The 40,875-nt window shown below is 52.8% G+C and carries 23 protein-coding genes; 16 read left to right on the top strand and 7 right to left on the bottom strand.

Annotated elements, in window-relative coordinates; genetic code table 11:
• Positions 1-696: 696 nt before the first annotated feature.
• The gene (locus ACOVRA_RS03385; RefSeq protein WP_421719060.1) at positions 697-1,122 is read left to right on the top strand and encodes a hypothetical protein; all 426 of its coding nucleotides are present in this window, start codon (positions 697-699) and stop codon (positions 1,120-1,122) included.
• A gap of 22 nt (positions 1,123-1,144) precedes the next feature.
• Here ACOVRA_RS03385 and dapB read toward each other — a convergent pair whose 3' ends face one another.
• A complete protein-coding gene (dapB, locus tag ACOVRA_RS03380; protein ID WP_421719059.1) occupies positions 1,145-1,951 on the bottom strand; it encodes a 4-hydroxy-tetrahydrodipicolinate reductase in 807 nt (268 codons plus the stop codon).
• A gap of 206 nt (positions 1,952-2,157) precedes the next feature.
• Here dapB and ACOVRA_RS03375 point away from each other — a divergent pair, with 206 nt between their 5' ends.
• Positions 2,158-2,775: a hypothetical protein gene (locus tag ACOVRA_RS03375; protein WP_421719058.1), complete on the top strand. Its 618-nt coding sequence runs from the start codon at positions 2,158-2,160 to the stop codon at positions 2,773-2,775.
• Positions 2,776-2,810: 35 nt separating this feature from the next.
• On the top strand, positions 2,811-3,194 hold the full coding sequence (locus ACOVRA_RS03370; RefSeq protein WP_421719057.1) for a hypothetical protein: 384 nt from the start codon (positions 2,811-2,813) through the stop codon (positions 3,192-3,194).
• A gap of 91 nt (positions 3,195-3,285) precedes the next feature.
• Here ACOVRA_RS03370 and ACOVRA_RS03365 read toward each other — a convergent pair whose 3' ends face one another.
• Positions 3,286-5,058, bottom strand: coding sequence for an alpha/beta hydrolase (locus tag ACOVRA_RS03365; RefSeq protein WP_421719056.1), 1,773 nt, complete (start codon positions 5,056-5,058; stop codon positions 3,286-3,288).
• Between the two features lie 155 nt (positions 5,059-5,213).
• Positions 5,214-6,164, bottom strand: coding sequence for an AraC family transcriptional regulator (locus tag ACOVRA_RS03360; RefSeq protein ID WP_421719055.1), 951 nt, complete (start codon positions 6,162-6,164; stop codon positions 5,214-5,216).
• Between the two features lie 131 nt (positions 6,165-6,295).
• On the opposite strand from ACOVRA_RS03360, the gene ACOVRA_RS03355 reads away from it, so the two are divergent.
• Entirely contained in the window at positions 6,296-7,132 is an 837-nt protein-coding gene (locus ACOVRA_RS03355) for an SDR family oxidoreductase (protein ID WP_421719054.1), read from the top strand.
• Positions 7,133-7,180: 48 nt separating this feature from the next.
• On the opposite strand, the gene ACOVRA_RS03350 is transcribed toward ACOVRA_RS03355, so the two are convergent.
• From ACOVRA_RS03350 to ACOVRA_RS03335, 4 genes are read right to left on the bottom strand one after another with little or no spacing between them, the layout of a single operon-like run.
• Positions 7,181-8,431: an exo-beta-N-acetylmuramidase NamZ family protein gene (locus tag ACOVRA_RS03350; protein WP_421719053.1), complete on the bottom strand. Its 1,251-nt coding sequence runs from the start codon at positions 8,429-8,431 to the stop codon at positions 7,181-7,183.
• Positions 8,432-8,467: 36 nt separating this feature from the next.
• Positions 8,468-10,111 carry a HAMP domain-containing sensor histidine kinase gene (locus ACOVRA_RS03345; protein WP_421719052.1) on the bottom strand — a complete coding sequence of 548 codons (1,644 nt, stop codon included), beginning with the start codon at positions 10,109-10,111 and terminating at the stop codon, positions 8,468-8,470.
• 26 nt (positions 10,112-10,137) lie between these two features.
• A complete protein-coding gene (locus ACOVRA_RS03340; RefSeq protein WP_290802443.1) occupies positions 10,138-10,872 on the bottom strand; it encodes a response regulator transcription factor in 735 nt (244 codons plus the stop codon).
• A gap of 33 nt (positions 10,873-10,905) precedes the next feature.
• Entirely contained in the window at positions 10,906-12,480 is a 1,575-nt protein-coding gene (locus tag ACOVRA_RS03335) for a DUF4153 domain-containing protein (protein WP_421719051.1), read from the bottom strand.
• A gap of 449 nt (positions 12,481-12,929) precedes the next feature.
• Here ACOVRA_RS03335 and ACOVRA_RS03330 point away from each other — a divergent pair, with 449 nt between their 5' ends.
• From ACOVRA_RS03330 to ACOVRA_RS03275, 12 genes are all read left to right on the top strand, one after another.
• Positions 12,930-14,183, top strand: a complete 1,254-nt coding sequence (locus ACOVRA_RS03330) for a tyrosine-type recombinase/integrase (protein ID WP_421719050.1) — start codon at positions 12,930-12,932, stop codon at positions 14,181-14,183.
• Positions 14,184-14,905: 722 nt separating this feature from the next.
• Positions 14,906-15,799: a hypothetical protein gene (locus tag ACOVRA_RS03325; RefSeq protein WP_421719049.1), complete on the top strand. Its 894-nt coding sequence runs from the start codon at positions 14,906-14,908 to the stop codon at positions 15,797-15,799.
• Between the two features lie 1,242 nt (positions 15,800-17,041).
• Positions 17,042-23,758 (top strand): hypothetical protein, encoded by a 6,717-nt coding sequence (locus ACOVRA_RS03320; protein WP_421719048.1) that lies wholly within the window; start codon positions 17,042-17,044, stop codon positions 23,756-23,758.
• Positions 23,759-24,425: 667 nt separating this feature from the next.
• The gene (locus ACOVRA_RS03315; RefSeq protein WP_421719047.1) at positions 24,426-25,253 is read left to right on the top strand and encodes a hypothetical protein; all 828 of its coding nucleotides are present in this window, start codon (positions 24,426-24,428) and stop codon (positions 25,251-25,253) included.
• A gap of 27 nt (positions 25,254-25,280) precedes the next feature.
• The gene (locus ACOVRA_RS03310) at positions 25,281-33,008 is read left to right on the top strand and encodes a hypothetical protein (RefSeq protein WP_421719046.1); all 7,728 of its coding nucleotides are present in this window, start codon (positions 25,281-25,283) and stop codon (positions 33,006-33,008) included.
• A gap of 172 nt (positions 33,009-33,180) precedes the next feature.
• On the top strand, positions 33,181-33,687 hold the full coding sequence (locus ACOVRA_RS03305; RefSeq protein WP_421719045.1) for a toxin-activating lysine-acyltransferase: 507 nt from the start codon (positions 33,181-33,183) through the stop codon (positions 33,685-33,687).
• Between the two features lie 28 nt (positions 33,688-33,715).
• Complete coding sequence (locus ACOVRA_RS03300; RefSeq protein ID WP_421719044.1) at positions 33,716-34,036, top strand: hypothetical protein; 321 nt, start codon at positions 33,716-33,718, stop codon at positions 34,034-34,036.
• A gap of 31 nt (positions 34,037-34,067) precedes the next feature.
• A complete protein-coding gene (locus ACOVRA_RS03295; protein ID WP_421719043.1) occupies positions 34,068-35,555 on the top strand; it encodes a TolC family protein in 1,488 nt (495 codons plus the stop codon).
• A 77-nt stretch (positions 35,556-35,632) separates the two neighbouring features.
• Positions 35,633-37,756, top strand: coding sequence for a type I secretion system permease/ATPase (locus ACOVRA_RS03290; protein WP_421719042.1), 2,124 nt, complete (start codon positions 35,633-35,635; stop codon positions 37,754-37,756).
• Positions 37,757-37,761: 5 nt separating this feature from the next.
• A complete protein-coding gene (locus ACOVRA_RS03285; protein ID WP_421719041.1) occupies positions 37,762-39,183 on the top strand; it encodes an HlyD family type I secretion periplasmic adaptor subunit in 1,422 nt (473 codons plus the stop codon).
• Between the two features lie 136 nt (positions 39,184-39,319).
• Positions 39,320-39,946 (top strand): DUF6338 family protein, encoded by a 627-nt coding sequence (locus tag ACOVRA_RS03280; RefSeq protein WP_421719040.1) that lies wholly within the window; start codon positions 39,320-39,322, stop codon positions 39,944-39,946.
• Positions 39,922-40,143: a hypothetical protein gene (locus ACOVRA_RS03275; RefSeq protein WP_421719039.1), complete on the top strand. Its 222-nt coding sequence runs from the start codon at positions 39,922-39,924 to the stop codon at positions 40,141-40,143. Before ACOVRA_RS03280 ends, ACOVRA_RS03275 begins: the two co-directional genes overlap by 25 nt.
• Positions 40,144-40,875: the final 732 nt, after the last annotated feature.

Here is a 40,875-nt window from a genome sequence, read left to right as displayed (position 1 = left end):
GAAGATCATGAGCCCTCCTCGGTGGTGACATTTCCCCCGCCTAGTACGTAAAGGCCTAAACACACTTGAGGCTACCCGCGAGGTTGGACCAAGCCTATTGAAAGACCTGACCTCCGGCTTCACACGGCAGTCGGGCTCAAGCACACCGGGCATAAGGACGAGCTAATCCTTATGAAAACACGAGGCAGCCACGTCTGCCCCGATTAACCCCGCTTACCCATCCCCAACCGGTGTCACCGCTGCAGCAACAACGCCCTCTCGTCGGAGATGGGCTTAGGTTACGGGCGGTTTGGTGAGAGGGGGATAAGTTTTTATCTATTCGCACTCCCCTCGCCCCTCAGGGGGAGAGGGGTCGGGGGTGAGGGGGTATCTGCGCAAGGGCGCGTTGCTACGTGCAATGAAGGCCTCCGCAACGCGCACTCAAAGATTTTCGGTGAAAGGCTGAATGACTAGATTTTGTGAGTTTAAGGCCCTCACCCCCGTCCCCTCTCCCAGTGGGAGAGGGGAGAGACCCCGCCTGTCGACCTATAGGTCGACCCCAAAGGGAGAGGGGCCCTTAAAGCGCACGCCGGAAAGCTCCTCATCATGAAGCCTAATTAATCCAACCGGGCATTGACCTTACCGTGTAATCGCGGCCAATTTTATGTCTGAGGCGGTGCCCTTCGCTTGGGTGTAGACCGATATTGAGGTGGCGATATGGTAGAAAGCTCGAAACGGGACTTAGGCTTGGGATTTATGGCGACGCTCGCGTTGGCGACCTCATCCCCAGTGCAAGCAAAAGCGGCGTTGCCTAGCGCAGCATCCTTCGAATTGACCTTCCTGAAAGCCACGGATGGCGACACCGCGTCGCTCTGCCGCTTCATCACGCAAAACTGGTTCGAGATGGATAAGATCGCTGTCGAAAGGGGCCTGATGACAGAGTATCGGTTGTTGCGCTCAACGGGGGCTGATCCGGATTGGGATGTTCTGGTTATCGTTGGCTATCCCAATGTAGATGGCTATTCCGGCATCACCAAAGAGTTTGAGGCCATAAGGGCTGCCCACACCACCGTGCCCGTGAATGGCAAGACCTTGCGGCAATTGGGGACGATTGTATCCACCAGAAGACTTGTGCCGGGGTGACGGAAATCTCGCTTGCCGCCCCCTACAACCCCAACACATCCGACATCGCATAGAGGCCGGGGTTTTGGCCTGCGGCCCAGCGGGCGGCGGCCAGTGCGCCTTTGGCAAAGATGGCGCGGTTGAGGGCGGAATGGCTGAAGCGGATGACCTCATCTTCGCTGGCAAACATCACCTCATGCTCGCCAATAATGCCGCCACCACGGGCGACGGCATAGCCGATCTCGCCCGCTTTGCGGGCAGCAGTCACGCCGTGACGGTCATAGACAGCAACTTCGGTGTGGGATACCCCGCGGCCATCGGCGGCGGCTTGGCCCAGCATCAAGGCGGTGCCCGAAGGTGCATCGACTTTCCGGCGATGATGGGCTTCGAAGATTTCGATATCCCAATCCGGCCCTAAACGTTCAGCGGCCTGCTTCACAAGGCCCATCAATAAATTGATACCGAGCGAGAAATTGCCACTGCGTACGATGCAGAAGTGCTGGGCGGCTTCGGCGATCTGGGCTTCTTGGGCAGGCTCAAACCCCGTCGTGCCCAGCACGATGGCCTTCACGCTATTGGCTTTGAGGGCGCTCAGTGCCGCGAGCGAGGCCGCAGGTGTGGTGAAGTCAATCCAGACTTGGGCGGTCTTGGCTGCTGCAAGCGGGCTATCGACGCAAAATACGCCCAAAGCTTCGCCGCCCGCCAATAGGCCTAGATCGCTGCCCAGTGACGGGCTGCCCGCCCGCTCACTGCCGCCAACAAGTTGAAGGCCCGCGTCGTCGCCTGCTGCGGCGATCAAAGCCCGACCCATGCGACCGGCCGCCCCGGCTATGGCTAGTTGAATACTCATGCTCCACCGATAGTCTGAGCGTGGTCAGGGATGCAAGGGCCATGACCCTTATAAAGGGGGGAAGGTCTAGGCTGTGCCGCAATTTTTCAATTTAGAACGGCTTTGCCACTGCCTGTGCCTTTGCAAGGGTTGCAGATAGGCCTCAGGCTCAATCTGCATCGAGACTATTTGAGGCGTCGCTTGACGACGGTGCACGGCTGCTTACTATGTTTGCATCATTTGATTTGGGGGGCGGTCGCATGTTGTTTAAGTCCATTAGAACTCGCCCCACATTTGTGATGGCAATAAAATTGTTCGCGATTGCTGCCGCATCCTTAATCGCCTCTAGCCCTAATGCCGCGCTCGCTCACACCCGCTTTCAAACAGATGACGCCGTTGCTGCAACCAGCTCTTCAGCCGGAGAAGGAAAGCAAACGCTTCGCAGCCCAGAAGCTTTCCTTTCTGGTTTCAAGCAGATGGGGCTAACTGCCAGTTTAAATACTGAAGATCCCAAAATGCCTGCGATCGAAGTAGATTTAAACGGTGAGACAATCATGGTCAGCTTTAGTGACTGTGATGCCAAAGGTTGCAACTTTGTGCAGCTTCTGGATTGGGCCATTGGTTTGTCAGACAAGCAAGTCAACGCCATCAAGGCTAGGTCGATTACAACTGAGCAATTTAGTCACCCTTTGTGGCTTGAAGCTGATAAAGTCATGGCTTTCTATAATTATCTTGTCATCGGCACAGACGGGGTCACAGTCCAAGCCCTGATCGAGAACATGGCCTATTTTATCGATACCAATGTTGAAATTTTGACGGCCACCTCAGATACGCCCAGCAAGTAGGGCAAACGACGTTCGGCCAGTCAAACCTGCAAAACGTGACCACGAACTTCGTGGCCGGAAACCAGGTTCAAGAAGGGATTTTCCCGGTCGCCAGCGGTGTCGCGCGCTATTATGGTGCGGTGCCTCTTAAGCCTGCTGACGCAACCAATTATGGTGTCGGCTTCATTCTGCGGCCATTTACCGGAACCTCGCTGACGGTTGATCTCGACGTGAGCTATACGATCGCTGAGAAATACACGGTCACGATTGGTGCGCAGAACCTGTTCAGCACCTATCCAGACAAGATTGCTCAATCCTCTACCATCAATGTGTTCCCAATCAGCGGCGGTCTTGCCGATGGTCAGGTCTATCCCCGCAGCGGTGGTCTATTCGGCATGAATGGCGGCTTTGGCTATGTTAGCTTGAAGGCCAACTTTTAAATCCATCTGACCCTTGGTCAAAAGAAAGGCGGGAAAGCTTTGGCTTTTCCGCCTTTTTTGTTTGGCGATCTGAAGGGCTGCTAGCCCCGCCTCACTCAAAGGTGATGGTGATCACGACGCGGCGGTTCAAAGGTTCCTGTGCGCCAGAGGTTTGCGGCACGGCAGGTTGTTCGGCTCCGGCGGCCTCAATCTGGATCATCGAAGGCAATAGGCCTCGCAAGATCATGGCATCACGCACCGCTTCGGCACGGGCGTTGGCCAGTTTCAGGTTTGAGGTGACACTGCCGCTTTGGTCGGTATGGCCTGCCAGTTTGATGGATTTTACAGGGCAACCCTGATCAAGCCGACCCAAAAGAACTTCGACCTTTGCCACTTCTTGCGGAGTTAGTTCGGCCGAATTCAGGCCGAAATATACCGTCTCTGTCACGCTGCGGCACACTTGCATGGGCGGAGGTGGCGGCGGAGGCGGCGGTGGCGGCGGCGGCGGAGGTGGTGACGACGGCATAGGTTGTGGCGGCGGTGCCGAAGTTTGAGGTGCTGAGCCTCTAGGCGTCTCCGATGACACGGGCACCGTTTTGCGCGTCAGGCTGCATTCGCTATCAGAGGATTGCAAGCCAGCTTCCAAATCATAATAGGGCAGGCCATCCCCTTTGCGACGGGTGAGCTTTAGCGCGCGATCGCGCAGCGGCAGGTCCAAAAGCGTGCAGCGGATATCATTGAGAATGAAAGGTCTGTCGGAATAATAGCCATGACCCAGACCAAATAATTCGGTTGCGACGTTAGACGCGTCAATCGTCGTGAAGCGCTGATCCTTTCGGATGTAAGGTGCGCCATTATTGGCATCCCCCAATCGATGTTCGACATTCCAATTGAGTGGCCAGCCCTGAACCAAACGCGAGGCAACCAAGGCGCGGTCACCGCTTGAGGCATAGATCACCACATTGGGCTCAATGGCCTCAAACTTGCCAACGGCTAAGTCAAACACCGTGGTTTCAACATCGGCAGCGGCCAGAATGACGCGGAACTCAATCTTATGATCTGGATGGGTCTTCAGATAATCAGCGGCAAAGTCTTGCAAGGCGCGGGTGAGCACGCGGTTGCCCATCGAGTGGGCCAGAATATTCACCCGCCGCAGTTTGGGATTTGCGGTGATCATGTCGAGGAACTCAGCCAGTCGCGGCGCGGCACCCAGAGAGTCTTTGCGGTCTGAATAATAATGCCAAGGTGCCACTTGGCCGTCCGACGGCCAACTGAACAAGATAGGCGCACCCGGTCGGAAGGGCGTGGCCTCGTTGGGGTTGGCGAGATCGACATAAAGCTGGGCGGCATTGATCAGGGCGTCATCAAACTTCACATTAAAGCCATGCACGAACAACAGGATGCTATCATCCTCATCGGCCACCGCACGGGCAAGCTCTGTTGTAAAAGCTTGTGTCTCCGTAGCCGTGATCCGCGTGACAAATACGTATTTTTCCAGCTCGCTTTGCTCTTTTGGAGGCGTGCCAGTAAGTTTTGGCATCGTGCCACGCTCACGCGTGCCACCCTTCTCCTTTAGGATGGGCAGCCACACATCGGCCCGACCAACAACCAACTGATCGCCCGCCTCATTGGAAAATGCGGCGACATCCCGCGCTTGTCCGGCTACGTCTGGTGCTTTGGTTTGAGTCAGGATCGCGCGGTTGGTGCCGTAAAAGACGCGGACACAATCGACATTGGCTTCCAGCGCCTGACAATCCTTTGGAAATTCAGGGTGGCGCGTGACGCTGGCACATCCTGCTAGGACTAGGAGAAGGGCAAGGCCCGCGATTTTGGCTGCAAACTTCATCATTATAGGCCCGGCAATCAGTGGCACTGGTGTAACCATCAAGCTACACCAGTGTTGTTGGCTTGCAATGGGTGAATGCTGTTGCGAAAACGGCATCCTTGGGTTGGCTGGGCCCGTGATGGGACGCCAGGCTGTCAATTAGAGGGATGGCTAAGGCCGTCTTCGTGGAACGTGTCAAAGCACGCCCCCCCCCTTCACCCCGCGCGCATTTTCCAAGGCGAGGCCTGATCCAGCTTGGCCTGACGGCGGAAGTCACTGGGGGATTGGCCGACGATTTTTTTGAAGACTTTGGAGAAGCTGAAGGCGTCACTGAACCCCACGGCGCGCGCGACATGCTCCAGCGTGTGGTCAGCTTCGGATAGGAGGGTCATGGCCTTTTGCACGCGCAAGGTTCGCAAATAGCTTAAAGGCGTGTCGCCCATCGTGCGGCGAAACCGCTCGGCCAACAGGGTGCGCGACAGGCCAGCGTGCTTTGCAAGTTCTTCCAGAGTCCAACCCTGCGCGGGATCTTCATGCATGACACTCACCGCTTTGCGGATCTGTAGATCGGCGATCCCTTGGCTCCAGCCTGCGCGGGCATGGCCCTGTTGGTCCACCATCTCGCGCACCAGATAGGTGAAGATCACATCGAGCAAGCCATAAATAATGGTCTGCCCACCCATGGATGGCTTGCTCAATTCCTCGTCCAACAGGCCAATCGTCAAGGTGAGGGGGTGGAATTTGGACAGGCTTTGGCCGTCCAGCACAAACCAAGCAGGGATTTCGCGAAACAGAGCGTGGACTGGGTCGTGCCAGAATTGATAGGCCCCACTGATCAGCGTGCTGGTGCCGGGCGAGGGGCTATAGGCCAAGGGTATCGCCGCCAAGTCGCCCGTAACGGAACGGACTTGGGCTGGGTCATAGTTGGGCGAGGTGCTGAGCACATGGGTGCACCCGCGCGCCATCAGGGCAACCGAGCCTGCCTCCAGCGCAATGGGTTCTTGCAAGCTGGCCGAGTGAATATAGGCCCGCCCACGCGTGACGACATGCAGGCCCATGCTCTTCTCGCACGGAAACTGCAGCGGTGTTTGCGCGTCTAAACTGCGGAGGTCCAACAGGCGGCGCTTCAGGCCCGCTTCATGCAAAATGTCGGTTAGAAGGTCCATCGTCTTTGCCTTTTCACGCGTGTACCCTTCATATATCCGGACGCATTGACATGAAATTCAGTATATTCGCCATTCTTCATCCCATTCTGGGCGACTAAATGCAAGTCACCAACTCAGGAAGGAAAATGTATATGTCTAAGATACTTGTGATCGGTGCCAATGGCACGGTCGGCTCGCAACTGGTTCGGCTTTTGTCAGATCAGGGCCATGACGTCGTGCGCACCACGAGCCGCGCGCCGGAAACGGCCCAAGATGTCCATCTCAATCTGGCTACGGGTGAGGGGCTTGCCACGGCGTTTGACGGCGTCGAAGCTGCTTTCATGCTCTCACCCCCTGGCTATACCAACCAAAACGAACTGCTCAATCCGGTGATCGACCAAGCTTTGGCCAGTGGGGTTAAAAAGATTGTCCTAATGACGGCGATGGGGGCTAATGCCGACGAGACTGCCCCCTTACGACAGGTAGAGCGCCACCTCGAACAATCGGGCCTCGCCTATAACATCATCCGCCCCAATTGGTTCATGCAGAACTTCCACACCTTTTGGATTCAGGGCATTTTGGAGCAGGGCAAAATCCTATTGCCGGTCGGCAAAGCCAAGGGCAGCTTTATCGATGCGCGCGATATTGCGGCGGTGGCGGCGGTGCTGCTCACCAGTCGCGACCATGACAATCAGGAGTTTGATCTGACCGGGGGTGAGGCGCTCGATCATGACGAAGCCGCAGCCCTCCTATCAAACGCCACCGGCCGGACCATCGTCTATGAAGAGGTTTCCGAGGAGGCGATGCTGGCCCAGCTTCTCGCCGCTGGCCTGCCGCAAGACTACGCCAACTTCCTGCTCACCATCCTTGGCTTCTTCAAGGCAGGCTATTCAGAAGCCATTACCCCTGCGGTTGAGGCGATTACAGGCGCAAAGCCCCGAACCTTTGCCGCTTATGCGCATGACTTTAAGGACGCTTGGAAGGTTTAGGGGCGTCTAGGCCGGGTCGCCCCCCGCGGGGCGATCCGTGTGCCTGCCCTAATACAACAGCCTGCGAGCCCGCTTTAGCTTAAAGGCTGACAGCTCTGCCTGCCATCGCGTCTTTATGCCGTCGAGGCTTTCGCCCGCAACAATCGCCTCGCGCAGCCACGACACACCGGCCAGCTTATCGAAGAAGGGCGGATTGCCGGGCAAGAAGGAAAAATCCTTGCTGTGGTGACGCGCGACCTCGAGCAAGACCGCGATTCCGGTGTCGACTGGGGCCAAGGCTGTGCGATCTGTGATGTGGATTTGCACGCCCGCGCACATTTGGCCCTGAAACTTGGAGAAGGACGGCGTAAACCAAGCGGGCCGGAAGTGCGCGCCGGGTAAATTGCGCCGGTTCAGGCGATCGGCAAGCCCATGTGCATCGACAAAGGGCGCGCCAATCAGTTCAAATGGCTTGGTCGTCCCCCGCCCTTCAGACAGGTTCGTGCCTTCGATCAGGCAGGTGCCGGGATAGGTGAAGGCGGTGTCGATTGTCGGCATATTGGGTGAAGGCGACACCCATGGCAGACCAGTCAGCGCGGCATCATCCCCGCGTCGCCAATTGGCGCATGTCACCACGCTAAGGTCACAACCAATGGCGAAATCCATATTCATCATCGTTGCCAATTCGCCCATGGTCATCCCATGGCGAATGGGGATGGGATAAGCGCCAACAAAGCTTGCTAAGCTAGGGTCCAAAACCGGTCCTTCGACCCTTGTGCCGCCAATCGGATTGGGCCGGTCGGCCACGATGACGCCAATCCCGGCTTCTCGCGCAGCTTGCATGACCAACGAAAGCGTCCATGGATAGGTGTAAAAGCGTGCGCCAATGTCTTGGATATCAAAGACCAACACATCCAGCCCGGCGAGCATGGCAGGCGTTGGTTTGCGGGTGGCCCCATAGAGGCTGAAGGCTGGCAGGCCTGTGCGTGCATCAACGCCGTCGGCCACGGCTGCGCCCGCTTGCGCATCGCCCCAAACGCCATGTTCGGGTCCAAATAGGGCCGCTAGCTTAAAGTCTGTCGCCCCGGCCATGAGACCGATGGCGCTTTCGAGTTCACGATTGACCCCGGTCGGATTGGTGATCAAGCCAACGCGCTTGCCCGCCAAGAGTGCGCGTTTGGGACCTAATAGGACTTCAAGGCCCGGGATCACGCGTCCTGTCCGCATGTGAGACTTTGCAGGTGTGCCACTCGTGACAGCGCTCGCCGCAGCGACGCCCACAAATCCGCGCCGGGAAAAATTCCTGATGAGTTGAGCCAACAACACCTCCCGCTGCACAAGCTTGATCCGTCCAGACTAGGCTGGTCTAACCGATTGCAACCGCAAGACAAAGGTCACCGGTCCGTCGTCTGGGAGTAGGTCCAAGCTGCCACTGTATCCCCGCGCGAGTGATCGCGCGATGGAAAGGCCCATGCCGGTCCCACCACGTGTTCGCTTGCTCGTGAAGAAGGGTTCGAAAATCCGGTCTTTATCGGCCTCTGGGATCAAGGGGCCATTATTAGCAAAGCGAACTTCGACCATATCTTGGGATTGCTCGAGCGAAACCTCCACCAGTCCTGCACCAGCTTGGCGCGCGTTTTCCAGAAGGGTCATCAAAATGGCCTCCAAGGTTGGTCCATCGATGGCGGCGAAAACGGCCGAAGCAGCCAAGCTTTTTGGTCCAACAATTTGGAAATGTTCGCTGGACAAACTGTCCGCCACGACCGTGAAGGCGTCAACAATTCTGGTGGCGGCGTCGACATCAATGGCCTGCATGTCGGCGCGTGCTAAATCTAATAGGCGCGAAACCAAGTGGGATAATCTGCCTGTATCGGCCGCCATATTGGCGAGAAAAGTTGCCCGCTCTTCTTTCGTCATTGTGGCTTCGTGATCTTGCAACAGCTCGATTGCCCCGCGTAATCCCGCCAAGGGCGTCTTAAACTCATGGCTGACGGAGGCGGCAAAGTCGCGCAGATAGCGGGACCTTTGATCAATGCTTTGGGCCATGGCGTCAAAGTCTTCATAGAGGGTTCGGATTTCGACGACTTGCAGTGCCGATCCCATGGGCGTTTCTCGCTTACCTTTCGCCAAGGCACGGCTGGCGGTCGAAAGAGACTCCAACGGCCGTACAATGGCGCGCCCAAGTACGGCAGACAAACCGATGAGCAGAATGAAAATCCCAATAACGCCAATTGCGATCTTGCCCCGATCCTCATAAATGCCACGCAATAGGGCTCGCGGTGAGCGCGACACCAAGACGACCCCAACGACCTCGCCATTCACCCGTATGGGCCTTGCATGATGGAGACGGATATTTGCCGCTTGGCTGAACACCTCCAGAATCGTGCGACGGTGATAGGTGGTGTTTAATCGCAGGACGGTCTGGGGCCGCCCCGCCAAAGCTTCCTTCACTTCGGGCAAGGATTGATAGCTGCCTTGGCGACCGGGGAAGTTCAGTAAAGCCCCATTGCGGTCCAACAACAGGATCGAAGATAGGGTCACCCGCTTGGTTTCTTCGATTGCAGGTGCCAAGCGCTTGGCGGCTGCCAGCGCATCTGTGTCGGGGGGCGCTGTTAGCGGCGTGGCTTTAGGTCGTTCGGCAAGAATTGGTGAGGCGCGCAGATCAATTGCGGTAGACACATCTTGAACGCCGCCCACCACATCGGTTGGGTAGGAAGTGTGCGCGTTGAGGTCCTGATCGCGCGATCTTGGCATCTCGGGTCGGGCTGCCCCGTCTGTTCCAGAGGCCGCGTTGGCTGAGGACGGACGGACAGGCCATACAATTGCGGCAGCTGCGGCAATGGCTGCACTTTGCGCAATCAGTTCAGCTTCGGTTCGGCGGACAAGGGCATTCTCATAGACGCGCAGAAAAATGGCGCTTAAGCCCGGCAAAGCTGCGACGAACAACATCACGCCAAACAAAATAGTTCGTAGCCTTAGGATCGGCCAAAATCGAACCATGAGAGACTTTATCGGCCCAAACACACTCATGTGCTATCGCAACTGCCGATCGCATAGCCAATGGCCGTCCGCGTCTCGATGATATTGGGGCAGCCCACATCGGCAAACTTGCGCCGCACATTGCGAACATGGCTGTCGATGGTTCGATCTGAGACGGCAAAGCCCGGCCCGTGCAGTCGATCAATTAATTGGTCACGCGTGAACACGCGGGCTGGGGCCTGCATCAGGGTTCGTAGCAAGGTGAATTCGGTTGCAGTCACAGGGACTTGGCGATCTTGCCAAAAGGCCGTCCAACTGTCGGACTCGAGGCGTGCAGACCCATGGCGCACACTTGGTCCGCCCGATCCGGTGGACAGATTAGGCGTGGACTTGTCTGAATTATGTGGAGATGGCTGGCTGGCGGCCCGTCTCAAGATTCCGCCAACACGCGCAACGACTTCGCGCGGAGAGAAGGGCTTAACCACATAATCATCGCCACCAAGCTCAATTCCCAAGATGCGATCAATCTCGTCATCGCGGCTTGAGAGAAACAGAATGGGAAGATTGCCTTGCGCCCGCACCCGCCGGCAAACTTCCAGTCCATCCATCGTCGGCATCGTAATGTCCAAGATCATCAGATCTGGATTTTCGTTGGTGACGACATCTAATGCAATCGCCCCATTCTCTGCCTCGCGTGTTTGATACCCCGCCTTTGCCAATGCAAACACCAAAAGCTGGCGGATATGCGGGTCATCATCCACGACAAGAATAAGTTGGTCCATGTGTTCCATGTTCATCGCTTCCAGCTCTTGATGTCAATTCCCGGGATGAGCGGCTTGGGGATTATAGGTGGATGCTGGGTTTGGCATTGAATAGGCGATTAGCTTGCCATCGCAGCCCCGATCACCCGGCCCCAAATCAAGCGCCGGCAGACTTGCGACAGCCCGTTTCGCCGCGGCCACATTGTGCTTTAGACTCCAGGTCCAAGCCATATTGCGCAATTCGGCCTCTTCTGAGCGCTGAATATTTCCTCGGACGAACCTCACGCGCTTCTGGAACTCCTGCGGCAAAGGCCTTTGTTCGAGCGACACGAGTGGCAGGATAGCGCCCGAACCCAATGTGCCCATGTAACACAAGTCCAACTCAACGCCCCTACCTCCGGCCTCTTTGGCGTGGGTAACATTCCATTGCGCGGCAATCGCGCGCGTATCGACAAAGCAGAAGCCGGTTAGAACTAGGCCCGCCGCCCATAAGTTTGCATTGATAAGCCAGCTACCAGACTTTGCGCGCAAAAGCCGCCAGCAAATTAAAGCCAAACCGACGCCGACCAAAACCATCCAAGCCAAGGCTGCAATGCGCAATTCCGTCAGGCTATAAGCCTCAACATAGTCCCAGGTCCGAATGATGGATGAGACAACCAGCAAAACATTCTGGGCAATCCAAGCACTGACCAATCGGCGCGCCCGTTTATCTTGTGCGGCTTCACTGCTGGGTCCCATCAACACCAGCACGAACAAGCCGGCCAATAGGGCAGTTACGATCAAGGGATACGCACCGCGATGGGCATATTGGGCTAAAGTCACGTCATCTGGCAGGGGCACAAGGCCGCTCATGAATGCGAGGTCCATGCCATTTTGCATCAAGAACAAGCCATTGAAGACAACGAGCGACAAAAGGATGCTCGCTAAGGCGGGTGCCTTGATTGACTGAGGCGTCACTTCAGGCGTCGCAACTCGTGGCCCTCGGCGCCGCCAAGGCCGAAATAGGGTCCAAATCAGCGTCCCGATCATGAACCAGATCAGCCCCCGACCTGCGAGCTCGGCGTCTAAGGCAGGTAAAGAAATTTGGGCAAAGAGGTGCTCCAGCACGGGATTGGCTTGAACAAAGAGCCCTAAGAAGACGATGCCGCCGATAACGGGCAAGGCGAGAAGTTGCGTGACTGCGAGCACATTGAGTTTAGATTTTTCGGACCGCTTCCGGGCTTTGGCGACCCGACCAACATCCATTAGTGGGGTGAAGGGCGAGGCCAAACCATGCACGGCCAAGCGCCAGAGCCATTGCCAACCATCTTTCAAGTGACTGGCAAACGGCATCAAAGCCGCGATGCTGATGGCCGTCCAAAACAGAACAAAGGATAGGAGGCTGCCGTAAAGCACAATGGCGGTACAATAGATCGCCGTTGCGATGATTGCCCCAATTCCATATCGCGAAGACATGATCGTGGGCCGAACCAGTATCAAGCCCGCAAGCAAGGCTAACCCATAGAGACCTAAATTCCCTAAGCCAAAGCTCTGTTGCCAGAACATCCAGTCCCAGATGAAAACCAGAATTGCAGCCGTTGCCAGCTTTCCAAGAAAGCCATGCCGCTTCCATACGCCTAATCGATCCATCGCGCGCTCCTCGCCGTTTGAGCGCACACTTTGCCTCTCCAACATGCAGGGCGAATGCCAACCCTATGCTGATGCTCTGCATTGGCTGTGCAGAAATTGTGCAGGACGATCTCCAAAGTAAGGCCGCAAAGCAGACCGGAGCAGCCATTTGCTCACACGCAGCCTACGCCCAACTTGGGAGTTGTTTTCGAACTTGATTTCATCGGAAAAAATGGTGGAGCCAAGGGGAGTCGAACCCCTGACCTCTTGAATGCCATCAGGAGGTCAAGCATTTTCCGGCTTTTTCCAACTTTTGTATAATTATATGATTTATTTATCTTTTATAGAAATTTGACACGTCGTCATTTTCCTGAAAATACCCTCGAATTCCCTCCCGTTGGTATCGGGGTGGTATCGGCGTGACCTCTTAAACGATTGCATAAGAGGTCCAGGGGGTTTTAAAGTAAGCCATGCAAGATCGGGTAAAACTGACAAAACGATACATCGATGCGCAGACACCGGACCCAGAGAAAGAGCGCTGGATCTGGGACAGCGAAGTGCGTGGATTGTTCTTGCGCATCTATCAAAGTGGCGAGAAGCGCTTTGCAATGAAGTTCAGAGTTGGCCGTCAGCAGAAGGTCTTCACGATTGGGACCGTGGGCTCGCCCTGGACCATCGAGACAGCCCGCGAGCATGCCAAGGAGCAATTGCGCGACGCCTCCCTTGGTGTGGATCCGCAGAAGCGCAAGGCAGCGGCACGGGCAGAGCTCACGGTGTCCGAGCTCATTGATCGCTACTTGAAGGAAGGGCCAGCCGATAAGCCAAACAAACGTGCTGCGACCTGGGAGCAGGATCGATCTAGCCTGCACTCCCATGTCCGGCCTCTGCTGGGTAGTCGCATCGCTGCTCACCTGAAACCGTCTGATCTTGCAAAAGCTCAAAGCGAAATCGCGGCGGGCAAGACGGCGGTTTCCGCGTTGAGTGGCAAGAAGCGCGGGCGGCTCAATATAACGGGCGGCAAGACGACCGCATCGCGCTGCACCATCATTTTTCAAGCGATGATGGCTTGGGCCGTTAGTCGGAAGATTTTGGTTGCTCATCCCACATTGGGTGTGGTGCGCTACAAGATCGAAAAGCGCGAGCGCTTCATCAGCGTTGATGAAGTCCAAAAGATATTTGAAGCCACAGAGCGTCTCGAGAAGCGCGGTGAGGTCCGATCTGAATTCGGCCTCATCATTCGATTATTGATCCTGACCGGCGCGCGTCGAGGCGAGATCCAAGGCCTCCAGTGGCGTGAAGTCGATTTGGCTCGGCGCTCTATTGTTTTGCCCGATGCTAGATCAAAGACTGGTGCGCGCCGAATTCCACTATCCGATGCCGCTATCGAGGTTCTCGAAGGGATCAAACGGAACGGCGACTATGTCTTCCCGGCTAATCGCGCCAATGCTGCTTCCGGCCATACTGTCGGCCTACCTCGAGCATGGCGCGCTATCCGTGAAGAGGCAGGGCTTGATGATCTCCGGATCCACGACCTGCGACATTCGTTTGCTTCGTTTGCCGCGGAAGCTGGAGCAAGCCTGCAGCTGATCGGGAAGGCGCTAGGGCATACCCAAATGCGAACAACTGAACGCTATGCTCACCTTCGGGATGACCCCTTGCAGGCGTTGGTCAATGAGATTGGTGAACGGGTGAAAGCGGCGAAGAAGGTGCCTGCAGTCCAATAAGAGCATTGCGCTGAGTGCTTTGTTTGCAATGAGCCAAGGGCTGTCAGCGGGAAGGCATTCGCCCATTCTCGAAAGCAGACTGCTGAAGGGTCAGGCAATGGGTGCACTTCAAGTTGTTCTTCGATGCCAAAGTTTATGGCAGGATTTTACAAGGCTGGGTCAGCGGCAACCATGCCTTGGCTTTCCTCAGCTCGTCTATTTTGGCAGCGCCCAAAATCGCTGGCGCGCTCGTTATGTAAGAATGAGTTGGGCTTGTAGCCACTAGTGCGGCGGCTTCGGTGCAATTGCTTACGGGTCCGGGTTCAGCTTTTCGGCTTGACTTGTTGACGGCGTGGAGACTTCTGAACCCAGTTAAGATGACCCTGGTGTGAAATTTTTACGAATGGCGGAAATAGGGTTGACAGACGCGGCAGCCACCGTAGGATGTGTAAAGTCGCAAGAAGTGTTTTTTCAGTAGTCTATAGTTCACCGCCTTGCGGTACATGTTTTAACCGATGAGAGCGGGGCCTCCTTCGTCCATTATGCATTTCGATGGAGTGTCAGATTTTGGTTCAAAAGCACAGAAAACAGTTTAATGTATTGGACGCCGCGCTCAGGCGGGCTTTTGACCTGACGGATGTTAAGGCCAAGCAAATAGAAGTTTTCGTGCTGGATTGGCGGACGATTGATTTTGTGCGCTCGCCAGTTTCAAAGGCTACCTCTGAGGCGGGGAGGGAGCGGTGATGGCTACAGTTCAGAAATTACTTAAGTTTTCTTTGGCGCTGGTGGTGGTGTGCGCATCAGTTGTTGCGCTGGATACAGTAGTGTTTCAAATGCAGCTAAAAGAAACAGGCTCTGCGATCTGTAGTGAAAATTTTAGCAAACCAACTTGGTTGTCAACGCGTGTGAGTCAGAAAGCATACCCAGGAATGGCTCTGACTCCTGACCTCCCAACAGCAATGTTTTTCTTACCGACAGAGACTGAAAATGGGTTCCAGACCACTCGTAATTTTGAGCTTCAACACTCTGCTGAGGGCCTTGTTAGCAGTGACTATGATCGTTTTGCCGCAGACAAGTGTCAGTACTTTCGCATCGTTAAATTGAATTCCTCAGGTGATCCAGAAAATAACGATCAGCGATACGTTAACTATGAACGTGTACTTACCAATTATAGCGGCCTTTTTTTGTTTGCTGGAGCAAACAGAAATCAACAAGAGCTCACCGCGTCGGAATTTTCTATTTGGCGAAAACGTGGTTTCGCAAATACCCGATTTTTTGACATCACCGTGAACAAAACGGGGCGAAGCGTAGGTGGAATAACATGCGGCACTTATGGGTTCGCTGTGGATCACGGAACAAAAGATGAATTCGCTGGATTTCGAATTTCTAAAAACGGTGACGCCTCTAATTCGCGCTCATGGGCAGCAGACTACTTAGTAGAGAGGTATCTGCTGCGCGCAGAGATTTGTTCGTTCATGTTGTACACTAGATATAGTGCAATTTGGTCGCCCAGACCAACGTATTTGTCGAATTCAAGCATACTGCCAACAGATAATACAACACTAAATCGAATGATCTGGCACTACGATTTGATCCAGATCAGGCTTAACCAAATCTTCAATCGCGAGATTTCTTGAGGAACAACCGAGATGCCACCACCACAGGAAACTATTGGCACCATTGAAGTTCCTAGCACCAGGACAACACTTGGTCGTCGCGGACGTGCTAAACTCAATATCAAGATAGTACTGGAGGCACCTAGTAATGGAGGGCCAATTTCCAGCGCTCAAAGGGCAAATGGAGTGGCACTTCAACGCTTCATTCAAGGTCAGTTGCAAACTCGTGAATTTAACAGTCTTGTTGACACAATTCAGCAGGGTTTTTGGTCAAGAGGCGCTTTGGGGGCGAACCAAATAAGAGTTGTCGTCCACGATAGCAGTTTTGGACAAGATCCGACGGGCTGGCATGTGGCAACTAAGTCACCAATTGGAACTCCAGAAGTTCGCGTGGGGTTCAGACTGCTTAATTCAGGACAAGGTTATGCATACGCAGCGGCACCACCCTCCGGTAGCGTATGGGTCGCGAGCAATGTTGTTAACACTAATAACGTCTATGCTGCCTACCGGTCGGAAGTCCAGACTGATAAGTTGAAGGGCGTCTGGATAAATTTAACAACCGGAGCGACAGGGACGGCATCGAAAATCACTCTAGATACTCCATTTACAGCTATTATGAATGAATTAGGTGATATCGCGGTTATCAAGACCTTGGGCGGATATAAAAAAGCTAAGTCTGATAACTATTCTCAAGCAATTCAAAGTGACTGGCTCACAAAAATTGGCGTGCCACGGAGAGTTAGCTCTTTAGCGGAAATTCATCCCGACATTCGGAGTGTGCCAGAAAATAAAAACGTATTAGAAACCACGAGCACTCTTTCTGCCCCTTTGGGGGGATTAGGTTCAGTCAGATGGGAAGAGCAGCTTGGGTTGACGCTAGCACAAGTAACGTCATCGCCAACATTTACTGAATTAAAACAGAAAATTGATGCTGCGTCAATTTTAGACCGAAATGGTAATCCTAATTACGCTGGCAGTGGGACAGCTGATGATGAGTGGAAAGCAGCTAACAAACGGAAGAGAGCGATTTTATCAGGAGCAAATGAAGAACAAACTGGTAGGGGACCCAAAAACACCGATCTAACAACGAAACTTAAACAAGAAACACCGCTTTCTGAAGCAGAGTTAATTGTCAAACTAGGCCTTCAAGAATACGCCTTCCCCCTTTCCAGCATCGGCCAACAGTTCGGTTCTTCGCTTGGTCAATTTCTTGCGGGTGACAAGCAGGTTGTAGGTGTACTGGCTGGATCATTGATTGGGACTGTGGCATATAATATTGGGCAGTCAATTGAGATTTCGCGCGCGGTAGCGGCTTATAATGCTAACCCGCCACCAGATGGTTCCGCGATTACCCAGAATGTAACAGCTACGGTATTCAGTAACTTCGGCATTGAGTTCGCTCAGTTTACGGCTGGAGCTGCGATTGGCTCGATCTCCAGTTATATGTCGATGGAACTTGGCAAGGCCTTGGGTTTGAGAGGTTTTGGGGCTGAGTTGTTCAGCACGGTCTCTTCTACCTTACTTAGTCATGCTTTGACTAATGTAGCTTCTAACCTGCCAATTTTAAAAAACCTGGTGGCCAAGCCAGAAGTCTGGTTCGGCGATAACGCTGTTCCTGGGGCCGCGTCTTTGGCTTTTGCTAGCTCGATTGGGTCATATTTTGGGCAGAAGCTAGCGATGAAGGTGGTAACGCCAAACACACAAGCTGGAGCAACTTTGAGTAGCTTGTATGCATCTTACCGGGCAACCCAAGGTGCGCAAATTGGCTTTCAAATTGGATATAGTTTGGGTGGGCCAATCGGGGGCTTCATTGGCGCTGTGCTAGGCGCAACGCTCGCTTCGTTCACAGCGTGGGTGCACTCGACTAACATTTTCAATTTGTTTGGTAAGAAGAAACAGCGTGTCCCATCTGCCTTTGCAGATGCGGTGTTGAGCGTACAATCCAACCGCTTTGAGATCGGAACGTCTAGTGTCTCAAGTGGTGGCAATCTCGAGCTTGCTCGCAACATGGCGACGGTTACCCAGGAGACTCTCAATGGCCTGATTGAGACGATTGCGGCTGGTCAGAAGCTGCGCTCGATTTGGTCGGGTAGTCAGGGGGCATTAACGGCCCGGTTTGGGCATACCAATGACCAGCTTTGGGTGCGTCTTGGCGGTCAATATGGACCACAGACCAATGTTAACAGTGCAGATGAGGCGGTCGACAAGGCAGTTCTTTGGAGCTTGCCCAACTTACAGATCGCAGGGGGCAATATGTTCTTGAAGCGCGCCGTGGCGCGCAGCAAGGCGAACTCGGTTACGACGCTAACGGGCGATATGCAGATTGCCGAGGATTATGGCTTTTATCTGCAGAACCGCGCATTGATCGACGCGGCAATAGCGGAGCCGTACACGAGCATGAAGCTCGCCACGACAGATTATTTGGCGTGGATGCGGTCTGCACCTTGGGACATGGACCTTTATAAGAGCCAAGCCGCCAATGGCGATCCAGAAGCTAAAGATTTGGCCAAGATGCGCGCTTGGGCGGAGCGTCGCTTAGTTGAATATGGCTCTGCTGGAACTTGGGTGCATTCTGCTTATGCAGTCGCGGCCAATGTCGACAGCAATTTCTACGATGCCAATAAGAGCTTTATGACGCGGGCATTGGCGAAAGATAGTGTCCCGCTAAATGGCGGGGATTTAGCGTTTTATAATGCGAACAAGGTTCAGGTTGACCGCATTATTTCGCGCCTTGCATTGACCCAATTTGCGGCAAGCTGGATTATCACGTTACAGCGTGCAGCTGAGCTTAAGATCAATCAGGCGTCGGCGAGCGACTTCTTTGGCGGAGCACAGGGCTTTGCGGATAGTCTGAAGTTGATGAGCTCGGCTGGTGATAGCCCGAGCTTCTATGATGACCTTCGCCTGACGATGCAGCCCGATGGTACAACACTGCGTGCGGAATATTTGAGCGGTGGCAGCAACCGGGTGCGCGGGGCGGATCTGAGCCGAGGAGATGACTTCGTCCATACGTGGTGGGCCGGTGGCGGTGCCTCGTCGCGAGGTACCCAGACCGTCGATGGAGAGCGGGCATTTGTCATCAACGGCAGTGGTGTTTACCAAAGTTGGGGCAACACGGATTCGGGCGTGTTTGCGATCAATGGTGGAGATCGAGCTGATGGTTGGTACAGTGTAAGGGGTGGTGAACGTCTCGGGTTTGGGCTTGAGTTTAAGAGCGGCAGCTCCAACAGCAGCATTGTGGCTCACGTACACTTTTGGGCGGCTGACGGTACCGAACTTGGGTATCAAACAGGCGCTCAGAATAGCGGATACTCGGCAGATTGGCAGAAGGTTTCGGGCGTTGTGACCGCTCCAGCCAACGCAGCATATGCAGCAGTTGTCGTTTGGACATTTAGAGGTGGTAATTTCCAGGGGCAACAACACACGACGGCCTTGCGCAGATTCCAAGTTGAGACGTTGGCTGCGGGTGCTACTGGCGTTTCCGATTGGGCGGGATCGTCTTATGACACGTTTGATTTGGGCAATTTCTGGAATGATGTCGGTTATAACAATGCGGGTAGCACATTCCAGATTTCGAGCAATCGCTGGGGCGTTAACCCGCAGACAGCTGGTGCATCCAATCAATTTTACGACTACAGCAATTGGTCGGCTGATCTGGAGATTAAGGATTGGCACCAGCAGGTCGATTGGGTCGAAGATCCGCCCTATTACGATTACTGGGGCAATTGGGTAAACGCCGGATCGGGATCTTACCAGACTGTCACTTATACTGGTGGCGACGATGTCTTCAAATCCGGGTCTGGCAATGACCGTCTAGAGGGTTGGGGTGGAAATGACTGGTTGGACGGTGGGTCCGGCCGCGATGGCATCTTAGGCGGCGAAGGCGATGATGTGTTGCTCGGGCGAGCTGGCATTGATGGCCTTGTTGGCGGGGAAGGCAACGACTATTTGTCCCTTGGTGACGGCGACGATTACACTGACTGGGTGTTGCCTATTAATGGTGGTGCTTGGGGTGAAGGCGGCGACGACGTCTTTAGTGGCGGCCAAGGCCAAGATTCCATGTTTGGGGGCGAGGGCAATGATCTGTTTATTGCCGACGAAGATAGTTCGTGGGACTGGTATGATGGCGGCAACGGCTCCGATACCGTCAGCTATGTGAAATTCTCATCCGCGATCAATTACGACTTGAGTGTCCGCGCTGGATGGGGCTGGGGTCCTGAGGCGCGCGCATTCATGGGTGATGGCCTTAATCTGATCGAGAACATCACCGGTACGAACTTCAATGATGTGATCCGCGGCGATGAGGTTGCCAACATTCTCAAGGGTGGTTTTGGCGACGATCAGCTTTATGGCAAGGCAGGCAATGATACATTCGAAGGCGGTCAAGGCGCAGACAAATTCTTTGGCGAAGACGGAAGCGACACAGCCAGCTATGAGAACTCTCAGGCTGCTGTTTGGGTTAGTCTTCATCCCACGGCTGAAAACAATTGGGCTGGCGAAGGCTTTGGCGGTGACGCCGAAGGTGATACCTATTCTTGGGTTGAGAACCTAACTGGATCGGCATTTGCAGATACGCTGAAAGGCGAAGGTGGCTATAACAACCTCATAGGCGGTCGTGGCGATGATTGGTTCACGGCCACGTCGGGTGGGGATCGCCATGAAGGGGGGGAAGGCTTTGATACGGTTGACTTCTCCGAGTTGACTTCGGCAAGCTGGGTTGATCTCAACGCTGGCTATGGCCAGTGGGCTGCAGGTGGAACCACTTATGTGGGCATTGAACACCTGTTTGGTAGCAATTTCGGTGACCAGTTTTTCGGTTCTGCCCGCGATGAGACATTCTCAGGCGGCAAGGGCAATGACTATCTCTCCGGTGGCGGCGGTAGCGACACCTATGTGTTCAACATTGGCGATGGCTATGACACTCTAGCGGATGATGCGAGTGCCTCAAATGCGCTCATATTTGGTGAGGGTGTGACTTGGTCGAAGCTGAGCTTCAATGCACCTGGCCAAGGGTTGCAAATGATGATCCGGGGAACTGGTGAAGGTATTTGGCTCGATAGCAACTTCTCATCGCAAAGCGGCAATAACAAGATCAAGACGATCGATGTGGGCGGCGCTGGAAGCTTGGAGATTGGCCGGATCAATCATGGTCGCTCTGGCAATGCTTGGGGCGAGTATATCTTCGGCAACACCAATACATTTGATTGGAACTGGGGCTATGAGGGTGATGACATCATCTATGGCAGCGGGAACAATGGTTGGTACAATGCCTATGCGGCCTATGAGCAAGCCGACAACATCATTGTCGGTGGCGAGGGTAACGACACGATCTATACGTCGGTTGGCGATGACACATTTGTATTTGAACGTGGACATGGCACAGACACGATCAATGACGGTGGCGGTCGTGACCGGATTGTAATTGGCTCAACGGCCACGATGGAAGATGTGATCTATAAAGTGGATGGCTATGATCTTTGGGTCGGCTTGAAAGATCAGACTAATTCTGCGCTAGAGGCCAATCAAGTTGCCGATAAGATTAAAATCGTCAATGGCGGTATCAAATACCGCGATATGGAATGGGGCTCGCCAAACGGTAACATGTGGAATTCTTCCACATTGGTTGAACACGTCGCCGCAGGTGGAGCGGAGATCGACTTTACCAAGCTCGATGTGAATTGGACGATCGTTGATAATGACGTCTCCAATTATAATTGGTGGTACCCTGTTGTTCTCGATCTTGGTGATGATGGCGCTGATCTTGTCTCGGTTGAGGGCAGCCAGATTGTGTTCAAGCCTGACAACAATGCGCCAATGTACCAAATGGGTTGGGTCGATGGCGACGATGGCATTCTAGCTCTCGACCGCGACGGTGATGGTGCCATTACCAAGATGAGCGAGATTTCGTTTGTCAAAGACTTTGGGGGTGCCAAGACAGACATGGAAGGCCTTAGAGGTTTTGATACCAACAAGGATGGGGTCCTCGACGCTAATGATGAGCGCTTTGCAGAGTTTAAGGTCTGGCGCGATGTCAATCAGAATGGCCGTGGTCGTGGTAAAGAGCTGCAAACATTAGCTCAAGTTGGCATTACTTCGATCAACCTTTCTCTCACGAGTACGGGCTTTAGTACCAAAGACACCCGTGACAATGTCATTTTAAACACCGCCAACTTCACGTGGGCAGATGGTACGACAGGAACGGCCAATGACGTCGCTCTGGGTGCGCGTTTGGCCCATGTTGCTGGTCCAGTTCTTGGCAAGGGCAGCAAGGCTTCAGTCAAGCCATCTGATGATGGCGAACTGGGCCGGGCGAAGTCTTCTGGCAAGAATAAGTTGGACAAAGTCACAATCGCCAATGGAGCGGAGGCTCCAAAGCAAAATCTCGAGTTCGTACGTGCGGACGCCAATGATGGCTCAGCTAATCTGAAGAAGGTCGTCAAGAAGAAGCGGACGTTTAAAGATCGAGATGCTGCCGCTGGCACTGCTACGCCATCGGCTGGCACAGCGGCACCTTTGGTAATTGATTTGGACGGCGATGGCATTGAGCTCGTTGAAGCAGCAGACTCAAAAGTATGGTTTGATCTGAATGAGGATGGGTTCGAAGATCGGTTGGGTTGGGCTGGATCCCGCGAAGGGATTTTGGCGCTCGACCGCGATGGTGACGGCCTCGTACAGCCTTTGAGCGAGATTTCGTTTGTGCAGGACTTGCCTGGTGCAATGACAGACTTGGAAGGCCTCAAAGCCTTCGATACCAATGGCGATGATTGGTTGACGTCTGCAGACGCAACCTTCTCGAGCTTCTTGATTTGGACAGATACCGATCAAAATGGCCAGTCCTCCTACGAAGAGCTCGTAACCCTAGATCAGGCAGGCATTGAGAAGATTGGTCTGGTCTATATTGATCATCCAATGCGCAAGCAGTCTCAGGCTTCTGGAACTGAGTTGGCGACGACCGACTTGCCGTCTTATCAGATGGCTATGGAGGCCGAGGGTATCGCGGAAGCTACGTCAGCTTCTTCAGCCCAAGTTGGTGAGGGCGTTCAGACTGAACTCGCACCTCACACGCTTGCACCAGTCAAAGAAGCTGCAACATCTGCGACAGAAAATGTGGGTGGCATCGAGAATACGAAGAACCGCATTTTTGGTCATGCAGAAGTCGTCTTCAAAGATGGTCGAATTGTACGCGCCGCAGATGCCGCATTTGGTACCATCAATGGTCTGGCAATTGATCCGCTCGCGAGTGCTTCAAAGATTGCGGAGACCGCTTCAACCAACCCCTATGAAGCGCTCGACTTTGGTCAGCCATGGAGTTTGAATGCTGGAGATCGTCGCAAGATGATTGAGAGCTTGCGTGATCAATCTGGTCCTCCCAAAGGGTTCGACGACCTGATGAGTGACGACGGCACATTTAATGAGGCCGGATCAAATGGATCTGCAACTTCCTTCAGTGACGCTAATGGTTCTAGCTCGTTGGAAGATGGTGGAATTGGTCATGACGCACTTCCTGGGTCGCTGGCGTCGATTGCTCCAGCTTCAGATGTGTTCGCAGCTATCACCTCGGCCCGCTCGCTCTCAGGTTTGGAAGATAGACTTGCCGATAACGCGTTTGGCTCAAGTGACCAGGAAAACACTGCTACCAATCGTGCCATCAAGCGTTGGTGGACCGATCCCGCTGCAGGCATACAGGCGTTCCGTTCCACACTTGCTGGAAAGGACGAGTTTGCCTCCGACTTGGCTGCGATGGCAGAAAGTGCTGCTTCCTCACAAGCAAGTGGCGCGCTGATGTCATCGGCCGATGCAGCATCGGCCCGTCAAAACCAAGCCTTTGCTCAAGCCATTACCCAGTTCAAATCACCGGCAAGAATGGGAGGTACAAACAATCGTACTTCCCAAGACGGCCAATCCGCCACATTGGCTCCGGGACATGTCTCAGGCATCGGCCTCTCAAAGGCACGCACAATCGCAACGAATTGGGCGTAGTCAACCGCACATCTCCCCAGCAGTTTAAGCGCCGCTGGGGGACACCTTTGGGCTGCTCTGCTGAGCACCCTATTTCAATGGAGCGCTTTCCAGCTTTGTTTTTTGCCACAATGGATAAGACATCCTTAGCTTATGTTCACTAGTGTCAGTAAATGGTCTGCGCCACTTTGTCTGCTTGCATCAAAAATCTTGTATTTGACCGATCGCCACGAAGCAGCAGCAGAGCTGCCTGATCCATTTTGATCGCTTGGACGGTTGTTCCAATCAAGGCGGATTCGCATCTGGAACTCTCAACAAGGCCATAATCGGTTTGTTCGCTGGGGCGTGGGAAGTATGGTGCGTTACCCTTCGAATAGTCCCATAGGTCCTGACCTTGGAAGTTGCACACAGAACCTTGATCGACGCGACTAGCATTTGGCGAGCTGATTGACGAGCAAGGCCGGTCCAAGGCTGCTAGCACAACAGCTGACTCATCGCTGAGTCAGATGTCGAGACTGGCTCACGCCCTAAGAGCTTCCTGTCAGCTGCAGAGTTAACTCGCAGAGAATAGGCAAAGTGAGTTTACATCTATTGAATTGGTGTTAACCTCGAATACAGCGTATAGTTGATATTCAGAGCAGGCAGTCGCGATTAAATGCGTGTTGGTCTGCGTTAGGGTTTCGCAGGGATGTTTAGATCGAAATTCTCCAGTTTGTGTATCGGCTTTTCCGCTGCATTTTTGGTTTCGAGCTGCCGTGCGGACGGGATCCCCTTGCCACCTTTCACCACGATTTGTGGGGGCTCAGCTGTGCACTTTAGCTATGCGGGGCGGAATGATGTTCCAACTGCCGCATGGTTCAGCGCGCCTCCTAGCGCCCCAAAGGTCGGAAATAATTTGCTCATCAGAATAACGCCGCAAACACAGGCATTTCTTTTGCCGATCGTAGAACCGACTGACGCGGACATCTTTGTTGTTCCTTTTTCCTTTTTCTCAACAAAAACTCAAAAAGAATTTGGGGTCCAAGCCGAGAAAATTTCTCCTCAACCATTTGATTTAGATCGCCAGATTCCGATTGGTCATTTTTATGCGAGACAGCTTCTTTGGTCAGATAAAACGAGTGGCTCGCCTACGCCAAACGCCGCGTGGGAACGCACGCTAGAGTCTCTTCGACTGGAAACCAACCGTTTTAGAGCCGACCGCCCACTCAGTAAGGCTTCCAAGATTATAACCTTCCAAAAGCCAATTGACGGTAAAATGCCAATCATGGGCAGCGCGTTAATATACAGTAAAGAGCAAAGAAAAGTTCTTTGTTTCGTCGCTCAAGATTGGCCTGAAGCCTTCGTTGAGGCGCAAATTGGTGCGTGTTTAGCGGTTCTTTATGGCTATGTCGGACCTGAATTAGATTATGATACTGAGGTCACGGTAGCAAATATTATAAAATATCAAAGCCTTGAAGAGTGTTCTCGTGCAATGCAGATCGAAGCTGAAAAAGCGAAAATAGTTGGGGCTCACTAAATCGTATCAAACGGTAGGGATGTTAAAATGCCAAGCTTTGTCATAAATGGTGTCACGTTTCAGATAAACGATGGAAACGCAGTCCCCGAAGTTACAAGAGCGCTAGAGGCGATTCAACATACTCCCCACATGCGCGCATTGACCGACCATCTCAAAAGTACCAATCGGCCCGTGATACAAATACAAGCAACTTATGGAATCGTATCCGGTGGAATTGCTGCGGGAAGTTTTATAAACATCAGTCGCTTCGGCGGGTCCTTACGACTTGCAAAGCAAGGTAACCGTTACTCAGTAGTTCCAATGGACATGCTCAGAACTTTGGTTCACGAATTTGGGCACCTATTTCAAAAAGGAAAGAGGGACAATCCATTAACTGAAACTTTCGAGGAGAAATTGTATGAGTGGAACGCTTCCACCTTTGAAAGTACACTCTTGGAGGCGATTGGGGTTCCTCGTGTTATAGCATATTATAACAGGGGCCTTGTCTTTAATGCACGTGACGGCAAAATTTACGGAACCCCAGAGCAGATTTCGTTACTTCGAGGATCTGGTATTACTAATTTGGGAATACTCCCAGAAGGTCTTTACGAGAATTCCGCTCCAATAAGCACGGCACCAAATACACAATTAACAGAAGCGGGTGCACAGTTTTTTTTCGGGAAGTCGCGCTCCGCGGTAACTACCAGCGATATTTTGAGACTAGAAGAAGAAACAATTGCTCGATATTCGCCAAACCAAGTTCAAAAACTGAAAAAATTTTGGACTCAGGACGTTGGCACCCGCGAGTATGCTCGGTGGAGGGCGGCGGGTTACGATCTATCACGTCAAGACAACAAGTTCTATCTGGAAAGGATTGGGCGGTATCTCGCTGGAGATGGCGACGCGTATAGAGGGAATGTTTTTATTGTCCGTGATGCTCAGGGCAATCCAATTGGCCTTAGAGCACCAGATGATGCGGCAAATCCTATTTCGAACCAAGATGTTGGTTCAATAAATCTGGCGGATGTTGGCCGCATAATCGGGTCAAGTCTAGCTAGATACGCGGATACCGGATCCTCAATCGGAAACATCATTACATCCGGGTTTGTGACAGCGTTTGCAACTAACCTTGGAAAAACGCTCGAAGCAACGCGTCGTGCCCTCGGCATTGGCGTGCGAATTAACGAACTTGGCCCGGTCTTGACTGGGGTCAATCAAGAGGTTTGGTCTAATTTCGGTGTAAACTTTGCGACAGCCACAACAGGAGTTGCAATTGGGTCTATTTCGAGCTTTTTAACTACTGAGCTGGCGAACGGATTAGGGCTAAAAGGTTTTGGTGGAGAAATATTTTCCGCAGGATTCGGTTCTGTACTAGGACAAGCCATTACAAATATAGCTTCCCGCGCTCCCCTTTTGGCGGGGCTAAACTTAACGAATACCGGTGAAGCTGCAGCAAAGATAGTAAGCGGCCCACAAGCCGGTAGTGCTCTGGTTTCAGGGTTGGTGAGTTATTTTGCAACAAAGCTTGCATCCAGCATTGTCAGGCCAGAGACTCAGGCCGCTGGACTCCTCAGTTCGATAGGTGCTGGGATAGGATCACTTGGGATTTCTGGCGGTTTTTGGTCTAAGGCACTGCTCAAGGGTGGATGGCTAGTAAAAGGTGTGGGCTCGGTCTCTGCAAAGCTCTTCGGCAGCACTGTCGGCACCGCTGTTCGTTCATTTTTGACCGCTATACCTGGTGCCGGCATAGTCGTGGGATTTATCCTTGGGGCTTTGATTGGCAATATTTTTGGGCGCAAAAAGGACCGAGGCGTCCCGAGTGCTTTCTCAACTCTCGTTCTGAATACTGAGAGATCGAGCTTTGAATTGGGACAAAGTGGCGCATCAAATGGTGGGTTGGTCGACAATGCTCGCGCCATGGCATCCACAGTTTCTGATACCCTCAACGGTGTCATAGGTGCTGTTTATCAACAACAGGCTACATCTAGTGCCGCGAGACTGAATGAAGCGATTGGCCCAGTCCAACTTGGGTACACCGGAGAACAGGTTTGGCTTCGCCTTGGTTCGGTCAGTGCCACCCCCACCAATGTTGCATCCTTTGATGAGGCCGTGGATAGGGCGGTTCTATGGACTTTACCGCAGATGAAGATGTCAGGTGGTTCGCTTTTCTTGAAGCGTGCCATCTTCAATAGCCAAGCAACCTCCACAGCAGAGCTTGCTGGAAATCTGCAGATCGCTAGTGATTTCGAGACATATTTCAAATCTAACGGTCTGATAGATCTGGCACTTTCAGATGCCTATCGAAAACTTGCCGACTCGACTGTTGATTACTTAAAGTGGGTTAAGGCAGACTTTTTCAATGAGTATAAAGCTGCTTCGCAGAATAATGATCCTAATGGTCTAAATTTGGGACGAATTCGTGAATGGGGCAAAGAAAAACTAGCAGCTCTAGGCGCTCAATATGATTGGGTTCGATCGGCCTATGCAGTGAATTCGGGATTGGATAAATCCTACTATGATGCAAATAGTGCTTTTCTGAGTCGCGTGTTAGCAGCGGGTCAGCGTCCGCTCAGCCCAACAGATGCATCAGTCTATTCGCAAAATAGAGAGCAGATTGATCGAATTGTTTCAAGACTAGCTATGTCTGCTGACAATGCCTCTTGGATTATTACATTACAGCGCGCCGCAGAACTTAAGATCAATGAAGCAAACAGCTCGGACTTTACCGGAGGTGCGCGTGGGTTTGCAGATAGTTTGCGATTATTGGCTTCATCTACAGTCACGGAGACGCGTTTCTATGAAATGATGCGCTTTGTGATGGATGGAACCGGGACCCTTCGGACGCACTATCTAAGTGATAACAGAAACCGCATTCGCGGTGCTGATGGGTCTATGGGTTCTGCGCCAGTACAAGAGTGGTACAAACCTGCTGGTATTGGCATGACGCGAACACTCGCATCAAACGATGGCATAACCGAGTTTCAGCTTGAACGAAATGGTACTGCGGCGAACACAGACTTCGCCTATGGGGAGTATTATTCTGGTTCTGTCACACTTGCTGGCGGAGAGAACTCCAACGGGCTCCACGTTGTGCGACCTGGCGAGAAAATTGGTTATGCATTTGATGCCAGGTCACTTATTGCTGGTTCGAACGTAACGTCCATGCTGAGGTTCTGGAAAGAAGACTGGACCGCCGCAACCGATTCCTATCAAGCTTGGCAAGGCAATGGGGGTTCAACAGATTGGACAAGACTTTCAGGCACTGCGATTGTTCCGGTGGACGCAGCGTTTGCTACGGTCGAGATTTGGATGAGCAAGGCCACTCTGGGGAATCAAAAGGCTTCTATTAGAAAGCTTCAGCTCGTAGATATGGCACCTGCTGAAATAGATGTTCCCGCTTGGACGGGATCCAGCTTTGCCGTTTTCGAGCAAGCCAATTTCATGACAAAAGTGGGCTATACGAGTGGGACGGTAACAGTTGGCCAACCCAACCAGTTCATTGATTCAAGTGCATCTTCGGCAGCTGTCAATCGCACGGGTACATCGGGCAACGACGTTTATCTTGGAAGCAATTTTAACGATACGATCTCAGGCGTAATTGGCAATGACTGGCTCACGGGGGGCGAAGGTGCCGACGTATTAGACGGAGGTGATGGGGATGATGTGCTCATCGGTGGGGCCGGCTACGACTGGCTACGCGGGGGGGCAGGAAATGACGTTCTCGTTGGTGGCTCAGATGGCGACGAATTGTTCGGTGGCACCGGTAACGACATTCTCGATGGCGGAACTGGTTGGACTTACATCGAAGGCGGAGATGGAGATGATGTCGTTTATGCTGGTAGGGGAGCGATAGCCGCAAGCGGCGGCAATGGTATCGATACAGTTAGCTACAAAGACCTCGAGTTTGCCAATCTCGTATCGGCGGCTCAATGGCCGACTTGGTTTCCTTCGACATCAACAGGCGTAATTGTGAATCTCGAAGGTTGGCAACTTGGGGCGGCTGCCGATGACAATTATCGCCTGATTCGCAATGCATCGGGCGTTTTGGTTTCCACAGCCACACAGACCTTTGAGAATATCGAAGGATCGAACTTTGACGACCTTCTGATCGGTGATGGAAATAACAATACCCTGTCCGGGCTTTTGGGTAACGATCAACTTGCCGGGGGGAATGGCAACGATATCTTGAAGGGCGGTACCGGAGCAGATTTGCTGAGTGGCGATGATGGCGAAGACACTGCCAGTTACGAGGATTCTGCAACCGCAGTTTGGGTTGATTTATCTGCGTCACACCCTTCAAATTACTGGCAGGGCGAGGGGCTTGGTGGCGACGCCGAGGGAGACGGCTTCCTGGGTATTGAGAGTCTTGTCGGGTCGGCCTTGTCTGATACTCTTAAAGGGAATTCGAGTTTCAACAGGATTTCAGGTGGACGTGGAGATGATTGGATCGTTGCCACAGCAGGGCGCGATTCATATTCAGGGTCCGAAGGCTTCGACACTGTGGATTTTTCGGAGTTCACCGCTCCCGTCACAGTCAACATTACCAACGGTCAATTTGGAGGAGTGAATGGGCCGATCTTGTTGACGGATTTTGAGCACTTCTCCGGCACGAGTTTTAATGATCAATTAGGTGGCTCAGCTCGCGATGAGACTTTCTCAGGCGGTAAGGGTAACGATGTTCTCACGGGTTATGGGGGCAGTGATACCTACGTTTTTAATCGAGGCGATGGCCTTGATACGCTCGTGGATGATGTAACGAATTCCAATGCCTTGGTCTTCGGCGAAGGCATTACCTGGTCGATGCTAACATTCAATGCGCCGAACCAAGGTCTGCAGATGAGGGTTAGGGGAACAGCGACTCCAGAAGGCATAGATCTAGCTAGTAATTTTTCGACGCCAGGTAACAATCGAATTAAAACCATCGACGTTGGCGGTTCAGGGAGCGTGGATATCGGTCGGATTAACCACGGGCGGTCCAGAACATCTGGGAATGATATCGTTTATGGCAACACCAATACAAATGACTGGAATTGGGGTTACGAAGGAAATGATGTTATCTATGGTAGCGGTGGCGAAGGCTTTAATGGCTATTATGCCGTTACGGAGCAGGCAAACAACATCATAGTCGGCGGTGAAGGTAATGACCTGATTTACACGTCGAACGGCGACGACACCTTCGTGTTTGAGCGTGGTCATGGGTTTGATGTCATAAATGATACGGGTGGCCGTGACCGTATCGTGATCGGCTCCACCGCGACGTTGGAAGATGTTATCTTTAAGGTGGTTGGCAACGACCTCTGGGTCGGGCTCAAAGATTTAAGCAATTCGAACTTAGAAGCCCACCAAGTCAGCGATCGCATCCGGATTGCCGGTGGCGCTGTTATGACGTGGAATAGCCAATCGCGGCGTTATGAAGCGGCAACACTAGTGGAACATGTTGCAGCAGGTGGCGCTGAAATTGACTTTACCAAGCTCAAATTGCCATGGGTTTATCCACCCGGCGTTTCTGGCTCTGTTGCTCCCGTTGTACTCGACCTTGGTGGTGATGGCGCTGACTTAGTTTCTGTTTACGACAGCAAGGTTTCGTGGCGCGATGAAACAACCGGTAAGCTGTTCCGCGTTGGCTGGGTTGATGGGGATGATGGTATCTTGGCACTCGATCGCGATGGCGACGGAGCAATCACGAAGCTGAGCGAAATATCATTTATTGGAGACCTTACGGGAGCCAAAACCGACCTTGAAGGATTGCGAGCATTCGATAGCAATCAGGATGGTATATTTAATGCTTCCGATGCGCGATTTGGCGAGTTCAAGGTCTGGCGAGACGTGAACCAGAACGGCCGAGGCCGTGGCAAGGAACTGCAAAGCCTTGCGGAAGCTGGGATCACTTCGATTAACCTCACACTAACATCGACTGGCTTTGACGGAGGTAACACGACAGATAGTAGCGTGGTGAACACAGCCTCGTTCACTTGGGCAAATGGTCGAACCGGAACGGCCCATGATGTCTTTTTGAAGATGCAATGGGCTCACATAAAGGGCAGTTCTCTTGCATCTAACTTCCTTGATCTCACTGGTGTTGGAACCGATGGAGAGTTTGGCCGGGTCAAGGGCAAGAATGGCAAAGCAACTGAGCAAGCCTTGGGGGATGAGAAGCCTATTCCAACGCAAGACTTGGACTTCATCCGAGCTGATGGTGGTGATGGCAATCAGGCGCTTAAGAAGGTTGTGAAGAAGAAGCGCACATTCCAAGATTTGGCTGAAGCTGCCGGAACTGCCACAGCTTCGGCTGGCTGTGCAGCGCCATTGGTAATTGACCTTGGTGGAGATGGAATTGAGCTGATTGAAGCGGATAAGTCGAGCGTTTGGTTTGATCTCAATGAAGATGGCATGGTTGATCGTCTGGGATGGGCAGGCACCGGCGAGGGTATTCTTGCCCTTGACCGCGATCTCGACGGTTTGGTGCAGCCGCTCAGTGAGATTTCTTTCACAGGCGATCTTCCAGGAGCCGTTACAGACCTTGAAGGGTTAAAGGCCTTTGACAGCAATCAGGATGACTGGCTGAGTGCTGAAGATGTCCAATTCGCCAATTTCATGATCTGGGTCGATAAAGACCAGAATGGTGCCTCAAGCTATGAAGAATTGATGAGCCTTGACCAGGCAGGCATTGCAAAGATCGGCCTGATCTATGTTGACCAACCGATGCGGACTTTGCCGCAGATCAGCGGATCCGCAGCTTCATCACCGTCGGCATTAGCGGCAGAAGCTACGGCGACGTCGACTCCGCCCGAGCTAGCGACATCAGATCTCCCGGCCGTGCGCGATCTGGTGATGGGTGAAGCCTCTACCATGCCTGAGGGTGAAGCTCAGCGCGTGGCAGAAGGTGCCATATCGTCCGAAGACATTGCCAACACCAAGAACCGGGTGTTCGGTCATGCGGAAGTATATTTCAAGGACGGTCGCGTCGTGCGCGCGGCGGATGCGGCTTTCGGGTCCATCAATGGTTTAAGCATTGATCAATTGGCAAGTGCGGATGAGATCGCCAAAATCGCTTCTACCAATCCTTATGAAGCGCTGGACTTCGGTCAAGCGTGGAGCATGACCGCGGCAACGCGTCGTCAACTCTTGGAAGAGCTCAGAAGCGCGAATGGTCCCCAAGAAGGCTCCGGTGGCTTCCCCTTTGATGACAATGGCGAGTTGGGTTCTGGTGACTACGGACCAACTTCTTCACTGGCACGTGGTCTCACACCAGAGGTTTTCAGTGATGGGGTGCTGGGTGGTGGTGATAGCCTGTTGGACAGCCAAGCGGAGATCTCGCCGGCGGCTGATGTGTTCACAGCCGTTAGCTCCAAGCGCTCGCTCTATGGTCTTGAAGATGGTCTCACCCCAGATGATTCAGGCTCATTATCAAGCCAAGCAACGCCAAGCGCAGTTAGTCGCGCCATCAAGCGTTGGTGGACCGAACCCGCTGTAGGCGTGCAAGCTTACCGTTCCACACTCGCTGGAAAGGATGAGTTTGTCTCCGACTTGGCTGCAATGGCAGAAAGTGCTGCCTCCTCACAAGCAAGTGGCGCGCTGATGTCATCCGCCGATGCAGCATCAGCCCGTCAAAACCAAGCCTTCGCTCAAGCAATCACCCAGTTCAAGTCACCGGCGAGAATGGGAGGTACAAGCAATCGTACTTCTCAGGACGGTCAATCCGCCACATTGGCTCCGGGACATGTCTCTGGCATCGGCCTTTCAAGGGCACGCACGATCGCAACGAATTGGGCGTAATCAACCGCACATCTCCCCAGCGGCTGAAACGCTGCTGGGGGGAAATCTCCTGAACGCGAAGTGGTGGACTACTGCAACTCAAAAGCGCTTTCTGTCATTCGGCCTTGCGACTTTCAATGCAGTGGTTATCAATAATCTAAAGTTATTGTGAAACTGAGATTGGAGCTAGAAATTGGCGCAAAGCTATAACGTTCCTCCCGACGGGCCCGGCGTTGAGGGTGTAGGGTCACCCCAGAAGACGGTGTCCCAGGTTCTCGGCGAAATCACATGGCTCCTAACTCAATCTCAGATTCACAAGAACATGTTTTTGTCGGACCTTGAGTGGTTCGTGATGCCCGCTATCCTGACCGAGCAGTTTCGGATTTGGAACGGCCCAAATGGTACGCCCGCAGCCTTCGTAACTTACGCATTTGTGTCCTCTGAAACCGATGAGCGACTTGAGGCCGGGGCTCACAAACTGGCACCGCATGAATGGCAAGGTGGCGAGATTTTATGGCTCATGGAAGTTGTTGCGCCATTTGGAGCTATCGATGAAATTATGATGGATTTGGTCAAAACGGCCTTCCCGGACCGTGTGTTTAAATTTCATATGACCACACCGGACGGGAAGAGAATTACCAGCTCATCACAGATTATGCTCGACCAAATTTCAAAAGACGCCACCTCGCGTCCAAACTGATTTTAAACTCAAAATCCTAAATTGGGGGATGATTATGCTTGTTAAAAGAACATTGATTTCCGTCGCGCTTGTGGGTGCTCTATTGGCTAGCACAGGCTGTCGCTCATCAATTGCGGCCAATGATTATAAGAGACGAGATGTTGGAGCGCTAACACGCGTCGAAGCCGCCCAGGTTCTTTCGCAACGTTCAGTTCGGATAGACAAAAAGCGCCGAGGTATTACCTATGTCGTGAAGTTAGAGAAAACCGGCGAGACCTTGGCGCTGACGCAACCAGATGATGTCTCCATTGCCAACGGCGGTCTAGCTTGGGTTGAGTTCGGCAATCGCCTGCGTGTTGTTCCGCGTTAGATAGGATGTGCGATTGGGCACATAGGGGTTGATGTTGAGTGTTGTGCGTGACCCTGTCCGCACCAGAAAGTCCTTAATCTGGGCTGTTGTAGCTATTTGCGTAATCGGTCCGTGGTGCCCAGCACAAGCTCAATCTATCAATGAAATTGTTGCAATGGCATTGGAGGAAAGCCCTTCAATTAAGTCTGAAAGGCTCAGACTTGACGGCATCTCTGAGCAGCAAGTTCAAGCGAGGAATTTGCGTAGGCCGACGTTGCGTGGCGATGTCAGCGCTGGCTTTGCATATAATGGACAGCGTGTTGTGGGCCAAAACATTTGGGAAGACACCAAACCTGTGACAGCTTCCTTGAATCTATCGCAGCCATTGATGTCGGGCGGTCGCTATCAAGCAACGCTTCGCGAAGCAGATCTCCGTGTCGCCCAAGCCATTGCACGGATGCGGTCGTTAGAGCTTCTGACCGTTCGCAATGCACTTGATGCGTATGCGGATGTTGTGCGTGATTGGACTATCCTAGGTATTCGGGATGAAGGGCTCTCGAACTTAATGGGCCAACTCAAAGCGACCCAAGCTCGAAAAGATGCTGGTCTGATAGGCCTTACTGATGTCGCCCAAGCTGAAACCCGCCTCGCGGCGGCACAAGGACAACAAGCCAGCGCAAGAGCGCGCCTAGCGGCGAGCTGGGCGACTTTAGAGCGCCTTATTGGAAGTCGGCCGACTGGGCTTGTAGAAGTTGAACTTCTCCCCGAGACATTGCCAGACTCGCTTGCCGACGCCATTTCACTTGGAATTCGAAATAGCCATGACATCAAGATCGCTCGATTTAATGAGGAAATTGCCCGCGCAAGCGCTCGAACCATTCAAACTGAAGTTGCTCCAAGAGCCTCGCTTGAAGCTAGCTTGAGCGGTGCCGCTAACTCTGGTTTCCAAGGTTCACGTTCGGCTGATGCTCAATTGTCTGCGCGCCTGGTGATCCCGCTCTGGAGCGCGGGTCAAAATCAGTCGCGGGTACGAGCGGCTCTAGCCGAAGCAAATGCCTCGAGAATTGATTCACTTGATCTCGAACAGCAGCTTGCTGAACGGATAACAATTGCGTGGGCAAACTTAGATGCCGCTGATGCCAACGTGACTGCTGCCGCTGAGCAAGTACGCGCCGCAAAGGTCGCGCGAGTAGGTGCTGAGCTTGAGCAGCGCATGGGTGCAAGAACGACTTTGGATGTCCTTAATCAAGAACAAGAGGTACTTGATGCCAAGGTCAATTTAGCAAACGCTAAACGTGAGTATATGGTCGCAACAACTTTGTTGCTGACCTTATTGGGAATTGATCCGACAGGACGAATTAACTCCGATACCGAGTTTTCCTTGGAACGCGACCCCAAAATGGTCCTTGATCCTCCGAAAGGAAGACCTGCCTTTTTGGAGCGCCCGCTAATTGCCTTGCATGATCGGCTTGAGCCCGCTGACATCTTCCTGCGGAACTTAATGGGTGATTTTCAGCGTATGATTGGACCAGAAGAATGAGTGGCCATCAACAATCCCTAGGTTCACCAAGCGATCCCACAACTGAGATAGTCCAGAATGGATTGGCATCAGCTGTGATGGATCCGCTGTCAGAAGCATTGGAATGTTTGGCAATGATGCTCGCCTTCCATGAGAAGGCAGCCGATCCTGCCGCTCTGAAACACGCGCTAGGGACAGATCAAGCTTTTGTATCGCCGGATGATTTAGTTAGGCTGGCACGCCGCCAGGGGCTCAAAGCAAAAGCACGTGCACTTTCCGTCGAAAGGATTGTGGATGCGCCGCTGCCATTAATTGCGATGACCAAGGATAAAGGGTGGTTCATTATTGGGGCTGCCAGAGCTGACGAGGTCTTGGTCCAGCGACCCGGTCGCGAACCTCAGACTCTTCAAATTGACGCCTTGAGAGAGGTTTTCGAAGGCACCGTTTTGTTGTCGACCGTACGCATCGGGGGAATAGGACAAGGCAAGTTTGATGTAACGTGGTTTATTCCAGCTTTGGTCCGTTATCGCGGTCTCATCGGCGAGGTATTGATCGCCTCCTTCTTTCTCCAGTTGTTTGGTCTGGCGACCCCATTGTTTTTCCAAGTCGTGATTGACAAGGTTTTGGTGCATCAGGGTTTAAACACCCTGGACGTTATCTGCATTGGTTTGATCGGGATCATAATCTTTGAGACCTTGTTAGGTGGCCTTCGAGCACATTTGTTTACCCATACAACCAGTCGGGTGGATGTCGAGCTCGGGGCCAAGCTCTACCGTCACTTGGTTGCTCTGCCGCTGGCCTACTTCCAGCAACGACGGGTTGGCGATTCCGTTGCCCGCGTTCGGGAGCTGGATACGATCCGTGAGTTTTTGACTTCAAGCGCGGTGACATTGGTGATTGATTTGATCTTCACCCTCGTTTTCCTCCTGTTGATGTGGTTCTACTCCAAGCTTTTGTTCCTGATCGTTGTTGTCTCGCTGCTCCTATATGTAATCATTTCGGTTTCTCTCACGCCAGCTCTGCGAAAGCGTATTGAAGAGAGATTCAATCGCGGTGCGGAGAGCCAAGCGTTTCTTGTCGAGAGCGTGACCGGGGTTGAGACGATTAAAGCGAGTGCTGTTGAGCCGCAAATGCAGCGTCGTTGGGAAACCCTCTTGGCAGCGTATGTGAAGGCAGGCTTTGAAGCGGCAAAAATCGGGATATGGGGTGGTCAAGCCATCCAATTAGTCAATAAAGTCGCTATGGCCGTAATTCTTTATGTTGGCGCAAAGCAGGTAATTTCGGGGACTCTGACTGTCGGCGAGCTCGTTGCCTTCAATATGTTTGCGGGACGTGTCGCCGAACCGGTCCTACGGTTGGCCCAGCTTTGGCAGCAATTTCAAGAAGCAAGGGTTGGCGTTGATCGGCTGGGTGACATCCTCAATACACCAGTTGAGCCCTCGGCCAGCGCTTCGCGCACAGCTCTACCGACAGTCAAAGGGGAAATCACATTTGATGATGTGACGTTCAGGTATCGACCAGGGGGGCGTGAGGTTCTCAAGCGAATTAACCTCGAGGTTAAAGAAGGCGAAATCATCGGAATTGTCGGGCCTTCTGGCTCTGGAAAATCCACCCTCACAAAGTTAGTCCAACGCCTTTATGTACCGGAGAGTGGTCGGGTACTGGTTGATGGTGTTGACCTTGCAATGGTTGATCCTTCTTGGCTCCGTCGGCAAGTCGGTGTCGTGCTTCAAGAGAATGTTTTGTTTAACCGCTCCGTGCGGGACAATATTGCGTTCCAAGATCCAGGCCTTTCTTTTGAAAGAATTGTTGAGACTGCCAAGCTTGCTGGGGCGCACGAATTCGTATTGGCGCTGCCCGAGGGCTATGACACCGAGATAGAAGAGCGCGGATCCAATTTGTCAGGTGGTCAACGGCAGAGACTGGCGATTGCGCGAGCGCTAGCACCTGATCCACGCGTGCTGATTTTTGATGAAGCGACATCGGCACTTGACGCGGAAAGTGAAGCTATCATTCAGGCAAATTTGTCAGAAATGGCACGCGGGAGAACCGTTCTAATCATTGCCCACAGGCTTTCAGCGATCCGATTGGCGAATCGAATTGTCGCGATTGAAAACGGGGTCATTGCCGAAGAAGGCAGCCATTCTGAATTGATTGCAAGGGATGGGCTTTATGCCAAGTTGTGGCGCATGCAGATGCATGAAGGTGGAATGCGGCGATGAGCATCATGAACCACGTAAAAGTGTTGCTGGCGGCTTGGAAAGCTGAGTCCGAAGCGCGCCGTCAGTCTAAAGTTAAGCATACCGATACGGATTTTTTGCCTGCAGCACTCGAGATATCAGAGTCTCCTCCATCTCCAACAGGCAGGGCGATCCTTTGGGTAATCTTGGCAGCAGCGGTTGGTGCGCTCCTTTGGTCGGTTCTAGGGCGTATGGAGATCGTTGCCATCGCAGAGGGCCGGGTAATCCCACTCGGGAGATTGCAAAGCATTGAAGCCGCGGAGCCCGGGACCGTGCGTGAGATCCATGTTCGAGAAGGTGCCAAGGTGAAAGCAGGGGATTCCCTGGTCTCTCTCGATCCCACTTTTGTAACAGCAGACGTTGGCGCTGCACTTGCCGAGTTTGACCAAGCTACATTGGCCGCGGCGCGCGCGCGAGCGCTCCTAGACTACATTAATGGCAAGGAACCCAAATTCTTGCCGCCAGAGGGAGCTTCTCCAGAGGTACTCCTCGCCGAACAAGAAGCCGTGGCAAGTCGAATAGGCGGTCTACAGGAGCGTCTTGCGGGTTTGGGTGCCCGTGAAGCCGCAGCCAGGAGCGCAATCGCGACAGCCCAGGCACAGGTAGCGAAGATTGATGCGACCATCCCACTCGCGCGAGAGCAATGGAAGGCGCGTGACGAATTAGACCGAAGTGGTTACGGCGCGCGACTGATCACATTGCAGGCGCAAGAACGTGTTGTTTCGCTGGAGTACGACCGAAAGGTGCAATTCGAAGAGATTAACCGTGCTAGGGCTGAGTTGTCGCTTTTGTCCCGCGAACGAAATCAAGCTGTTGAAGAGTTTCGCGCTCAAGCCGCGACTGAACTGGCAGAAGCTGAAAGCGCTAAAAGTTCCCGCCGCGAAACCGCAACTAAAGCCCGTGAGCGCGCACGCTTACAAACCCTTACCGCGCCTCTGGACGGCGTGGTCGTCGAAGTTGCGGTTACAACCGTGGGCGAAAGGGTAGAAGCAGGTGCTCCATTGATGACACTGGTTCCTTCAGGACAAGAGCTTGTTATCGAGGCCTTGGTGCTCAACAAGGATGTCGGCTTCATAAAGGTCGGCGATACAGCTGCAGTCAAACTCGAAGCCTACCCCTTCACCCGATATGGTTATCTAAAGGGGCGCGTAGATCGAATAGCGGCCGATGCGGTAACCGATGAGAGGCGAGGTCTCGTATTTCCTGTGCGCGTGCGAGTTGATCAGCAGGCCTTACCTGTGCGGGGCGCGATTGAGGGCAGCAAAGGAACAAGCACAAGGCAGAAGTCGTTGGCCTTATCGCCTGGTATGGCTGCCAGTGTTGAGATTACCACTGGCGAGCGTCGGATCATCGATTTTGTTCTGTCACCGATTTCAAAAGCGGTGTCAGAAGCTGGGCGGGAGCGATGATGGCAAATCGTTGGCTTTAGGTAGGCATGGTAACGTCCAGGCATAGGTCGGGTCAGCTGCAGATTAAGTTGTCAGCCATTTAACTTTGCTTGCGTGAAGAATCACGGCTCTGCTAACCTGTTATAGGAGTATATCAATGTTCGAAGTTCCGGACGCAAGCAATTTTTCAAATTTAGCAATGCTACTTGCCCCCGGCCTTGTCATATTGAGTATTAGATCACGCTTCAAAGAAGGTATCGTACCAGACTTGAAGGATCGCTTATTGCATTATGCCATGGCCTCAACAGCATATTACGCCTTTGTCTCACCGTTATTTCATTTTGAGCACGGTTTTTTGGTCCCGCCACTAATTTGGTCATATTTGTATTATTTTATTGTTCCGTGCTTGATTGCAATAACTATTGTTTTTGTTGATCAAAAAGAGTGGTTGTACAAAATTGCTGGTAATCTTGGCCTTCGAATTGGTCATCATATACCAGCCGCTTGGGATTATGCATTCTCAAATGTGTGTCAAGAGACCTTTCTTTGGGTCAAGTTAAATAGTGGTACGATTTATGTAGGAAAATTTGGCTGGTCCTCCTTCGCCTCGTCTAACCCTTTGGAGCGTGATATTTACCTGCAAGAAGTTTGGAAGGAAAATGGCAATGGCGAACCATGGACCTTACTCGAGCCTATGCGTGGCGTCTTGTTGTGTGGTAAGGATATACAGCGAATAGAAATTTTCGGGGGACTAACTAGATGGCCGAAGAAGTCAAAAAAGTAAGTAATCAAAAAGGCATGAGTGAGAATAGCAAGCCACGTGAAATTAACGAAGGTTGGGTGGTTCAGAAAAAGGGCTGGCAACCGACCCCTGGACATGGCGTTCTGGGTGGATATCAGCCCACAAAAGGTGAAGGCGCTGCGCCTCCAACAGGCGGAGGTGGTGGCAAAGAGGCCGATAGTGGATCAAAAAAAGGCTGATACCATTTCGGTTGGTTCAGTCGCACTCGAAGCATTGATTATCTCGCTCAAGACTTTCAGCGTATTGGGCTACTTTGGTTTACGAATGTGCTCCTCGTGCTGACTTACCCTTAATTCTATTTTTCTAGTGTGCTCGCGGTTCATAGTCGATTGAAGGTCTTGCCGGGTTATCAGCGGTTCCATTATGATCCGCGACGATGACTGCAGCGTGGTCATTCCGCAGTGCATGGATTTATGGGTTCTAGCTCATCGTGATTCAAGGTTCTTTCCGCCCTGCAAGTCCACAAATAACGCGTTCATGTCTCAGTTGGGAAGTCAATATCCCAAGTCGATTGCTACTCCTACCGCATTTTCAAAAGCGAGGTCCGCGGTGGGTGCTGCAGCGCCCACTTGTTCCCGTGGTTGTAAGATACTTCCGAACGGTTAGAAGACTGGCGTACTTAATACAACAAGGAAAGCTGCCACGTTGAATTCGGGAAAGTCACGTGGATTATGCTGACAAACTCAGCAAGCGACACCCGCTTACCAGAATCGAGCAAGTCAAAAGACTCTGTTCTGATCTACCCCTCCGATTTCGGTCCTAGACATGGTGAATTACTCCTGCCATTTGAAACAATACCTGCGGTTGGGGCAAGGCGCTTGAGTAATAGGAACTGCGCGCGCGTTGGAGGCATTGACTGGCGCGCTTGTTACGCTTGAAAGGACTTGGCTTATGTCTTGACCATCACGCGT

Source organism: Aquidulcibacter sp. (assembly GCF_049239865.1).
GTDB lineage: Bacteria > Pseudomonadota > Alphaproteobacteria > Caulobacterales > Aquidulcibacteraceae > Aquidulcibacter.
The sequence above is the reverse complement of the archived record's forward strand: the minus strand, read 5'-3'. Positions and strand labels throughout refer to the sequence as shown.

Excerpts from the sequence above, each read along its gene's own strand:
- ACOVRA_RS03325 (WP_421719049.1), top strand. The coding sequence starts at position 14,906 with ATGGCTACAGTTCAGAAATTACTTAAGTTTTCTTTGGCGCTGGTGGTG.
- ACOVRA_RS03295 (WP_421719043.1), top strand. The coding sequence starts at position 34,068 with ATGTTGAGTGTTGTGCGTGACCCTGTCCGCACCAGAAAGTCCTTAATC.
- ACOVRA_RS03330 (WP_421719050.1), top strand. The coding sequence starts at position 12,930 with ATGCAAGATCGGGTAAAACTGACAAAACGATACATCGATGCGCAGACA.
- ACOVRA_RS03285 (WP_421719041.1), top strand. The coding sequence starts at position 37,762 with ATGAACCACGTAAAAGTGTTGCTGGCGGCTTGGAAAGCTGAGTCCGAA.
- ACOVRA_RS03365 (WP_421719056.1), bottom strand. The coding sequence starts at position 5,058 with ATGGTTACACCAGTGCCACTGATTGCCGGGCCTATAATGATGAAGTTT.
- ACOVRA_RS03360 (WP_421719055.1), bottom strand. The coding sequence starts at position 6,164 with ATGGACCTTCTAACCGACATTTTGCATGAAGCGGGCCTGAAGCGCCGC.
- ACOVRA_RS03310 (WP_421719046.1), top strand. The coding sequence starts at position 25,281 with ATGCCAAGCTTTGTCATAAATGGTGTCACGTTTCAGATAAACGATGGA.
- ACOVRA_RS03275 (WP_421719039.1), top strand. The coding sequence starts at position 39,922 with ATGGCCGAAGAAGTCAAAAAAGTAAGTAATCAAAAAGGCATGAGTGAG.
- ACOVRA_RS03375 (WP_421719058.1), top strand. The coding sequence starts at position 2,158 with ATGTTTGCATCATTTGATTTGGGGGGCGGTCGCATGTTGTTTAAGTCC.
- ACOVRA_RS03300 (WP_421719044.1), top strand. The coding sequence starts at position 33,716 with ATGATTATGCTTGTTAAAAGAACATTGATTTCCGTCGCGCTTGTGGGT.
- ACOVRA_RS03345 (WP_421719052.1), bottom strand. The coding sequence starts at position 10,111 with ATGGTTCGATTTTGGCCGATCCTAAGGCTACGAACTATTTTGTTTGGC.
- ACOVRA_RS03280 (WP_421719040.1), top strand. The coding sequence starts at position 39,320 with ATGTTCGAAGTTCCGGACGCAAGCAATTTTTCAAATTTAGCAATGCTA.
- ACOVRA_RS03340 (WP_290802443.1), bottom strand. The coding sequence starts at position 10,872 with ATGGACCAACTTATTCTTGTCGTGGATGATGACCCGCATATCCGCCAG.
- ACOVRA_RS03385 (WP_421719060.1), top strand. The coding sequence starts at position 697 with ATGGTAGAAAGCTCGAAACGGGACTTAGGCTTGGGATTTATGGCGACG.
- ACOVRA_RS03355 (WP_421719054.1), top strand. The coding sequence starts at position 6,296 with ATGTCTAAGATACTTGTGATCGGTGCCAATGGCACGGTCGGCTCGCAA.
- ACOVRA_RS03290 (WP_421719042.1), top strand. The coding sequence starts at position 35,633 with ATGGATCCGCTGTCAGAAGCATTGGAATGTTTGGCAATGATGCTCGCC.
- ACOVRA_RS03315 (WP_421719047.1), top strand. The coding sequence starts at position 24,426 with ATGTTTAGATCGAAATTCTCCAGTTTGTGTATCGGCTTTTCCGCTGCA.
- ACOVRA_RS03335 (WP_421719051.1), bottom strand. The coding sequence starts at position 12,480 with ATGGATCGATTAGGCGTATGGAAGCGGCATGGCTTTCTTGGAAAGCTG.
- dapB (WP_421719059.1), bottom strand. The coding sequence starts at position 1,951 with ATGAGTATTCAACTAGCCATAGCCGGGGCGGCCGGTCGCATGGGTCGG.